This is a genomic window from Calditerrivibrio sp., assembly GCA_026415135.1.
Lineage (GTDB): Bacteria > Chrysiogenota > Deferribacteres > Deferribacterales > Calditerrivibrionaceae > Calditerrivibrio.
The window spans coordinates 1-57,671 of the sequence record JAOAHS010000011.1 but is presented as its reverse complement, the minus strand read 5'-3'; the positions used below and the strand labels follow the sequence as shown (position 1 = coordinate 57,671).

Genomic DNA, 57,671 nt, shown 5'->3' with positions numbered 1-57,671 from the left:
AGCGGCTTTAGCCTCAGCCTTTGGCTCAGCTTTAGCTTCTGCTTTTGGCTCAGCCTTAGCTTCAGCTTTCTTCTCAGCTTTAGCAGGAGCAGCCTGCTTAGCTGGCTCACTAGCTACTGCAAGAGAAGCAAAAACAAGTGTTGCAAGAACAACTGAAAGTAACTTTTTCATAATGGTTCCTCCATTTTATTATAGTGTTTTTAAAAGCTAATATATTAGAGCAAGAAACATGCCACATCTGACACCCATTATTCATCAACGCATTACGACAAAGACACAAACTATTCTACACCATTTGGTGTACCTACTATACTATTTAGTATAATAGTTTTTGGTGTTTATACCATACTTGCCTATTCTGTACTGAAGTGTTCTAAAAGACAGTCCAAGTCTCTTTGCTGCCTTTGTGATATTCCCTCCCGATTCTTTTAAGGCATTTTCAATCAATTCTTTTTCTATCTGCTCAAGGCTTTTCCCCATATCTATAGCATCCTTAGTTGGCTCTACTCCATTTTCCATTTGAAGCAGTTCTTTTACCTCTTTCTCATTTATCTCCTGCCCCTCAGACATAATGATCACCTTTTGGATAAACGACTCCAGTTCTCTAATATTCCCATACCATGGATAGTCCAATAAGGTCTTTATAGCGTTCTTACTAAAAAATTTCTCATAATTGTTGGAAAGGTATTTAAACTTGTGTAGAAAATGATTGACAAGTAGCGGAATGTCACTGATTCTCTCCCTAAGCGATGGCATCTTGATGTTAAAGACATTCAATCTATAAAAAAGATCTTGTCTAAAATTACCTTTCCTTACCTCCTCCTCAAGATTTTTATTTGTGGCAGCGATGATCCTGACATCTATCTTGATTGGGTTATTGCTTCCGAGGGGTAGGATCTCTTTGTTTTGGATCAATCTTAAAAGCTTGGCCTGCACCATTGTAGATATCTCTGAAACCTCATCCAAAAAGATAGTACCACCTTCAGCAGCCTCAAAAATACCCTTCTTTTTCCCAACAGCGCCGGTAAAAGCTCCTCTTTCATACCCAAAAAGCTCACTTTCTATAAGGGATTCGGGGATCGCCGCACAGTTAACTGGAACAAAAGGTTTATCTTTCCTACTGCTAAGCCTATGGATATACTGAGCTGCAATATCCTTACCGGTACCACTTTCACCCGTGATCAATACATTTGCATCCAGCGGTGCAATCTTTAAAATCGCATTTAGTACCTGCTTGAAAAGGGGGTGTTCTCCAACAAAATCTGCAAACTGTTCTTTACTTTTTAACTGACTATACAGATATTTTCTCTCTTTCAAAAGGGCTGTCCTCTCCAACCCCTTTTTAATAGTTAAAAGTACATTCTCTTTACTAAGGGGTTTTTGAATGTAATCAAAGGCCCCTTTTTTCATACAAGCTACTGCTGAATCAACTGTCCCATGTCCGGTGATGATGATCACTGTAGTCTCAGGATATTTGGCAGTTATTTCGTCAAGGAGATCCACCCCGCTTCTTTCAGGCAAGAGTAGATCGGTCACAACTAGATCTATATCTTCCGTATCTAAGATTTTCAATCCGCTATCAACATCGGCAGCAGAAAAAACATTAAAACCTTCTCTACTTAATATATACGTAAGTATTTCCCGTTGTTTCGGTTCATCATCTACTATCAATATCCTATTCATAAGGCAACTCTATTATAAACTTTGCTCCCGTCTCATAGCTATCATCTAAATAGATCCTTCCCCCATGTTCTTCAATTATCCTTTTAGTAAATGCCAGACCCAACCCCATTCCCGTGGCTTTAGAAGAGATGTAAGGCTCAAAAATTCTATGTTTGATATTTTCTGGAACACCTTTTCCGTTGTCCATCACAGCTATAATTACATTTCTGTCATCTTTATAGATATCGAAAATGATCCGCCCATTTTTCCCAATAGACTCGATAGAGTTTAGTACTAAATTAATAAAACATCCCAATAGCTTATCCTTATCGCATATTACTTGGATATCCTCGCTCATTTTTATCTCAAGATCAATATGTGCATCAACAAGCCTAAGATGTACAATTTTGCTCAGGTTCTTTAGTATCTCATATATACTGTTTTTTTGCATATTGAGCACTATAGGTCTGCCATATTCTAAAAAGTTTACCATCAGATCGGAAATCCTTTTCACTTCATCTTCTACCATAGTCAGCATCTTGACAAGATTTTCATCAACTTTTTTTTCATTTAACTCATCTTTTACCTGATTAACCGCAAGATTTATGAAGTTGAGTGGGTTTTTCACCTCATGGGCAATTGCTGAAGATAGCTGACCTACTTTGTACATGTGGGACATCTCCTCCAACTGCTTCTCCAACTCAATTCGCTCCTTTAACTTGATTATCATATCATTAAAATTATCAATCAGTATTCTCATCTCAGGGATTGTTGAAAGTTTTTTATCATCGATAGGGACAAGCTCACCTCTGGAGACTCTTGCTGTGGCTTCAACAAGTTTATCTATAGGTTTTAAGTATTGGGATGTCAAAAAAACAATCAGTACCGTACCAAATATGAAGATCCCCATCGTCGTAATGAGCCTCAGATAAAAGTGCCTCTGCTGGATTGTTGTGAAAGTATCCAAATGAAGTACCACATTAACATACCCATACTTTTCATCTCCAATGACGATGGGCAAACTGATCTCCTTTATTTTATCACTCTCAGATTTAGAACCAAGTTCTGCCTTTATAAGGAAATCAGTCTGGAGGGCCTTGTTTACAGTTTTTCCAATCTTCGTAGGATTAGAACTAGCTATGATCTCCTTTGTATCAGAAAGAATCGAAACCTCACTGACCCCCTTTTTCCTAAACTTTTTCACCAACTCTTCCACCTGATTTTGGGTATCGAGATTTTCTGATGTTAAATTTTGGACACTCAGTTGTATAGCTTTTGTCAAATCCTCTATGTTATCATTTATCTCGTTTATTATCGCTTTCTGGGACTGCTGGCTGATGATAAACAAAACTATAGCAACTAAAATATACAAAAATACCATCAAAAAAATAAGTCTACTTCTTAATGTAAACATGGGTAAATTATATGACGCGAAACAAAAAAAATCAACTTCAAATGTACAGCCCTTTATCTATCAAAAGGCCGGGTAAAGCCCCGGCCATATCACACTTTTGGAATTAAAACAACCCCTTTAGCAACCGAAGTACTAATACTACAGCTACCAGCATAACAGGCATCCGGCCCGGATATGATCTGTGCTGACGGCTCAAAATAATAATCTCTCTTACATAACTCATCTTCACACTTTACTGCAGCATATTTTGTAAGTATCCCATTGTGATATTTAGAGTTGACATACACCTCTTTTGTCCCCTTAGGTGGTTCGTTGTAGGTATATGAAGTTATGTTATACTGGAGATCTTCGGTTATCCTAATGGTGCCATCGATCTCTTCGAAGGTTATTGCAGGGATACCATTTTTACCAGATACAAAGCTGTCAAAATAAAGGGCACCACTAGTAGGAATGTTATCATCAAATGCTTTAGACAACATACCCACAAACTCAACGTCCGTTAACGATGCTCCCCTACGATTTAATACCTGTTTAGTCTTTACTAATCTTCCATCCAACGTCAGGTAGCTATACTCAGCTTCTAAAGACGAAGCCACAGGGATAAAGTATTTAGCATTTTTAGTAAAGTCATTCTCGTACATATCCACTGCTATTAGCTCAGCTTTTGAAATCGATTTTGCTAATCGCTTATATGTTCCAAAGGTGTTGTAGGGATAAAATGCTGCAGATATAATAACCTTTATCTTATCATCCTCAAGATCTGTCAAAAACTTAGCTGTTTCAGATCTTTTTGTCCCAAGCCCAGCTTTAAATATGGCGTTTATATTTGTTTTGTCGCTTACATTTATAAAACAGTGTAACTTCTCCTGACCAATAAAATCAGCAAAGGCAAACACAGATTCGAGCTGGGTCTCAGCATTTATATATTCATTGCCTACAATAATGGTCACCCTATTTGCTTTAGCTATATATTCTAAGATATCCTTTGAAATCTGATCTGAGCCATTTTTAATTTGTTCGAATATACTTGCAAAGTTACCATAATCTGCAAGCAGTGAGGCATCAGTAAAGAAATCATATTCGTAACGTTTAAGGCCTATGGTAACAAGTCTAGAGTTGTTTTTTATCACTGCATTCATGATATTCCACTTGATCCCCAAAGCCTCAGTAGAAAGATCTGATCCTATTACAAATATAAGATCAGAATTCTTTATCTCACTTATACCGCCTTTGCTGGCAAATGAACCAAACTTTTTATAGTATAGCTCATAATAACCGTTTGCCTCAAAATCCACATCTGATAAAACCCTGAACCCATTTTTTTCAGCAAAACGCTTGTACGCAAAAATAGCCTCTGTTGGCAATCTACTACCCAAAAGCAACGCTATTGAATCGCTTTTATAATTGTTTACAGCAGATCTGATGTTGGTAGCCACTTTTTGTATAAGATCCTCTAACGCAATCTGTTTAAACCCTCCACTGTTTTCTGAAGGGTAAGTTATCCTCGCAGGGTTATCCGGATGTTTGTAGGTGTATCTGCCCAACGCACATATAAAGGTATCACATGTTGACCTCGCCCTGTAGACCTCATCCTCCTTCACATCGTATTCCACATTACACCCCAATGGGCACATCACACAAACACTTTTTATCTTTTCAAGATCCCAACTGCGAACACTATGTTTGTAAGGCTTGTCCAGCAGAGCACCTACAGGACAAAAATCCACGCACAATCCACAAAAATCGCAATTTAAGGTTTCACCCTTAACTGGAACAATGATATTATTAAACCCTCTATCCTCTATCTTCAGGGCACTGTTCCCAGTTATTTCATGGCAGACTTTGACACATCTTTCACAAAGTATACATAGGTTTGCATCATGAACTATCATACTCCAATCAAAAACAGGCTTGTTTGGTTTCTGGGATTTCACAGATTCCTCTCTGATGCCAAAGCTGTAAGCCGTATCCTGAAGCATACATTCACCAGCTTTATCACATACCGGACAATCGAGGGGATGTTTTATTAGAATAAACTCCATCATTCTATTTCTTTGTTTTCTCACTTCCTCAGTATCAGTAAGTACCTTCATTCCATCCACCGCATAGGTAACGCAAGCAGCCATCGGTTTCGAATACCCCTCCACCTCAACAAGGCACAATCTACAGGCCCCTGTTGGGGTAATGTGTTCGAGGTAACACATTACAGGTATTTGAATATCATTTCTTTTTGCTATATCAAGAATGGTCTCTCCCTCTTCGAACCTATAACTATTTCCATTGATTATCACTTCTGGCATAGCTTACCTCTTAAATATTTATTCACCTAAACTTACCATTGCCATTCTCATACATCGCAAGCACCTTGTAGATTCTAAGTATGCCTGTTTCTCCGTATAAGGTTTTTCTATCTCTTCAAAATTTTTCAGCCTATACTGCACATCCAACTTTTCCTGATGAACCCTATGTATGGTAGGGGTTTCACAAACCTTTTCAGTTTTATCAAATACCTTGTTTTTATAAAGGGTCAACTGCAGTTTCTCTTCATCAGTCAGATATACATCCCCTTCCATAAGGTACCTATCCATCATTATCGCAGCCCATCTACCTGCACCTATAGCCTTTACAACAGTATTTGGCCCCCACTCACAATCACCTGCCGAAAAGATCCCCGGCACATCTGTCATATACAGATCTTCTTTTACACTAATAGTATTCCACTTGGTAACCTTGATCCCGTCGCTCTCCTTTAAAAAGCTCAGATCAGGATACTGGCCGATAGCTGGTATTATCGTATCGCATTCGATCACAAAATTAGAACCTGGAACAGGCTCAGGCTTTCTTCTACCAGATTCATCTGGCTCACCCAGCTGCATCCTCAAGCATTCCATCCCAACAACCTTCCCGTTTTCAGCTATTATTTTAATTGGGTTTATTAAAAAGTGGAATTTAACACCTTCCGCCTCAGCATCCGCCACCTCATAATCCTCAGCAGGCATCTCAGCCCTCGATCTTCTATACACAAGATTAACATCAGTACAACCTAATCTAAGCGCAGTCCTTACGCAGTCTATTGCTGTATTACCACCACCTACAACCACTACCCTTTTACCAATTTTCACTGGTTTCTTTAAGGAAAAATCCTGCAAAAAGTCTATACCACTGCTCATTACGCCGTCATATCCAGCATCTTCCCCCTCAACCCCCATCTCTCTACTTTTAAAAGCACCAATAGCAATCAGAATTGCATCGTACTCTTTTTTTAGGTCATCCAGGAAGATATCCCTGCCTAATTTTGTGTTATACTGTATCTCCACACCCAACGACTGAATTATCTCCACTTCTCTTCTTAAAAGCTCTCTTGGCTGTCTGTAATCAGGGATACCCACTGCCACCATCCCCCCCGGCTCGGGCAACATATCAAAGATCTTTATACTATGACCAAGCTGAGCAAGGTAATAGGCAGCCGTAAGACCAGCTGGCCCAGCTCCAACGATACAGATCCTTTTATCTGTTTTTTCTCTATACACAGGGATCTTCGGTTCTTTATGATGGTAGTACTCATAATCCCATGGTGTTCTTTTTAAAACCATTATATTTACCGGATCATCTATTAGGCCCCTTCGACAGTTTTTCTCACAGGGGTGGGGACAAACCCTACCACAAACACCCGGCAAAGGCATTGTTTCCCTAATAATGGCAAGAGCCTCATCAAATCTATAATCCTTTATAGCCTCAATAAACTCTGGTATCTTCACATTGGCAGGACAACCTGCAGTGCATGGAGCAGTCAGATGTCTTACATATTTATATGTTTTGTTAACATTTCTACCTATCTCATCAGCAAAATGATCTATAAAACCGATAACTGGGATAACCGCAGTGGGCGCAACAGTACACTTCGCAGCCTTGTTTATAGATAAACACATATCTTTGATGAGCTCTAAGGGTGCAGAGTTTGACCTGTCCTCCCTAAGCTTCATAAGCTCTTCTGCGATGATCCTCGTACCCGTTCTTCCTGGGAAACACCTTCCACAGCAGCCATAACTGCTTATCTCATACATATAGTCAGCAAGGGTTTTCAATATATCCGCTTCTTTATCAAACACCAAAAATCCATCCCAATTTACAAATGCCTTAAGTGGTTTCCCATTAAATTTATCATCGATCTTAAAAGGCGATTCAGTCCACTCTTCTGGCAACTTAGCTCTGTTATCTATCAAATTCCCTTTCCAAAACCCAAAGTATACTTTTGCCATAACTGCTACTCCATCAAAATTTTTCCACTGCCTCGGTATACTGTATACAATTTTTTATTAGCACAAAAATATAACATTGTCTACATTTTTGTTAGTTTACGAGCAACATATTTTACAAACATATTCTTTACAAAATTTACATAAAATTTGCAACATTTAACCCATACTTACAATATTTCATATAATAATAACACAAGAAAAGTATGGAGGTGTTTATGAAGTTTTTTAAGTTTGTAATTTTATTGTCTATTATGGCAATACTTGCTACAACTCCAGTTTTTAGTAAAACTAAAGCCAAGCCAGCAGGCAAACATCCCATCCCTATGGGGAATCAAAATTGTGAATCGTGTCATGTCGGCACTGTTCAATACCAGCAATGGGAGAAAAGTGGTCATGGACTGGGTTTAGTCAAATGTGAGGTCTGTCACGGTGAAGAGACAACTTTCAAAAAAGTACCAGAAAATGCTGTCTGTGTAAAATGTCACTCAACACAATTTGAAAGCCTCACCAAAAAGAATATCCCCTGCATTACATGTCATCCGGCTCATACCTTTAATGCCCATAAGTTAAACAAATAATTAATTTTGGAGGTCATAGATGTTAACAAGAAGAGAATTTATAAAGCTTAGTGCGGCGGCAGCTACAGCAGCAGCTGCAGGAATCAGTTTGCCAAAAACTGTCAACGCAAAAGACGCAGAGGTAGACAAATGGGTTAAAGGGGTATGTAGATTTTGTGGGACCGGTTGTGGTATCTACCTTGGCATAAAAGGTGGAAAAGCTGTAGCCATAAAAGGCAACCCCGAAGCCAAAACTAACTTCGGATTCTTGTGTGTAAAAGGTGCTCTTGTTTATAAAGTAATCGAGCATCCAGACAGATTAAAATACCCAATGATCAAGCAAGCAGATGGCAAGTTCAAAAGGGTCAGCTGGGATGAAGCTTTGAACCTCGTGGCAAACAAATTTAAATACTTCCACGAAAAATATGGTAAAGATTCTGTTGCCTACTATGGCTCTGGGCAGGCAACCACTGAAGAAACCTATACCTTTAACAAGCTCTGGAAAGGTGGTTTCCGTAGCAACATGGTGGAAGGTAACCCAAGACTGTGTATGGCAAGTGCGGTTGCAGGATATATCACCACTTACGGATCAGATGAACCGATTGGTAGTTATGAAGATATAGAGCATGCCAAATGCTTCTTCATTGTTGGTTCCAACACCAGCGAAGCACATCCTATTATCTTTAGAAGGATTATGAAGCGCAAAATGTCCGATCCTTCGGTAAAAGTTATCGTATGTGAGCCCCGCAAAACAAATACATCAAAGATCGCTGATCTATGGCTACCAGTAGACCCTGGAACTGACCTTGCAATATTCCATGCCATGGCATTGGAGATCATCAAAAATGGGTGGCATGACAAAAAGTTTATAGATACAAATACCCGGATAACAGATGGTGAAAAGGTATACGATTTCGATCATTATGTAAAATTTTTGGAACAGTTCACTCCTGAAGCTGTGGAAAAGACAACAAGATGTCCCGCTGAAAACATTAAAAAAGCAGCGGAGCTTTTCGCCAAAAGCGGGCCCACAATGTCCCTATGGTGTATGGGACTTAACCAGAGGACAAGGGGTGTTTGGGCAAACAATTTGGTGCACAACCTACACCTTATTACCGGACAGATAGGCTATCCCGGTGCTGAACCCTTCTCTTTGACTGGTCAACCAAACGCCTGTGGTGGAGTAAGAGAAACTGGTGCCTTATGCCATCTTTTGCCGGGTACAAAGCCTGTTACAAATGCCAAGTGGCGTGCCCATGTGGAAAAAGAGTGGGGACTTCCCGAGGGCACTATAGATCCAAAACCAGGTTTCCATACTATCAAAATGTTTGAAAGCCTCGGAGCAGAAAACGATAGCACAAAGCCAATAAAAGCTATGCTTGTATGCACCACAAATCCAGCCCAATCTTTACCAAATGCCCATAAATATCATAAAAACATGAAGGACGCCTTCCTTGTGGTTATCGACATATTCCCCACAAGAACCACTCAGTTTGCAGATGTAATATTGCCAGCAGCATTTTTATATGAAAAAGGTGGTGTTTATGGATGTTCTGAAAGAAGAAGCCAACACACAGAAAAATCTTTAAACCCACCAGGTGAAGCCAAACCAGACCTCTGGATTGCAGCCCAGATCGCAAAGAGGATGGGTCTTGAAAAGCTAATCCCATGGAATATGGATGACATAGAAAAAGCCTGTGTTATGGCTTGGGAAGACTACACAAGGGTAACAAAAGATACAGACCACACCTTTGCTGGTGTCTCCTATGAGAGATTAAAGGCATCTAAAGCCGGAATACAATGGCCATGCCCATACCCAAATCATCCAGGAACAGTGAGAAGGTATGTAAAAGGTCTTGACCCCATGTTCGAACACAAGGGCTTTTTAGAAAAATTTGATAAGAAGATCCCTGCGGATGCAAAGATCTATTTCTATATGGATGCTAAAAATGAGGGTAAGGCAAATATCTTCCTGCGTCCCTATAAAGAAGCAGCGGAAAATCCAGATAAAGATTATCCATTCTTCCTCACCACCGGTCGTGTAATTGAGCAGTGGCACACAGGTACAATGACAAATAGAATCCCTGAGATAGCCCGCGCACATCCCTATGCCTATGTGGAAATTCATCCTGAGGATGCTAAAAAGTATTCCATAACAAACGGTGACATGGTGGAAGTAGAAAGCAAAAGGGGTAAAGTAATCCTACCAGCCCTTGTTACCCAAAAATCGCTGCCGGGTATACTTTTTATCCCAATGCATGATCAACACAAGGATAGAATGGTCAATTTTGTTTGCAACGATGCAATCGACCCAGGCTCCTTCGAACCAGAGTACAAAGTCGCAGCTGTGAGGATCAAGCGTATATCAGGACCTATAAAACTTAAAGACAAATACAACATTTCAGACGTAAACGAACCATTTGCTTAGTATAAGGGGGCTTATCAGCCCCCATCTCTTTTAGGAGGTAGCATGATTATTTCTGGTAGTGTAGTTGCTTGTATAGAAGGAAGTCTTAAAGAGGTATCAGATTTTTTACTGGAATACCCTCAAATAAAAGTTTATGCAGCATCAGAAGAAAAAAACAGCATTATTATTGTTATAGAAGAGGAAACAGATGCTGCCTTGCAGGCTCTCTGCAAGAAGCTCCAAGAGCATCCAAAGATCATCCAGATCTCACATCACTATTTCAACTTCGAAGATGAAATAGATAAGATCCATCAAGGTATCCCTACCGACATGAGTCTAAAGGGGTTTTCTAAAAGTGAACAACGAAAGGAAAGGGATAAGCTAAGTGAATATTAGAAAATTTTTCCAAAATCTGTTAAACAACAACCCTTTTAAAGGCTTTTTTCAGGTAAATAGATTAAGACCTCCCGGTGCAGTAGAAGAAAAAAGGTTTATGGAGCTATGTATAAGATGTGCAAGATGTATAGAAGTATGCCCCTATGATTCCATAAAAAGAGCAGACCTGTTTGAAAAGATGCAGATAGGGACCCCTTATATATTTGCAAAGGAGAGGGCCTGCTACTTGTGTATGAAATGCCCATCGGTTTGTCCAACAGGTGCTTTAGATAACACCCTTGTGGACGCTGAAAAGGTAAAAATAGGTATTGCCCATATCGACCAAAACCGCTGTTTAAACTATCTTTATCTCAAAGAGGAAGAAGGTCTAATAAACACAGGCAAAGCTCAAATATGTTCCACCTGCTACAATGTTTGCCCTTTTCAGGACAAAGCCATTGTCATGGAAAAATATATATTACCCGTTATCACAGATAAATGTGTAGGCTGTGGTATATGTGTAGAGAAGTGTCCCACTGAGCCAAAATCTGTAAACATAATCCCTACAGGCATGGGTAATAAAGATACAGCTGGCTTTTATTATCAGCGATCAAAGATAACTTTTCAAAAATCAGATGAGTTATCAAAAGATTATTTAAAAGGTGATAAGCTCCTGCAAAGAAAACAATCGATTCAGGGTGAGGACAAACCTAAATTTAAAAACAATTTTAAAGTTCAGGAAAAAATTGAAGGCTGGTAAAAATGCTCAGAAAATATAGAAGAATTGTCCAGTTAATCATTTTTTTAGGGATGTTTATTGTCCCTGTTTTGAATATCTTTGAAATCTATTTCATAAAAGGGACCTTTTATTCCATCGATATAGGGGATATAGCAATAGCTGATCCCCTTGCAATTCTGCAGGCAATAATATCATCTAAAACAGTTACTGTTACCATGCTTGTTTCCGTACTGTTACCACTTTTGATGATGCTCGTGTTGGGGAGAGTTTGGTGTAGTTGGATGTGTCCTTACTATTTTATCGTAGAAATACTTGATGCTCTTAAAATAAAGTTAGGCTTTAAATATGATAAACCAAAATATCACCCCTCCTTACCCCACAAAACAAATACTTATAGATTTCTCCTTTTACTATTATTTATCTTTCTTTCTGGTATTGCAGGTATCCCACTATTAAACCTAATCTCCGCTCCCGGTATTATTTCCTCCCAAGCTTTGGTGCTCGTAAAGTTCCATTATATAACATTTGAAGCCTTTTTTATTTTAGTCCTTTTAATATTGGAACTTTTTTACTTCAGATTTTGGTGTCGGTTCTTTTGTCCCCAGGGAATTTTTTTATCCGTTTTCAAATTTAGCAAAGGGTTAAGGATAGCTAAAGTAAAAGACCTATGCAGTAATTGCCTAAGTTGTGTAGCTGCTTGCCCTATGATATTAAACCCTATGAAAGAAGGTAATAACTTCCTCTGTCATAACTGTGGTGATTGCATAGATGCCTGCCCTGACAACAAAAAAGCTGACACGTTAAAGTTTAGAATCTAAAAAAAGGGGGGGCTGCCCGGGGGTGACGGGCAGCTGTGTTTATGGAAGTCAAGCGATCTTTATTAAAAGGTCACCGGCTTCTATCTTATCTCCTTGATTTAGATAAATTTCTTCTACTACTCCATCGGTGTTAGCTACAATCTTAGTCTCCATCTTCATAGCCTCAGTGATCACAAGTAGATCACCTTTTTTGACCTTATCACCCTTTTTCACGTTGATCTTGGTGATCTTCCCGGGCATAGAGGCACAAACATCCTTTGGATTATTCAAATCACCTTTCTTATTTGATTTTATATAATCTGAGAGCTTTTCATCTTTGATCCTTACTGTCCGTGCCTGACCATTAAACTCGAAGTACACCTTTCTAAATCCTTTTTCATCAGGCTCACTAACACCTAAATACTTTATGATAAGGGTTTTCCCTTCCTCTATATTGACCTCAATCTCCTCCTCTTTCTTTAGGGGATAGAAATAATCCTTTGTATCAAATACCATCCCATCACCATATTCATTCACAAAGTTTATATAATCTTTAAATACTTGTGGATAAAGGGCATAACTAACTACAGCCTCCTCGCTGAAAGGCCTGCCAAACTCCTTTTCGAGATCTTCTTTTGCCTTCTGAAAGTCGAAGGGTGGTAAAAGCTCCCCTGGACGCCCTTTAAGGGGTTTCTCCCCCCTTAAAACAATCTGCTGTAGCTTTTCTGGGAAGCCACCGTAGGGTTGACCTAACATCCCTTTGAAAAACGATATAACAGACTCCGGTAGTGATAGCTGCCCCCCCTTTTCATACAAATCTGATATATCCAGATTATTTCTCACCAAAAATATGGCCAGATCACCTACAACTTTTGATGATGGCGTAACCTTCACTATGTCACCTAACTCTTTATTGACTTTTGCATACATCTTCCTTACATCTTCCCATCTATCCAATAATCCAGTAGCCTCTACCTGTACCACAAGGTTTGAATACTGACCTCCGGGGATCTCATGCTCATAGACCTCAGCAGTTGCTGATTTTAATCCACTTTCAAAGGGGAAGTAATACCTTCTGACCCTCTCAAAGTAGTCGGAAATATTCTGGGCCCACTGTTTATCTATGGAGGATCTTCTCTCCGTAGACTCTATGGCATAAAGTATAGAATTAAGATTGGGCTGACTGGTCAAGCCACTCATGGAAGAGATGGCACAATCCACAATATCAGCACCAGCCTCTATTGCCATAAGAACCGATGCCTCACCATTACCACTTGTATCATGGGTATGAAAATGAAGGGGAAGACCTGTCTCCTCTTTTATAGCTTTCACAAGAACCTTTGCAGCATAAGGCTTCAAAAGCCCAGCCATATCTTTTATCCCTATGATATCTGTGCCTGCGTTTGCAAGCTCTTTTGCCAGATTCACATAATATTTAAGGCTATATTTTACCCTTTTTGGATCCAAAATATCTCCGGTGTAGCATATAGCAGCTTCAGCAATCCTGTCATTCTTCTTGACCTCCTCTATGGCGAGAAGCATCTGGTCGATCCAGTTAAAACAGTCAAATATTCTGAAAACATCTATACCATTTTTTACAGAAAGCCTTATAAACTCCTTGATAACATTATCAGGATAGTTGGTATACCCCACAGCATTAGAACCTCTAAGAAGCATCTGAAAGAGGATATTGGGGATCTTTCCCCTTAACAACCTTAATCTTTCCCACGGTGACTCTTTCAAAAATCTATAAGATACATCAAAGGTTGCTCCACCCCACATCTCCAAAGAGAATAATCCACTCATGTGATGAGCATAAGCATCAGCTATGGCCAGCATATCCTTTGTTCTTAGCCTTGTGGCAAGTAGAGACTGATGGGCATCCCTCATAGTGGTATCAGTAAAGAGCACCTCTTTACTTTTCTTTATATGATCGATCACCCCTTCTACCCCATGCCGATTGAGTAGATCTTTGGTCCCTGTTGGGACATGCTCTCCGAATTTTATCACAGGTACTCTGATAGGAGGTAGCACAGTGTTTTCACTAAGTTTCACTCCAGATGGGTTGTTTACAATATTGTTTGCCAGAAACTTTAATACTTTGGTTGCCCTATCCTGAGGCTTAGGAAACTTCAGCAGTTCTGGATTGTCGTCTATAAAGTTTGTATGGAAATTCCCACTTAAAAAATCCTTGTTAGTTATGACGTTTTGCAAAAAAGGTATATTGGTCTTCACACCCCTGATCCTGAACTCACTTAAAGCCCTGTTCATCTTCTTAGCCGCCTGCTCAAATGTGGTAGCCCAACTACATACCTTTACGAGTAAAGAATCGTAATGGGGTGTAATCTTAGCACCTGCAAAGCCGTTACCTGCATCTAATCTTATACCAAACCCTGTAGCTATCCTATAAGCCTCTATTTCACCCGTATCAGGAAGAAAATTGTTTTCTGGATCCTCCGTAGTGACCCTGCACTGTATCGCATACCCGTGTTTGTAGATACTATCCTGGGATGTAATACCTATCTCTTTGTCACTCAACTGTTTACCTTCAGAAACCAGAATCTGGGCCTGAACAATATCTATCCCAGTTATCAACTCAGTAACGGTGTGCTCCACCTGTATTCTCGGATTGACCTCAAGAAAATAGTGATTACCCTTACTATCCACCAAAAACTCAGCTGTAGCTGCACAAAAAAGCCCTGAAGCTTTACCTAATCGTACCGAATCATCATATAACCTTTTCAGAGTCTCATAAGGGATATTCAGGGATGGTGCAATCTCTATAAGTTTTTGATGTCTTCTTTGAATGGAACAGTCCCTCTCATACAGATGAACCATATTTCCATGCTTATCACCTAGCAACTGAATTTCAATATGCTTGGGGTTTTCTATATACTTTTCTATGATAATATCACCCTTGCCAAAGGCTTTTATAGCCTCTCTCATGGCTGATTCAAAATTCTCTTCGAGTTCCTTCTTATTTTTACATATCCTAATCCCCCTGCCACCACCACCAGCTGTAGCTTTTAATAAAACTGGGTATCCAATCTTTTCTGCAATCTTCTCAGCCTCAGCTAAATCACCCACAACCCCTTCAGATCCTTCAATCACTGGCACTTTACACTCTTTTGCAAGATCTTTAGCAAGCTTCTTGTCTCCAAATATCTTCATAGTATTTGGATCAGGCCCAACAAATATGATCCCATTTTTTTGACAGGCCTCAGCAAACTCGTAGGACTCAGCCAAAAAGCCATAACCAGGATGAATGGCATCTATATGATGCTTTTTGGCTAAGTCTACAAGCTCTTCTATATTCATATATGCAGCAATCGGATCCAACCCCTTACCTACCAAATAAGCTTCATCTGCTTTATATCTATGTAGAGAATATCTATCTTCATCCGAATATATGGCAACCGTTCTTATCCCCAGCTCTGTACATGCACGGAACACCCTTATCGCTATCTCACCACGGTTTGCACACATAAGCTTTTTGATTCTCATATAAACCCCCGTTTTATTTCTGACGCCATATATTATAGATTTTTATAATTGTCAATAGAAAAAAGTAACATATTGCAATAATTGAATATTTTCAATATTTCTCTAACCTTAATGGTTACTCAAAACAATATACTAAAGATAAATTTTAAAACCTACACAGCTTTTTTGCATAGATTTTGATTTTTGATTATATTTTATAGATTTTTTCGATCTTAGACAGTAATAGACATGTTTTGCAAACGTAACATGTTGTGAATAAATAATACCTCAGTCAATATACAGGAACAAAAGGACAGAAGGACAGGATGTTTTATCCTGTCCATTATGACTATCTGCCCATCATCATAGCTTCAATATCCTCTTGGACTCCAGATATCGGCTTGATATCAAAGTGTTCCACAAGGATTTTAGCCACATTGGGGGATAAAAATGCAGGGAGTACTGGTCCTAACCTAATCCCTTTGACACCCAAATACAAAAGTGCCAACAAAACACATACAGCTTTTTGTTCATACCAAGCTATATCGTAGGAGATAGGTAGCTTATTAATATCATCGAGTCCCAAAACCTCTTTTAATTTCAGAGCCACGTATGCAAGGGAATAAGAATCATTACACTGACCAGCATCGAGCACCCTCGGAATGCCACCTATATCACCTAAATCCAACATATTATAACGGTATTTTGCACAACCAGCAGTCAATATTACAGTATCCTTTGGCAAATTTTTCGCTACCTCCGTGTAATATTCCCTCTCTTTAAACCTTCCATCGCAACCTGCCATCACAACAAACCTTTTTATAGCACCTGAACGTACCGCATCTAAAACCTTATCTGCAAGAGCCATCACCTGATCATGGGCAAAACCTATGGTGATATATTTACCCACCTTGGCCTTTACACCACCACACTCTTTAGCCTTAGCTATCACCTCACTAAAGTCCTTCATCCCTCCGTTAGTAGCATTTGGTATATGTTTTATGCCGGGCCAACCCACCAGACCTGTGGTGAAAACCCTATCTTTGTAGCTCTCTTTGGGTGGTACAATACAGTTAGTTGTAAAGAGTATCGCACCGTTGAACTCATCAAACTCCTCCCTTTGATTAAACCAAGCTGTCCCATAATTACCTTTGAGATGTTTATACTTTTTAAACTCTGGGTACGCATGAGCAGGCAGCATCTCTCCGTGGGTATAAATATTTACACCAGAATGTTCCGTCTGTTTAAGTAGCTCCTCCAGATCCAAAAGATCATGTCCAGATACAAGAATTGCAGGCCCATCAACCAGACCAGTATAAACCTTCGTTATCTCAGGCTTGCCATATTTGGTAGTATTTGCTCTATCCAACAACTCCATAGTTTTTACTGCAATCTCACCAGCCTTGAGCACTAGCCCTATTAGCTCTTCGACACTAATATCTTTTCTTAATGTCTCAACGAGTGCATCTTCAGTAAACCTAAAAATCTCTTCAGATTTGAACTTTAATACATAGGCATGGTCAGCATAAGCTGCAATACCTTTAACCCCATAAATCAAAAGCTCCTTTAACGATCTTATATCCTCATGCTCTTCACTCAGAATAGAAGCTGCTGCTGCTTTAGCCAGATAATCATCTTCCGTACCGAGTGGTTTCCAATTTGCAACATCATAAGGAGTATGGGGATTTATCCCCTTACTAACAGCCATCTCACGAACCATATCCCTTAGCTTGATCGCTTTATTGTTATAATCCACAAACCTCTCAGCATCAAAATTAACATTTGTAATTGTAGCAAAAAGCCCTTCGAGTAAAAACAGATCAGCCTCTTCCAGAAATACACCTACTTCTCTTCCCTTTTTAGTCCAATAAGCAAGACCTTTTAGGTTATACACCAACATATCCTGCAATGCAGCCACCTTATCATCTTTGCCACATACACCTTTTACAGTACATCCAACACCTTTTGCCGCCTCTGAACATTGATAACAAAACATACTCATAACAGTTCCTCCTTTTTATCGTTTTTTATACATCTAATAATACTTTTTTAATCTTAAAAGTATTTGACTTAGATCAAAAAGCATTATATTTTTCCCCATGAACTTACAAAATGCCATAAATATCTTCTGTAATGCTTTTTTAGGGGGTTATGATCCTGATCTCTGTAAAATGCTTGAATCAGCCTCAAATCTCGTACACAAATCTAAAGGGGAGTTATTCTTTGTAGAAGGTGAAGAGGGGACCAATGTTTACTTTTTGATATCAGGTCTTGTTAAACTCTATAAGACCAATGATGAGGGTAAAGAAGCGATAATTCATTTTGTCAAAAGCGGTGAGATTTTTGCAGAAATCCTTTTTTTTCTAAAAAATAGATACCCTGTGACCTCTCTTGCAATAGAAAACTGTTCTGCACTGGCCATCGATTCCAAAAAAATAGAGCTACTGATAAAAGAACACCCCCACTTTGCAATGAAACTCATAGGTTCCCTGTCCCAAAGGATAAAATATCTAATTAATATGTTAGAAAATTTAACCCTTACAGATCTATCCACACGCTTTCTAAAATATATTCAAAACCTATCTGAGCTTAAAAAGAGTAATGAGATCGTATTACCGATAAAAAAAGGGGATCTCGCCATCCTTCTTGGGGCAACACCCGAAGCTTTTTCAAGAATGCTCAAAAAGCTCAAAGATGAGAAACTAATCACCATAGAAGGTAGAAAAATTACCCTCCTAAAATAATATTAAATCAATATATTTTAATTTTTAAACATTGTTTTTTTCTGGCTGAAATTTCTTGATTTTGCTAAATAAATTCTGTATATTGTCGATAAATACATGAAAAAGATCTTCAGGAGGCTTCCATGGAATTATTCAAAAAACTATATATTTATTTGGAAAGAAAATTTTTCTATACATTAACAAGAAAGCTCGTTGGCAATGTGATGGTATTTGCCTTTTTTCAAGCGATGTCTATTATAGTTTTTTTTGGTTTTGCCAATAGATTACGAGAAAAATTGGATGCCCTCAACCTTCCTCCCGAGAAAATTGCTACTATTTTAAAGGATGTGGACTTAGCATATACCTTCTTTACAATACTTGTTTTTCTGTCAATAGCTGCAGGAATTTTCGTCATACTTTTTTTAAGGCACCTCATCGTAACTCCAGTAAAGCAGCTTGTCTTTTTTTTCAACGATGCCTGCACCGGTGAAGGGGATCTATCCAAAGAATTAAAGACCACCACCTATGACGAATTCAAAACACTTGCTGAAAGCTTTAACTGTTTCTTAGGAAAATTCAGAAACATGATGTCTAAAATTAGGGAAGCCACTATCTTTGTAGCCACAGAAGCTGCAAAGGTAAGAAAAAATCTTGAAGTAACAACAGAAGCTGCAAAAAGGCAAAATGAACTTGCCCACAACATCGTCATAGCCAGTAACGAAAGTAACGTAGCACTTCATGAAATCTCCCACAACACAAATAACATATCAGATGCCACCAATAAAAACCTGATATTTGCACGACACTCGAAAGAGCAGATGGAGGCTATCATCCACAGTGTGGATCAGATAAACCAAAAGATATCGAATTTTGTATCAACCACCAATATGTTAGCTGAAAATTCCCAAAAGATCATGGAGGTAATAAACCTTATCTCCGACATTTCTGATCAAACCAACCTTTTGGCCCTCAACGCAGCCATAGAAGCAGCAAGAGCAGGGGAACATGGCAGAGGCTTTGCTGTTGTTGCCGATGAAGTAAGAAAATTAGCTGAAAAAGTAAAGAATGCTGCACAAGATATAAATAATAGTATAAAGATCATGATAAAAAATGTAAATGAAACCAAAGAGGAAACTGAAGCCATATATGAAAACGTAATTAACACTAAAAATGTGGTCGATGATACCTCAAGCAAATTCAATCTTTTCATAAAAGATTTCGAAAAGATAGGTGAACAGCTCATATCTATGGCCTCAGCCATAGAGGAGCTTTCCTCCACAAACAGTAATATCAATTCAAGCATTCAAGAAGTAAGCCACCTCAGCGAAGAGACATTGAAAAACGCTAAGAACTCCACAGAATATTCACTAATCCTATCAGAACAGACCCAGAATATGCAGGAACTTGTAACAAGATTTAAAACCGGATCTGGTATGTTTGAAACTATTTTAGCTAAGGTTGAATCAGCAAAATCTGAGATTGAAAATGCCATAAAAAAGATCGCCGATAGAGGCATAAACATCTTTGATAAAAACTACAAAAAGATTCCAGACACAAACCCCCAAAAATATAAAACAGATTACGATAAATATTTTGAAACAGAAGTACAATTTATCTATGATAGGCTAATGTCAGAACTTCCTGGATCGATCTTTGCTCTTGCTGTGGATACAAACGGTTATGCCCCAACCCATTGTAGTAAGTATTCCAAAAAACCGACTGGCGATTACCATACAGATCTCTTCAATAGCAGAGACAAACGTATGTTCAACGATGCAACAGGCCTTAAAGCAGCCAGAAACGAAAAGAAATTTCTCCTTCAGGTCTATCTAAGGGATACCGGTGAAATCATTGCAGACCTATCCATGCCCATATACATACATGGCAAACATTGGGGTGCTTTAAGAGTAGGTCTTACCCCGGAGATGTTTTTAGATACCAAACAGTAAAAGGAGGTTTTCATGAAACTTTGCAGATTCCTTTCTGGGAAAGAAGAAAAAAAAGGTCTTGTTCAAAATGATGTAATTAAGGAGATCATAGGTTCTTTTTTTACTGGATACACAATAACTGACAAAGAATATAAAATATCTGAAGTAAACCTTTTGCCACCTATATTACCTTCAAAAGTCGTCTGTGTAGGTCGAAACTATGCAGAACATGCCAAAGAATTGGGTAATGAAGTCCCTGAGGAGCCCCTGATCTTTTTAAAACCATCCACCGCTATTATAGGACCCGAGGAGACTATTGTTTATCCAAACTCTTCCAAAGAGGTTCACTTCGAGGCTGAGTTAGGTGTAGTGATAGGTAAAAAATGCAAAGCAGTAACCCCTGAACAGGCAAAAGAGTATATTTTAGGTTATACTTGTGTAAACGATGTGACAGCTAGGGATATTCAAAAAAAGGAAAATAAATTCACAAGAGCCAAATCCTTCGACACCTTCTGCCCCATAGGTCCGGTAATAGAAACAGAACTCGACCCATCAAACCTTAGGGTGTCAAGTAGGTTAAATGGTGTACTAAAACAGAATGGCAATACTAAAGATATGGTTTTTGACCCTTTTCAAATCATAAGCTTTATCAGCAATATAATGACATTGCTTCCAGGTGATATAGTGGCTACAGGTACCCCCTCTGGGGTAGGACCTATGAATGTTGGTGATACAATTGAGGTGGAAATAGAGGGTATAGGTATACTCAGAAACTATGTCAAACAATGAAATCAAATGCCATATTTGTGGTGCCTGCTGTATAGCTTATGAAATCTCCACTCTGAATAAGCCAGCAGGTGAACCGTGCAGGTACCTTCTATCAGACGGCAGGTGTGGTAATTATGAAAATCGTCCAGAGGTATGTAGAGCCTTCAAGCCGGATGAGATATGCGTATTATTATCCACATGTACCCTTGAAGAAAAGATACATGTAATCCATAAGATCTACGGTTTAAAATGAAAAGGATCAGGTATTTGGGTCTTACAGGAGGGATAGCATCTGGTAAAAGCACCGTTGCAAATTTCTTCAAAGAGCTGGGGTGCTTTATCATCGATGCCGATGAGATAAGCAAGATCGTGATGAATAAAACAGGTTCCGCTTACCAAGACATTGTAAATTTTTTTGGGGCATCAATCTTAGACAAGGACCATGAGATAGATAGAAAAAAGCTTAAAGAGCTCGTGTTTAACAACGAACCCCTAAGATTCAAACTCGAATCTATCGTACACCCAAAAATACTTGAATATGAGAAAAAACTCATTTCAGAGTTCAAATCTAAAAACGATAAAGACCTAATCATCACCCAAGCAGCTCTGATAATCGAAAAAGGTACCTATAAAAGGTTTGATGCCGTAATACTAATTTACTCAGATGAACAAACACAGCTTAAGAGAGTTATCCAAAGGGATAACATAGCACCTGATCTTGCAAAAAAAATCATCCAATCCCAGATGAGCTTCGAAGAAAAGGCAAAGTTTGCTGACTTCATAATAGACAACTCTAAGGATTTACTGTATACAAAAGAAGAGGTAAAAAGGGTTTTCAAACTTATACAAAAGATAAACTACGGACTTAAACACCAAAAGACTACAAAATATACCCTACCCCTCTGATAATCTTATTCGAGTGTTTACCTCCACCTCAAGATACCTGGTGTACCAATAGGAGATATTGTGATCTATCCATCTCTTCTCTTCAGGGGTTAAATATTCTGAGAGCATTTTTATCTCATCTTTCATTTCCTTAAGAAGCTGCCTATCATCAACATCAAGCAGTTCATAGATATCTTCCCACTCTATTACTTTTTTCTTCAACTCTAATACCCTCTCTTTCATCACAACTCCTAAAGTTTTTAGGATTATAATAAATAAAATAATTTTTTTTTTCAATACTTTTTATCTATCAAAATATTGCCAGTCATCTCTACTGGGATATCGAGCCCCATTATATGTAGGACTGTAGGGGCAATATCAGCCAATTTCCCATCAAATATCCCCTTTAAGGAGCAGTCGTAGTTATAGATAATAAAAGGCACTAAGTTAGTTGTATGTGCCGTATGGGGCTGATTATTTTTGTAATCCCACATCTCTTCGCTATTGCCATGATCTGCAGTTACAATAAGCACAATATCATTCTTCTTTGCAAACTCAACAACTCTACCCAGCTGTTCATCTACTTTTTTACAGGCTTTTATAGCGGCCTCTTCAACACCGGTATGACCCACCATATCAGGGTTTGCAAAGTTCATCACGGTAAAATGAAATCTATTTTTAGACCATGCATCAACAAATTCATCCACAACCTTTTCCACACTCATCTCTGGCTTTAAATCGTACGTGGGAACATCTTTAGGAGATGGCACGAGGATCCTCGTTTCCCCTTGGAACTCCACTTCTCTACCGCCATTAAAGAAAAATGTTACGTGGGCATATTTCTCCGTCTCAGCAATCCTAAGCTGGGTTAACCCTAAATTGCTTAGGTATTCCCCTAAAGTATTTGTCAACTCTTCAGGGGCAAAAATAAACGGGACATTAAAGGTAGCATCGTACTCCGTCATTGTAATAAAGGGCAGATTATCAAACCTTTTAACCTCAAAAAAATTAAAGCTCTTATCTATAAATGCTCTGGTTAGTTCCCTTGCTCTATCAGCTCTAAAATTGAAGAAAAATATTCCGTCACCATCTTTTATTCCATCAAATGTACCTATGACCTTTGGGATGATAAACTCATCAGTTATGCCTTGACTATAAGAGTATTCACAGGCCTCAATAGGGGAATTGAAATTTTCACCTTCCCCATAAACTATAGCTTTGTAAGCTTTTTCCACCCTTTCCCATCTTTTGTCTCTATCCATTGCATAATATCTACCTATTACCGTTGCTATAGTTCCATAATCTATTTCATTTAAAAACTCTATCAAATCGCCAAGATAACCTCGCCCACTATTTGGTGGAGTATCCCTTCCATCCATGAAAGCATGAATATAACTATTTTTGATGCCAGCCTCTTTTGTAAGCTCTATTAACCCTTTTAAATGATCGATATGGCTATGTACTCCACCATCACTTACCAAGCCAAAGAAATGTATATTTCCATTGTTTTTTTTAACCTGTTCAAAAAAGGTATTTAATGATCCATTTTTATTAATCTCTCTTGTATCAATAGCCTTTTTAATCCTAACAAGATCCTGGTAAACAACTCTTCCTGCACCGATATTCGTATGCCCCACCTCTGAATTACCCATCTGTCCAGCAGGCAACCCAACAAACTCTTCACTGGCATTTATGAGTAACTTGGGGCAGGTGCTCCATAAAGTTAAAAAGTTTTCAGGTTTAGAAAGTAAAACAGCATTGTGATCAGTTTCTTCTCTATACCCCCAACCATCAAGGACTAATAATACCACTTTTCTCATATTCACATCTTTACAAGACCTTTTTTCTCGAGCTCAGATTTACAATCGACACAATATCTCGCAAAGGGCACATACTTCAGACGTTTCTCCTCGATGTCACAACCACATTCTATGCATACCCCGTACGTACCCTCCTCTATCCTTTTAAGTGCCTGTTCCACCAGTGTTAACTTTAAAGCATCAGTCTCAACTCTACCTAACATAATATTTTTGTTATAAAGGTTGTATGCTTCATCTGCAGAATCCTGCCCCTCCTCTGTTCCTATGGACATGGCTTCTGCATATTTCTCTTTAAGCTTTTCTCTTAATTCCTCCCTCATCTTTAACAAAACCTCTTTTTGAGCCTCTAAAAAGTTCTTATCCATAAAATCCTCCTATTTATGGTAGGGGTGATTGTTTATTATAGTAAATGCCCTATAGATCTGCTCCATCAAGACCACAAGGGCAATCCTATGGGCAAATGTCATCTTAGACAGAGATATCAACCTATCACATTTGGAAGTGAAATCTTTTCCAAGCCCATACGCCCCACCTATATAAAATACCACATTTTTACACTTATTCAACATTTCCTTTAACGATTCAGCAAACATCTCCGAAGTCATCATAGCTCCAGAAGGATCTAATCCTACTCTGTAAAACTCCCTGCCTATATCCAACATCTTAACTGTATCTTTATCCTTTAATGTAGTATCTTCTCTAACCCTTAATTCTACTAATTCGAAATTATAAAATAATCTTATCCTTGCCTCATACTCTTCAATTATCCGTTGATAATTGATATCCTTTACTTTTCCAGCTAACACCACTCTGATTTTCATAAAAATTGAAGGTATATATATTATAACCAAACATAAGTCAAGTAAAAAAGAACTCAAATTAAATTTGACAAAAAGCGATTCTCTGTTAAAATTACTATATGAAATATATTTCTTTAAATAAAAAAAGGGTTTTACTACTCAGCGTATTTCTCTTATCTGTTGTTATCATTTTAGTCTTAAGTCAGACTACCTCTAATTCCGACTCCAAGCGCCATTTAGTAGGTGTTTTACTTTTCTCGGAAGAATTTAGAGAAAGTTTTTTAGGTCTTCAAGATGGCTTGAAAAAAACTGGACACAACCATGTGGATTTTGATATCGTTAATATAAATGGTGATCTAAACCTCGTAGAACCAACACTAAAAAGGTTTCACGAAAAAGGTATAAAGATCATCTACTCTACAACCACCCCTCTAACACACAAGATAAAAGAATACAACAGCAAGTTTGATTTTTTTGTTGTTTATAACCAGATTGCTTCCCCTATAGAAAGCAAATTATCCCTTGATAAAAAACTCTCCGGCACAAATTTTGTCGGACCATCAAGAGCTGCTTTTGTAACATATAAAAAAAGGATCCAGATTTTTAAAGATGCTTTTCCAAACATTAAAACGATCATCATTTTCTATGGACTTGAAGAAACTTTTTTGGAAAAACATTTAAATGAGTATACTCCCTTTGCCCAACAATTGGGTTTAGAAGTAATATTATCACCTATCTATAACAAAGAAATCTTTTCAAGATATCATATAGAAGATCCATCATCCACCGGTATCTTCATGGCACCCTCCGCTTTCTCAGTAAGACATTTTGAACAAATCAAAAAATTAGCTGAAAAGTATGCAGTACCGATAATGGCTATTGACACTTATCTTGTAAAAAAAGGTGCAACCATCGCATATTCCCAATCCTTTTATAACGACGGGATTCAGGCATCATATTACCTCGATCTTCTATTAAAGGGGATCAATCCTAAGTATCTGCCTATACAACTACCCAATTATATGGAGCTATACATAAACGAAACTGCTATTTCAAAATTAAAAATGCCTTTTAACAAACTATACTATTCTTATGCTGATAGAGTGATAAAATGATGAAGATAACAACAGATATTTTTAAAAAGCTGCTCTTTTACAGCATAATCCCGCTTCTTTTTATAGCTATTTTATTCATACTTTTAATGCAAAACAATATCTACGAACAGTACAACAATATATCATACAACCAGATTTCACAGGTTAACAAAGATCTAAGAAGTCAGATCGATTTTGCAAAAAGTAGAATACCCCAAAGACTTATCAATACGTTACTCAAATATGGTCACTTACAGGATGATATAAAATATTTTATATTCAAGATAAAAGAACTTTATGATATCTACATAGTAAATAGCGATAATGTTATTTTAGATGGTGAATCAAGGTTCTACTACATTAAAAAAGGGGAAAAGCTCAATATTCCTAATGATAAATTTCAAATAATAGATAACGATATACTCATATACTTCTCCCACCTCTTACCAAATGGTCAGACAGTCATATATCGATACTCCATTAGAAAACTATTTGAAAATATCTATTTTCAAATGGATGGTCAAAATTTTTTTATCGCAGAAATGGATGGTAGAATAATTTTTCATACAAACCCCACCATCTATTTGAAAAATATCTCCATAGCCGAGTTAGAGTTCTTTAAAAACAAAGAGCGTATCGTCTATGGACTTTTCCCTTTCCCGAATGAAAAAGATGAAAAAGATATTAACTATGTGTACTTAGTAAGAGATAACGATCTGATCTTTGGAATAAATATCTCATCTAAAGTGATCAATGCTGATTTAAATAGGATTTATATCCAAGTGGGCTTTATCATAACCATATATCTTATTCTACTATTTTTAATTGCTAAATACCTATCCAGTTATATATCCAAGCCCATAGTAGCTCTTAAAGATTTTTCCAATTCTGCTTCTACATCCGATACAGTTCTTGATATATCAAAATTTCCTGACAATGAACTAAGAACCGTTGCTTTAAATCTTGTAAATTCATTTAATACAATAAAGTCCCTTCGTGATGAACTATATATAACTATCATGAGCATAGGTGATGGTGTAATTGTTACAGATGAAAGTGGCAACATCGAATTATTTAATAAGGCAGCAGAAGCTATCACAGGCTATTCATTTTCTGAGGTAATCGGTAAACATATATCCGAGATCTTTGTAATACACAATGAGGTTACCAATCAACCTGTAGAAAACCCCTTACTAAAAGCTTTACAAAATAGAACCATCATTGAAATCTCCAATAATACAAGCCTTAAAACAAAAAATGGTGATAAACGGATTATATCAGACTCAGCTGCTCCCATAATTGTAGGGGATGAGGTCAAAGGGGGTGTTTTAATCTTCAGGGATGATACCGACAAAGAAAAATTTAAGAAGGAGATGATAAGAAAACAGCAGATTGAAACAATAGGTCTGGTTGCAGGTGGAATAGCACACGATTTTAACAATATACTCTCAGCAATAAATAACTATATGTTAGTGGCAAGATTGACCTTCGATCAAAATCCCCAGATACAGGAGTTTGCTGATCAGATTATTACTCTGTGTGAAAGGGGCAAATTTCTTTCAAACCGTCTACTTGTATTATCTAAAGGGGGAGAACATATCGCCTTACAAGACATCGATATCTACAGCCTCATATCAGAAACTGCCCGATTCGTTTTAAGTGGTACTACCATTTTTTTCAATATTTCAAAATCCCAACAGTACTGTTATGTTAAAGGGGATCAGAACCTCATAGCACAAGTCTTCCACAACCTTTTATTAAACGCGAAACAGGCAATGCCTGAAGGTGGTACCCTTGATGTATCGATCTCTTTAGAACCCCTCTATTCCACCAACATACCATTTGTAAAAATAGTATTAAAGGATAATGGCCCAGGTATCCCACAAAAGTACTTGGATAAAGTGTTTCAACCCTTTTTTACCACAAAAGAAACCGGCAGTGGTCTTGGACTTTATATTACGAAATCGATCATAGAAAAGCACAACGGTCTTATATCAATCGATACTCAAGAGGGTGTAGGTACTACGTTTACCATTTATCTACCTTCAAGCGATAAGTGTCCCACACCCCAATTTGACAAAAATAATATAACAGATGTTACCTTTAACTATAACGTATTGATTATGGATGACGAGTATTTCGTCAGAGACTCTTTGGAGCTTTTATTGATAGCTTTCGGATGTAAAGTTGCAATAGCAGAAAATGGTGATGAGGCTTATGAGCTTTATTTAGATGCATTAAAACATCAGAATAAGTTTGACCTTATTTTCCTTGACATTACAGTTCCTCTTGGGAAAGGTGCAAAATATGCTTTGGAAAAGATTAAGACCATAGACCCAGATGTAAAAGCTGTTGTCATGAGCGGCTATACCGATAGCGATTTAATGGAACATTATCCTGAATATGGTTTTTTTGACTTCTTACCAAAACCTTATGACCAAAAAAGATTAAAGCAGATCTTTTTAAAATTTGGAGGTAAACACTGATGTTTTTCCCAAAATTAAACAACAGCTCATTGTTATTTATTGATATTCAAGAAAAGTTAGTCCCAGCCATGGATAGTCTTATATACCATGAAAAACTGCGCAATATTATCAAGCTTGCCAAAATAGCAAAACTTTTAAATCTCCCCTATTTTATCACCCAACACTATACAAATGGGCTCGGTAATACAGTAAAAGAGATTACCGATATCTTAGGAAATCGATACTTTGAAAAGATCTATTTCTCTGCAGTTAGACAAGAGGGATTTTTCGATTATTTCAACACCGACAATCCTAACGTGATCATCAGCGGTATGGAATCCCATGTCTGTGTACTTCAAACCGCTTTGGATCTATTGGATTCCGATTACAAAGTTTTTATTGTCTCAGATGCCGTACTCTCCACAAAAAAATATAATTGGAAAAATGCCCTGAGATATTTAGAAAACGCAGGCGCTATCATCACAAACACGGAAACTGTTATTTTCCAGCTACTTGAAAAAGGCGGAACAGACGAATTTAAAGAAGCCCTTAGGATTATCAAAGAATAAAAATGCGGGGTATAACCCCGCTGTAATATATCTCTATAACTATTAACGCTTTGAAAACTGGGAATCCCTTCTTGCTTTTGGTTTCCCCATCTTCTTCCTTTCCACCATTCTCGGATCTCGAGTAAGGAAGCCCTGAATCTTCAATGGCTTTCTATTATTTGGATCAAGTTGCACAAGAGCTCTTGCAAGGCCATGCCTTATGGCACCAGCTTGACCGGTTTTCCCACCACCAGCCACTGTCACAAATATATCATACTTACCTGTAGCACCCAATGTTTCAATAGGTTGTAAAACTATCTGCCTTAAAACCGGTCTTTCAAAATAGTCCTCAAGACTTTTTCCGTTTACAGAAATGTTACCAGAACCCTGCTTTATAAAAACCCTTGCTACAGAAGTCTTCCTTCTTCCTGTTCCATAAAAATAGTTTGACATCAACTTCCTCCTTAAATCTCTATCTTGATGGGCTTTTGGGCTGCGTGAGGATGCTCTGCTGAATTATAAACTTTTAGCTTTTTAAGCATATGTCTGCCCAATCTCGTCTTAGGTAGCATCCTTTTTACTGCAAGGTATATAACCTCTTCTGGCTTCTCCTGAAGCATCTTCTCCAAAGTTCTCTCTTTAATACCACCAAAATACCCGGAATGCCAATAGTATTTCTTATCTTTTAGCTTATTACCACTAACCCTAATTTTACTCGCATTGGTTACTATAACAAAGTCCCCTGAGTCTATGAAAGGTGTATAAATAGCCTTTCTTTTGCCCATGAGGATCATAGCTATTTCGGATGCTAACCTGCCTAAAACTTTACCTGTGGCATCTACCTCATACCACTGTTTAGGTGCATTTTCTTTAATCCATGTAGTTTTCATTATCCTACCTCTTTAATTCTAAATTTTATATTATTTAAATACATTTTTTGTCAATATTAAAAACCTTTTCTTCTCTCTTTTAATCTCGTAGCCTTGCCCCTTAGCTTCCTCATATAGTAAAGCTTGGCTCTTCTAACTTTACCACTTCTTTCCACCTCTATACTTTCTATCCGTGGGGAATAAAGGGGAAAAATCCTCTCCACGCCAACATCACCAACTACTTTTCTAACAGTAAATGTAGAGGAGGCACCATTTCTATGAATAGCAATCACAAGCCCTTTATATGGCTGAACCCTCTCTTTGTTACCTTCAACAATTCTAAAATTTACCACCACTGTATCCCCAACTCTAAAAGTTGGTATCTCTTTTGTTTTTACCTCAGCTTCAACAGCTTCGATAAGCTTATTTTTCATAATATATCCTCCTGAAACGATCTATTTATTCTATCCAAATATATAGCCACAGCACTTCTCACCGACAGATGGTTAAAATCACCGGCACCATATATCGGCTCAAATACATAATCTGCAAACTCCAACACATCTTTTGTAAACCCCCAACCTGTCCCAAAAAGGATCAAAATGGGGTTATCTGCTATCTCTTTGAGCTTTTCCAATTTTATAGCCTTCTCCTGATACCTTGCCGTTGTCGCTATAATCGTTGGTCTACTACCCTCTTTTTCCTCTATATCCTTTATAACAGAAGTAAGGCTATCTGTGATTATAGTATATTCAAATGCCTCTTTTCTATTCTCATTATACTCTGCACCATACCCTTTCACCCAGTGCTTTACCACTCTCTGGGCAATCTCCCTCTGAGCAGGCAAAGGATTTACCACATAGTAGTTCTTAGCACCAAAGGTCCTACAGGATCTGGAGATGTCATGTAGATCCATGTTGGTGATCGATGTGGTAACCACATTCCCTTCCTTATCTCTCATGGGATAGTGCATGAGAGCCACATAAATATCGAGTCTTCTCTTCGACCCCCTAGTAAGGGACCACAATATCTGCTCTTCTTCCCTAGAGAAAGATTTTTTAAATATCATATCTGGGCGATTTTGTAAAGTAGTTTTTATAGATTCTGTCAGGCGCCATTTCCTAATCTCTTCATGGTTCCCAGAAATAAGAACATCTGGAACCTTCATCCCCATAAACTCTGCAGGTCTCGTGTAATGGGGGTATTCTAAAAGCCCTGTGGTAAACGATTCCTCATGGGGTGAATTTTCATCTCCCAGCACTTCCGGAATCAGTCTTGCAACCGCATCTATAATCACTGCAGCCGCCAACTCACCGCCTGTGAGAATAAAGTCCCCCACCGAGATCATCTCATCAGCCATAAGCTGTCTAACCCTATCATCAATCCCTTCATATCTACCACATACAAATGTAATATTTTCATAGCTGTTTAAACGCTCTGCTGTCTTCTGGGTAAAACGCTCTCCCCTTGGATCCAAAAAAATCACCCTTGTGTTTGAATATTTTGATTTTATATCCATAAGTGCCTTGTAAATGGGCTCCGGTTTCATAACAAGACCATGTCCACCACCATACTGATAGTCATCCACAGTCTTATGTCTATCTTCGGTATAATCCCTTAAATTGATGGAGTTTACCCTAAATAGACCGGATTCGATCCCTTTAGAGAGAACCCCATATTTAAAAATACTATCCATCATTTCCGGAAAAATAGTGACCACGTTATAGATCTTCATCCACGAGCCCATCTTCATTTATCACTACAACCTTTTGTTCCACATTGATACTGATTACATGATCTTTATTGTTAGATATGAGGTAGAATTTACCATCCCCTGCTTTAATTCGAAACACATCAACACTACCTGACTCTATGTAATCACATAAAATGCCAATTTCAGCCCCCTTTTGGTCAACAACTTTTGCCCCATCTATCTTAAACCAATAGACTTCATCCTCAGCCTCATTCGGCAGCACAGATTCAGGTATTAGAACTTCAAAACCTTTATATTTAGAGGCAGCATCTATATCATTTAACGTCTTTAATTTGACAAGATACATATCTTTCTGAGGTTCGAGATATTCTATTTCATCAGAAAAAAGCACCTTCCGTTCCTTGCCCAACATAAGATAGTCCAATTTATCAATTAGATCTATATTGTCAGTATTCATCACAATCTTCATTTCACCATCAAGCCCATGAGTACCTTTAATATAACCTATCCTGATAAACTTCATCTTTTCGTCAAAAAAGAGCCCTTTCGGGCTCCTGATTTATTCAAGGATTTCAAGAACTACCCTTTTACCCTTTTTGATTCCTGCAGCACCTAAAATTGTTCTAATTGATCTTGCAGTTCTTCCCTGCTTACCTATTACTTTCCCAAGGTCTGCAGGATCCACTCTCAATTCAATAACCGTGGTCTTCTCACCATCAACTTCTCTAACCTGAACCTGATCAGGCTTATCCACAAGAGACTTAACTATGAATTCTACTAACTGTTTCATCTGGCACCTCCATTATCTGTTTTCTCTTATTGTTCTACAAATTTTTTGATTATGCCGGCTTTTGAAAAAAGGCTTCTCACAGTATCTGTAGGGATAGCACCGGTTTTTAGCCACTTTAACGCTTTTTCTTCATCGATCTTTACCTCTGCTGGATCAGGTAAGGGGTTGTAATATCCAACTATATCTACAAAACTACCATCCCTTTTTGCTCTACTATCAGCCACCACGATCCTATAAAAAGGTCTTTTTTTACGCCCCATTCTGAGTAATCTGATCTTTGTAGCCACTTAAACACCTCCTTTTAACGCATTGGTGGGAACATATTCTTGAACATCCTTTTGTCAAGCTTATTCATTCCACCAAATTTATTTTTAAATTTTTTCAACATTTTATTCATCTGATCTAATTGCATAATGAGTTTGTTTACATCGTTTACAGAGGTACCGCTCCCCTTAGCTATACGTTTTTTTCTACTTCCATTGATTATACTTGCCTTTTTTCGCTCCTCCGGTGTCATAGAAAATATGATTGCCTCAATCCTTTTAAACTGTTTCTCATCTATATTCAGATCCGGCATTGCCGAAAAGCCCGGAATAAGTTTCATAATCGATTCGAGGGAACCCATCTTTTTTATCATTCTAAACTGTTGTAAAAGATCGTTGAAGTCAAACCCTGTCTTTCCAACTTTATTAGCCATCTCCCTTGCTTCATCAGCATCGATGGCTTCCTGAGCTTTTTCTACAAGTGTTACCACATCCCCCATCCCCAGGATACGGGATGCCATTCTGTCCGGATGGAAGAGCTCAAAAGCATCCAGCTTTTCCCCCATACCTACAAACTTTATTGGCACACCAGTAACTTCCACTATAGACAGAGCTGCTCCACCTCTGGCATCACCATCAAGCTTTGTAAAAACAACCCCGGTAATACCCAATGCCTCATGGAACTGCTTTGCCACATTAACGGCATCTTGCCCTATCATAGCATCTGCCACAAAAAGGATTTCATCTGGATCCACTGCAATTTTTATTGATTTCAGCTCCTCCATTAGCGCTTCATCGATGTGCAGACGCCCAGCTGTATCTATTACAACAATATCTTTTGCAGATCTCTTAGCCTGTTCGATCGACCTAACAGCAATATCCACCGCATTTTTACTGTTTTTATCTGAAAATACATCCACCTTGAGTTGGTTAGCCAAAACAATCAATTGATCTATGGCTGCAGGTCTATATATATCATCTGCAACCAGCAAGACATCTCTACCATCTTTTTGGAAGTATCTTGCAAGCTTACCTGCTGTAGTGGTCTTACCGGAGCCCTGAAGTCCCACGAGCATTATTACAGTGGGTGGGTTAGGCTTTAGATTTATCTTTGATGTTTTTGCACCTAATATCTCTACAAGTTCATCATGAACAAGCTTTATAAAGACTTGATCAGGTGTAAGAGACTTTAATACTATCTCACCTATGGCTTTTGATTGGACATTCTCTATGAATTTTTTTACAACTTTATAATGGACATCGGCCTCAAGCAGTGCTAACCTAACCTGCTTAATGGCTTCTTTGATATTATCCTCAGTAAGTTTTACTTCTCCACGGAGTTTACGAAATACCCCTTGGAGCTTTTCATTTAGCGCAGCAAACATCTTTCTACCTTATCACCCGCTACTACGTATTTAATTGTGGAGGGTTAATATAGTTAACAACAATAATCTTGTCAAGATTTTTTTTAACACTAAACTTTGGCTATACCTGTTTTATTCATTCTGTAGTATATCAACCAGCTTTCTTTTTTACCTTTTCACTTTTTTCATGCACCTGTCTTTTTAGCTCCTCTTTATAGGCTGATACCTTTTCTAATATCGATGTCTCAGAGGTAGCTATTATCTGTGCAGCTAATATCCCTGCATTTTTAGCTCCATTTAGTGCCACTGTAGCTACTGGTACTCCTGCTGGCATTTGAAGTATAGATAATACTGAATCCCATCCATCAATGGAATTACTAGATTTAATCGGCACCCCAATAACAGGTAGTGGAGAAATTGCTGCCACCATTCCGGGTAAATGAGCCGCTCCACCTGCACCTGCTATTATAACTTTTATACCACGTTTATGGGCATTCATTGCAAACTCAAACATCTTATCAGGAGTTCGGTGGGCAGATACAATATCTATTTCGTATTTTATCCCAAAATAATCCAGTATCTCCGCTGCATCTTTCATAATAGATAGGTCTGAATCAGACCCCATGATAATACTAACTAAGTTCATCATGATCTTACCTTTATTTTTTTCTTTATCTCTTCAGCTTTTAAACTCGCCTCTTCTATACTATCACCCAGTACAGTAATATGACCCATCTTTCTATAGGGCCTAGTTATCTTCTTACCATAAAGATGAATATTAACACCTTCCATCCGGAATAACTCTTCCAACCCCTCGTACCTTACCGGCCCTTCGTAACCATCCTCTCCAAGGATATTTATCATCACCGAAGGCTTTATGATCTTGGTACTACCCAAAGGTAGATCAAGGATACCTCTTAGATGCTGTTCAAACTGGGAAGTCATGACACTTTCGAGGGTGTGATGACCACTGTTATGGGGTCTGGGGGCCATCTCGTTTACCAGTACTTCACCATTTTTATCAATGAAAAACTCAATAGCCAGAACCCCTTCAACTTCCAAGGAGTTTACAATCTTCATGGCCAACTCTTCCATCTTCCTAACCTGAGCTTGTTCAATATTTCCAGGACTGATAAGCTTATCTAATAGATTTGCAGTAGGATCAAAGACCATCTCCACTACAGGGTAGCATCTGATATCTCCTGAATTGTTTCTACCAATAATGAGTGAAACCTCTTTGTCAATATCAACCTTTTTTTCAACAACAGATGGCACATCAACTACATCATTAAGCTTCCTTTCATCTTCTATAACAATTACACCTTTACCATCATATCCACCCTTTCTCAACTTTTGAACAAAAGGTAACTTAATTGCCCCTTTTTTAAGGGCATCAAGAATCTCGTCCCTACCGTTATAAAGCTTGAAAGATGCGGTGTTTATATCGTTTTTAAATAAGAACTGTTTTTGTAAACCTTTGTCTTGGATTATCTCAAGGATAAAAGGTTTTGGTGATATTTGTACCCCCTCTTGCTGCAGCTGTTTAAGAGCATCTATATTCACCGACTCTATCTCAAAGGTTAATAGATCCACCTCTTTTCCAAACTCATAAACATCTTTGAAATCTGTATGTTTACCTTTTATATATTTTGTGGCCAGTGCCCCAGCAGGACACTCCGGGTCTGCATCAAGAACATACGTTGCTATATCCCACTTGCTTGCCTCTTGAATAAGCATTTTTCCAAGCTGTCCACCAGCTATGATCCCTATTTTAAGGGATGACCTCATCAATTTATCTTTTAACTTTTCCATCACAGTCCTTTGCTAAAACTTATGTTCCCTCCATACTTCTACATTTTCCACATATAAAATCATAGCATAATTCTTATAATATTTCTCCTTCATAGAAGTGTATATGTTAGCCACAAGACTCTCGTCACAAATTACTTCAACCTTTATGTTACTGGATGCTTCCCATGAAGCATTTCTCATCCCTCTACTTCCTTTACCTCGAGCATCTGTCACGGTATACCCTTTAACACCAAGAGATTCTAAATCTTTTATAATTATCTCCTCTAATATTGCTTCAGTAACAATTGTCAATTTCTTTTTGGTATGTGTAAGCATATGTTACCTCATATAAAATTGTTTACATATATTGCTAACTTGTAATAGATAGGTATACCTAAAATGATATTAAAAGGGAATGTAACTCCCAAAGATGCTAATAGGGACAATGTAGGATTTGCTTCAGGTAATGCAATCCTCATAGCAGCTGGTACTGCTATATAAGATGCGCTCGCACAAAGCACACCAAACATCGCTGTCCCACCTACAGATAAACCGTTAATCGCTCCCAATAAAACCCCAACAACGCCTGAAAAGATAGGCATGCATATACCAAATATCAAAATTGGGACAAAATATTTTGTAGCCGACTTCATTTGCATCGAAGCAAGTATTCCCATTTCCAATAAAAATAGTGTTAAAAAGCCCTTAAAAAGATCAATATAAAACCCCTTAATATTAGCTATACCTTGCTCTCCAGCAACCAAGCCTATAATAATCCCTCCAACCAATAAAACGATCCCTTTTCCTAAAAAGACATCATGGAGAATCTGCTTCCAGTTTTCCTCGTAACTAAAGCCCTTAGCCAAGATGATTCCTATAATGATTGCTGGAACTTCCATAATCGCTAACAACAATGGCATGTGCTGTTCAAAAAAAATATTTCTATTGATCATATATGCAACAGCAACAGCATACGTACCAACACTAACAGAACCGTAATGTGCTGCTATAGAAGCAGAATCAGCTCTACTTAGCTTGAATACTTTAAAAAGAACAAAAAAGGCTATAATAGGCAGAAAAATACCCACTGAAACTGAGGTAATAATTTGCGGTAAAAGAGATACTATACTGCTTTTAGCTAGCTCTATACCCCCTTTGATCCCTATCGATAAAAGTAATACAATACTTAAGAAATCATAAATTGCAGATGGTAATCTTAGGTTTGATTTAAGTAGCCCTGATAACAAACCAATTATAAAAAAAAGTATAACTGGATCTATAGAATTCATATCTACTTATAAATAATTTTATCGTTGAAATCAATAATTTTCTATTTTTCAATTTACAATTCTTATCTATGTTTCCTTTAATCTATAAATTTATTATCTATTTCTTAATTTCATTTATTGACACATTATATTATTGTAAGTATAGACAAATAAATCTTTCTAAGGAGACCACAGTATATGGATGACTCAAAAAACAATATGCACAATGACCAGTACCTAATAGATAATTTAAAAGTAGGTGATACCTGGCGAGTTTTTAAAATTCTTTCAGAATTTGTAGAAGGTTTTGAAAATCTCTCTAAGATAGAGCCAGCAGTGAGTATCTTCGGTTCTGCCCGGATAAAAGAGGATCATCCTGATTACCGTAAAGCAAGAAAATTAGGTCAATTGTTAGCTAAAGAGGGGATCACTGTGCTTACTGGTGGTGGCCCTGGAATCATGGAGGCAGCTAATAGGGGTGCCAGTGAAGCAGGTGGTATGTCAGTAGGTCTAAACATCGAGTTACCCTTCGAACAAAAACCAAACCCCTATGCCAAAAAGGTTATCACTTTTAACTATTTCTTTGTGAGAAAAGTAATGCTTGTAAAATATGCAAAAGCTTTTGTTATTTTTCCTGGCGGTTTTGGCACAATGGACGAATTCTTCGAAGCCCTAACCCTTATCCAAACCAAAAAGATCCTTCCCTTCCCACTTATTCTCGTCGATTCCAAATTTTGGAGTGGGCTCATACAATGGATCAAAGATCAGATGCTCATGTCTAATTTCATAAAAGAGACAGATTTAGAGCTCATCAAGATAATGGAAGAACCAGAAGAGATCCTGGAGTATATCAAAGATTTCCTCTATATCTAAACCTCTAATATTCTCAAAAGGTTTGTAGTTCCTGGAACTCCTGCTGGGTAGCCCATAATAATTATGATCTTCTCACCCTTCTGTAGGATACCATCCTCCAACCCTTTTTCTAAAAAGTCTGCAACTAGTCCTTCACTGTCATCGCTTTTAAGGACCAACATATTCGGCTCAATACCCCATATAAGGGAAAGTTTCCTTGCCACATTTATATCGGTTACGTTAGCTATTATTTTACTTTTTGGCCTAAAGTATGAGGTTCTAATAGCAGATGCCCCAGTGCTCGTAAACACCACAATCTTATCTATTTTAGTGTTTTTAGCCAATTCCGTCCCTGAATAAGGGATCGCATATTCCCCAGTTGCCCTTCTTGCCCTGTGGTATTCATATATGGTTTCTGTTTCTATAATGGTTCTTTTCATCACTTTCACCGATTCCACAGGATAGGCACCTGCTGCAGTCTCATCCGATAACATTACAGCATCTGTTCCATCAAGTACTGCATTGGCAATATCGGATACTTCAGCCCTTGTAGGTCTTGGGAGTGACACCATAGAATTTAGCATCTGTGTTGCTGTAATGACAGGTTTGTTTTTTTCGTTTGCTTTTGCTATTATCATCTTTTGAATTACAGGTACCCTTTCCAGATCTATCTCCACACCCAAATCGCCACGAGCCACCATAACACCATCCGCTGTATCTATTATGTTATCTATATCCTCTATCGCCTCGTGTTTCTCTATCTTTGCAATTACAGGGATACTTCCACCTTTCGAAAAAATAAACTCTTTCAGCTCTTTGACATCCTCAGCTCTTTTGACAAATGACATCGCTATATAGTCCAAACCATGCTCGATTGCAAAAAGGACATCTTGCCTATCCTTTTCTGTAATGGATGGGATGTTCAACTTTATATTGGGAAAATTTACACCTTTTTTGGAACTAATGCGTCCTCCCACAAGAACCTTAGCCAGTATCCTATCCCCTACATCCTCTATCTCGAGCCTTACCAAACCATCCGCTATATATACCCTGCTACCCACTTTTAGTTGATCCAGTATTTCTGGATGATTGATATTCAGTTCATCTCTTGTGCAAGCTTTTATATTTTTATTAAAAAATATTCTCTCTCCGCTATGGATCTCAAATGGCTCCTCCACTTCCAACAGCCTTATCTTTGGCCCCCCCAGATCCTGAAGCACCCCGACGTATCTACCACATTTCGCAGAAACCCTTCTTATTTTTTCAAGACTTTCCAGATGGGAACCATGGTCACCATGGGAAAAATTTAGTCTAAATAAGTCGACACCTTCAAGTATTAAGTTTTTGATGATATCTTCATTGGACGATACCGGTCCCAGTGTTGCTACTATCTTGGTTCTTTTCATATAGCCTCCTAATATTACATTATATCAGGCTATATAAAAAATGAAACACAAACTGGTACTAGTGCACTTAATACAAATCCATGTATAAAGGCCACAACAGCTGCCTCATCACCACCATATCTTTGAATTATAGGTAGTGTCGTATCCATAGAAGTGGCTCCAGCAGGTGCAATTGCAACAAAACCATTAATTCTTTTTGCAATAATCGGTATACTAACTATACTTATAGTTTCCCTGAAAACATTTGCTAAAAAAGCAATAGATCCCATATCAGCCCCAATGGATTTAGTTATCATCACCGCTGAAAGAGAGTACCAACCAAACCCAGAGGCTATAGCCAAAGCATATTTCATTTCCATCTGTAACACAATACCTGCTAGCACCCCACCAATAAACGTTCCTATAATTGTACCTATTGGGACAACGAAAGCAAACCTGTCAGCGGTAAAAAGTCTTTTCATTGATTCTTTGTCCCTACCTATTTCAAATCCCACAAAAAATAGTAGCATGTACAGAGCATAATCTGTTATATCGTTTGAATAGTGTATTAGGGGATATGGTACAATACCGTTTTGAGTTAAAAACACCCCTAAGCCAATCGCAGAAATCATTAACATTATCAATTTCTTCTCCTAAATACCCTTAATATAACGTAAACAGAAACAGTACTACCAACCACTGTCAATAGGGATATTACCCCTGCTGTTATCCCAAAATCAGCTATCTTACTTTTTAAATCTGGATCTTTCCCTATACCCACCCCCATAAAAAAGAGAAGTATGATGATGCTCCCATTCATTAAGTGCTTATGGAGGTGTCCATTTATCCCTCTCCTACTAATATACCCCAATACCCCCCCAATGCTTATAAACAACAGATACTTTATCATCTTTAAACTTTTATCTCCACGTTGATACCGATCATATTCTTATATTTTTCAAGCAGCGGGTATACCTCTTCTTTCAAAAACTCCTCCACCTGTTCTGGTGCTCTTCCTATAAAATCTTTCGGATTAACAATACTATATATTTCATCACTGTTCAAAGGGATATCCTCATCCAAGGCTAACCTTTCCAATAGATCATTGACACAACCATCCATCTTTACCTTTCTCCCTGCTTCCATCGAATGCTGCCTTATGACCTCATGCATCTTTTGCCTATCTGCACCTTTTTTCACAGAGGCCATAATGATATTTTCAGTAGCCATAAAGGGTAGCTCTTCCATAACATGTTTTTCAATCATCTTTTCGTAGACTACCATGCCATCTGTAATGTTTATCAAAAGCTGTAATATTGCATCAACTGCTAAAAAAGACTCGGGTATCACAATTCTCCTATTGGCTGAGTCATCTAACGTCCTCTCAAACCATTGGGTTGCATGGGTAAAATACGGGTTTATTGAGTGGGTTATAACAAGCCTTGCGAGGGAACAAACCCTTTCACTTCTCATTGGATTTCTTTTATACGCCATGGCGCTTGATCCTATCTGATTCTTCTCAAAGGGCTCTTCTATCTCCTTTAGATTCTGCAGTAGTCTTATGTCTGTAGCCATTTTATGAGCTGACTCCGCTATCCCTGCCAAGACCTTTAGCACTTGTGTGTCCTGCTTTCTTGTGTATGTCTGACCAGTGATCTTTAGTACCTTTTCAAAACCCATCTTCTTTGAAACAATTTCATCTAATTTCCTAACCTTTTCATGATCACCATTAAAAAGCGCCAAAAAGGATGCCTGTGTACCTGTTGTTCCCTTAACTCCCCTAAACTTCAGATTTTCTTCAACATATTCAAGATCTGCGAAATCAAGTATAAAATCCTGTAGCCATAGCGCAGCTCTTTTACCCACTGTTGTAAGTTGAGCCGGCTGGAAGTGGGTAAAGCCAAGTGTGGGCAGATCCTTGTATTTCATCGCAAAATCGCTTAAATTCCGAATTAGGTTTATCATCTGTTTCTTAATCAGCCCAAGCCCATCCCTCATAAGTATTAGATCGGTATTGTCCCCAACATAAGCACTTGTTGCACCTAAGTGGATAATCGGCATAGCTTTTGGGCATACTTTACCAAAGGTATGAACATGCGCCATCACATCATGCCTAAACCTTTTCTCCATCTCCTTTGCATACTCAAAATCTATGTTATAGATATTTTGTTTCATCTCCTCAATCTGTTCTTCCGTTATATTAAGCCCCATCTCCCTTTCAGCCTCTGCCAATGCCACCCAAAGCTTTCTCCAGGTAGCAAACTTTCTTTTTGGCGAAAAAAGCTCCATCATCTCTTTACTTGCATACCTTTCCGTTAATGGATTTACATATTCCTCATGCATACCTATGTCCTCTTTTCCCTTAGTTCTTTTTAAGAATTTCCAGTTCGTTTTTTAGATCTTGCAATATCCGTCGTAGTTCTGCCTCGTGACCTTTTTCCTGTTGAGCCAGACTAAGAAACAGATTTTTAGCTTCTTCCGTAGTTGATTTCTCCGCTGCTTTCAAATAAAAATGCATCGCTTCAATCTCTTTTGGTATCCTGAGTAAAACAATCTGGACCATCTCTTCAAGAGCTTTTATCTTATCAGCTTTATTCATACCCTCTAATCCGGCCATGTTATCCTCCCGCCGTTATAGGCTATAAATGTCATCACAGGGATCATAAGAAAATATACTATGACATACATATAATATAAAATATTTCCACCCGTTAGATTGCCTACACTTATTCTAAGGATAGTAGCTACTATGAACAGGACCACCAAAACAACGGAATAAACGATTTTATTTTTAAAAATCTCTGTTGGCGTCATATCATAATTTATATACCAGCTAAGAACACCTGATAGCACAGCTGGGAATATCGAAAGCCCCCCTATTATCAACGCATAATAGGATGCCAATTCAAAGCTCTCCTTGCCAAAAATCAGATACAAAAACAGCATAAAAGCACCAAAATAAAGAATCCCCATTGGGTAATGGATAAAAATGGGATGAGGATGATATTTCCTATAAAAAGCTCTGAGTCTGTCCTTTTTGTCTTCAGCCTTTATCTCATCCTCCAACTCGCATACAAACTTAACCTTCTCTAGAACTTTATCATCATGGGGAGCCATCGATATAAAATCAGTGAGATCCTCACCTGCTTTGTGTCTACCCATGTGCTTCCCTTTTTTCCAAAACCTACTTTCTGTTACATCATATACTTTGTTTTTGTATATTATGTATGCTGGTTTTCCATCTTCACCGTTAAATTGTTTCACATCTTCCCTTTTCATAGCACTCCCAACTATTTAAGTTCTATTTGTTTTATAAGGTCTACAGGGACCACCTTGCCTCCATTCAAAAAATACCCTTTAAGCCCAAACATCTCTTCCCCTTTATAAACATTCTTCTCCTCTAAAGAGCCCTTCATCTCTCTATCCAACATCCTCTTAACCCCATTAATTATTATAACAGAATATACATCATTTTCAACTTTTCCAGCTTCTTTTCTCTCTTCAGCATCTACCTCAAGGCAGCTAATAAAGCTATACAACTCTGTTCTCCTAAACCCCAAGAGGTAGTCTTGATCTGCAAGCACATCGCATATCTTTTTAGTCAATGCTATTATATATATCTTCATGTTATCTTTTAATAGCGTCATAGGAAGTATCATATCCTCCAAAAGCCTCTTACCTTCACCGTATAAAAGAAAATAGTACCTATCGATCTTTTTATCCTTTTTAAGCTTTTCCATACTATCCATCAGGCTCCTTTTATCATCATATAGTATATATCTGAGATTATTATTTTTAATAACATCAACGACCTCAGACAGCTCCTTGTTCTTTTTTATCAGATATGCTCCTTTGTCCCAATCATTTTTCCTTTCGGCTAAAACCGCTTTTAGTATATCGCCATAGCCAAAGCCAAAGTTCATTTTTTTACCCTTTACCGTAACCTCTTCCTTCTCCAGATCAACAAGGACATCCCCATCTGAAACATCAGCATTGATAGCATAAGAATGCCCCTCCTTTTCTAACAGCCCCACAAAATATCTCGTCTTAGCTGAAAAAATATCCCCCTTTACCACCACCCTGCTGTCGTAAGCTTCGCTACTTTTTCCTCCTAACAAAACAATAAGTCCTAAAAAAAGGGAACTCAACCCTCTCATAACACACCTCCAAACCTCGTTTCTTTACAAACTGCTCAGCTTCCTTCAACTCATCAAACAAGTGTTCCCCCTTATATAAAATCCATAGCGATGTTTCATGTGAAACATTCCAACTTTTTTTAAGCACATCAAGCACTTTTGATACACCTCGTGCTGTCAATACGTCGAAATTTACCCCTTTTATATTTTCTATGCGATCGTTTATCACCTGAACATTTTTTAAAGAAAGATATCTAATTGCATGCTCAAGGAATTGACATTTCTTCTTTATGCTTTCACAGAGAAATACATTTTTAGAGGGCATTAAGATGGCAATAACAATGCCAGGAAACCCTCCACCACTGCCTATATCACAGAGAGTAGAAAACTCATGATGCAGATCTTTGAAACAATAGATGCTATCGAGGTAATGCTTTATATAGAATTGATGGCGATCTTTTATAGCAGTGAGATTATGAGGAGACAAGAGATGTAGTTTATAAAACTCTTCAAGTAGCAGCACCTGATCGCTTGTTATATTAAAATATTTATCTATCATCCTTAATAAGACCTTTTATATATATATGTAAAAGTGAAATAGCAGCGGGTGTCATACCCTTAATACGCATGGCTTGACCTAAGGTCTTGGGATTGAATTTATTCAATTTCTCCACGTACTCCCTCCTCAACCCGACTATTTTTGAATAGTCGATATCCTCAGGGATTTTAACTTGTTCAAGTTTATTAAGCCTTTTAGCCTCATCCATCTGCTTTTTGATGTAACCCTCATATTTTACAGAAACTTCAGCTTGATGCAAAACCCTTTGAGAAAAATCTTTACATAAATAGGGCAGCAGATCATAAATGGATAGCTCAGGTCTTCGGAGTAAATCGATCAAAAGAGTTGCACCCTCAATATAGACATTTAGATTAGCAAATTTTATCTTTGTTTCATCATTGTATGGAAGTTTTCTGGTAGCCAAAAGCGACAAACACTCATTTAAAGCTTCTTTTTCCGAAAGAAACCTACTATACCGGGTATTGCTAATTAATCCCAACCTATGACCCTTTTCAGTGAGTCTATATTCAGCATTATCTTCCCTCAAAAGCAACCGATATTCAGCCCTTGAGTGGAACATCCGGTAAGGTTCATCCACACCTTTTGTGACAAGATCATCTATCATCACACCAATAAAACTTTCATCTCGACCAAGCACAAACTCCTTAGCATCAATGGATAAAACAGCATTAATACCAGCAATTAAGCCCTGAGCAGCAGCCTCTTCATAACCGGTGGTACCGTTTATCTGCCCAGCAAAAAAAAGACCCTTTATCTTTTTTGTTTCGAGAGTGTGATTTAACTCGTAGGGCTGGACAAAATCGTACTCGATAGCATAAGCCGGACGAATAAACTCCACATGCTCCAGCCCCTCTAAAGAACGATACATAGCAATCTGAACATCAATAGGTAAAGATGAGGAAAAACCGTTAGCATAGATCTCTTTCGTGTCCAAACCTTCTGGCTCTAAAAAAATCTGGTGTCTATTTTTATCAGGAAACTTTTTAACCTTATCCTCTATAGAAGGGCAGTACCTGGGACCGATACCTTGAATAACACCAGAGTATAGAGGTGATCTATGGAGGTTATCCCTAATTATTTGATGGGTCTTTTCATTTGTATAGGCGATATAGCAGGAAACCTGAGGCAGAGGGATGGACGTAGTTTCAAAAGAAAAGGGTTCTGGTGGATTATCACCTTTTTGTTCTTCTAACACCGAAAAATTAATACTATCCGCATGAAGTCTAGCAGGAGTGCCTGTTTTAAGCCTCTGAACATCAAAGGCGAACTTCTTTAATACTTCAGCTAAATGGGTAGCAGGAAACTCATTTGCCCTACCAGCTGGGTAACGCTTTTCTCCTATATGGATTAGACCGTTTAAAAAAGTCCCTGTAGCTAAAATAAGTGACTTACAATGAAAAATATAACCTGTATCGCACTCTACTCCATAAACACGACCATCCTTAACAAGGATATCGGTAACAACAGCCTGTTTAACACTCAAATTAGACTGATTCATCAATACATCAGTCATATAAAATCTATAGAGTTTTTTATCCGCTTGAGCCCTCGAACTTCTCACAGCTGGACCCTTTTTTCTGTTTAAAATACGAAACTGTATCCCTGTATTATCGATAGCACGAGCCATTTCACCACCAAGGGCATCAATATCTTTTACCAAACACCCTTTGGCAAGACCACCGATAGCAGGGTTACAACTCATCTGGGCAATGGTCTCTATATAGATGGTCAAAAGAAGGGTTTTTGCTCCCATTCGTGCAGATGCAAGAGCAGCCTCAATACCAGCGTGACCAGCACCAACGACAATAACATCGTAACGATTCTCATATTTTATCATAGCATAAAACCTCTATTTGCCTATACAAAACTTTTCAAAAATATTATTCAATATATCCTCTGTATATCTCTTGCCGGTGACTTCATATAGGATATCCACTGCACAACTTAATTCATAAGCTGATATATCAAGATCTTGAACAAACAATGCCGATTTCAAATTACTAAGATGGGATAAAAAGTTTTTAAAAAGGTGATAATGTCTATCGTTTATTAAAATATCCACATAGAAGGATTCGGCATCTTTAAAGGAAAGTTTGTCAACTATTTTAGGTACTATAAGGTCCAAGTTTATCCCCTTTTTAATGGAGAAGCTCAAGTCATGCTCTACAGCAATATCTCCCTTTAGGTCGATTTTATTGATAAAAATAAGCCTGTTCCTCCCTTTTGTGATATCTAAAACAAACTCATCCTCTGTATCTATATTGGACGCATCCAATAAAACGATTGTAAGATCAGATTTTTCGATCATCTCGATGGAACGGCTTATACCCAGCTTTTCAATTGCATTATCTGTGTATCTGACACCAGCTGTATCGATCAATCGGATGGGGATACCACCTATATTGGCATATTCCAATATATAATCCCTTGTGGTGCCAGGAATATCAGAAACAATTGAACGCTCTTGAGATAATAAAAAATTCAACAAAGAGGATTTCCCAACATTAGGCTTACCAGCAATAACAACAGAAAAACCTGTTTTATAATTTTGCAACGTATCGTATGAACCCAAAAGCCTCTCTACATCGGCAGTTATATCATCTATCATAGCACTAAGATTGTTAAAAACAGCCTGATCCAGGTCCTCTTCTGGAAACTCTACAAAGGCTTCGATAACAGAACCTATATCGACAAGCTGATCTATGATCCCATCTACTTTGAATCGTAAACCACCCTTCAATGTATTGTAAGAAAACTGAACAGAGTACTTAGACTTTGAACTTATAAGATCCAGTATAGACTCAGCCTGTGATAAATCTACTTTACCATTTAAAAAAGCCCTCTTAGTAAATTCTCCGGGAGCAGCGGCTCTAAAGCCTAAACAATAACAGTCCCTTATAAAAGAAGATACAATGACGGGATTCCCATGAAAGGAGACCTCTAGGACATCTTCACCTGTATAAGAATGGGGAGCCTTAAAATAGGTGAGTAAAACATCATCGGTAACCTCAGAACCTTTGTATCGGGTAAAATAAACTCTTCTCGGTTCACAACTAACTACATCGAAAAAAGTCAGCCCCTTTAACGCATCATCACCGGAAATCCTAACAACGATAACAGCGGCATTCACAAGTGGCGTTATAGGGGCTACAATGGTATCCATACTTTAAGCTAATGTGCGCTCGAAAGCCTTCATAGTATTATACATAAGCATAGTAATCGTCATAGGGCCAACACCACCTGGCACAGGTGTTATGTAGGAAGCAATATCTTTGACCTCATCAAACTTAACATCACCTACAAGCTTTCCATCAAGGCGGTTTATACCAACATCGATGACTACAGCACCATCTTTTACAAACTCTTTAGTAACAAAATGGGGCTTACCGATTGCAGCAATGAGGACATCAGCACCTTTACAAACATCAGGAAGGTTCTTTGTTTTTGAATGACATATGGTAACGGTAGCATTGGCCTTCAATAGAAGAGCAGCCATCGGTTTACCAACTATATTACTTCGACCAAGCACAACGGCATTTTTTCCTGTCAAATCTATACTGTGCTCCTCAAACATCTTCATTACACCATAAGGGGTACAAGGGAAAAGAGTATCTTCACCGATGTGCATAAGACCAACATTGAAAGGGTGAAAGCCATCGACATCTTTTGATGGATCTATAGAAAAAAGGATCTTTTTCTCATCTATCTGTTTTGGCAGAGGCAATTGGACGAGTATACCATTTATACTACGATCTTTATTAAAAGTATCCACCAATTTTAGCACATCATCTGTTGTTGAATCAGCAGGTAATCGCTCTACTACAGACTTGTAACCTGCCTCCAAACAGGCCTTCTCTTTCATATTAACATATACTGTACTTGCTGGGTCTTCACCCACCAATATCACAGCAATACCAGGAACACGGTCATGTTTCTCTTTGTACGAAATCACTTTTGATTTCAAATAGCCTCTGATCTTTTCAGAGATTTTTTTACCATCAATGAGTATAGCCATCTATTCCTCCTTTACAATGGCGATGGAAACAATCTCATCATCCGCCACATTCATCAACCTTACACCTTGTGTATCCCTACCTAAAACAGGTATATCTGATACCGCAATCCGTATTATCTTCCCCGACTTACTCATTAACATGACATCATCTTCGAGCTTTACCTGTTTTGCGCCACAAACAGGACCTGTTTTTGGTGTGATCTTGGAAAGTTTAAGCCCTTTACCCCCCCTTGACTGAATCCTATAGTCGGACACCAAAGTACACTTACCATAACCGTTAGTAGTGACTGTCAATATAAACGGCGCTCCGGTAAGAACCTCCATAGAAACAACACTATCATCGTCTTCAAGGGTTATACCCCTAACACCGGAGGCATTTCTACCCATATCCCTGACCTCTTTAGATTCAAACTGAATGGTTTTACCGTTTTTCGTTGCAATTATTATATTGTCGTTATCAGTAGTTACTACGGTGGAAACAAGTTCGTCATTATCTCTTAGCTTTACTGCAACCATTCCGTTTCTACCACTTTTAAATTCTTCTATAGCAGTCTTTTTTACAATACCACCCTTAGTACACATGAAAATGTATCTATCATGGTCTGCATCAGAAAGGGTTATCACTGAAGCAATGCTTTCTCCTGTTGAAAGAGATAAAAAATTTGACACGTGCCTACCCCTCGTACCAGGAGCAGATTCGGGTAGCTCATATACCTTTAGAAAATGTATTTTACCAGTATTTGTAAAGAAAAGTAGTTTTGAATGATTGGTGCTTACAAGAAGTGTTTCTATGAAATCCTCTCCTTTACTTAGTGTAGCGGACTTCCCTTTGCCACCCCTCTTTTGGGAGGAAAAGAAACTCAGAGGTGTTCTTTTGATATAACCTTGATTTGTTATTGTAACAACAACTTCTGTATCTGGGATTAGATCCTCAATGCTTATCTCATTATGATCTAAAACTATCTCTGTTTTCCTCTTATCCGCATACCTGCTTTTAATATCAAGTAACTCCTCTTTTATAATTCCCATCTTTATCTGATGATTCCCCAAAATAGACTTATAAAACTCTATATTCTTTAATGTCTCTTTGTACTCTTCGACAAGCTTTTCAATCTCAAGTCCAGTAAGCTTTTGCAAGCGCATATCGAGGATAGCTGTCACCTGAAGATCAGAAAAACCAAACCTATCAATGAGCTTAATCTTTGCCTCTTTTACATCAGAAGAGCCTTTGATAAGGGCGATCACCTCATCTATATTTTCCACAGCCATCTTAAGCCCTTCTAAAATATGTAAACGCTCCTCCGCTTTTTTAAGCAGGTATTGGGTCCTCCTCGTGACTACTGTTATCCTGTGTTGAATAAACTCATCCAATATACGCAAAAGTGGTAAGGTGAGAGGTCTTCCATTTACAAGAGCCACCATATTGATACCATAGGATACCTCCATCTGGGTAAACTTATACAGCTGATTCAAAACCACATCAGCCATTTCACCCTTCTTGATTTCTATAACCACCCTTATACCATCTCTATCAGACTCATCCCTCAATTCCGATATACCTGTTATTACCTTATCCCTGACAAGTTCGGCGATCTTTTCAATCATAGCAGATTTATTAACCTGATAGGGTATTTCAGTGATAATAATCTGTTCTTTTCCTGATTTAAGTTGTTGAATTTCTGCTCTGGCCCTAATCTTTATAGTTCCTCTACCTGTAAGATAGGCGTTTTTCATGTCGGAGATACCCATCAATAACCCAGCAGTTGGAAAATCGGGGCCTTTAATAAATTTAAGTATATCATTGAGATCAGAATCAGGGTTATCAATTCTAAAAACAAGAGCATCTATCACTTCCGATAAATTATGAGGGGGGATATTAGTAGCCATACCTACGGCTATGCCACTTGAACCGTTTATCAAAAGATTTGGGATCTTAGCAGGTAACACCAAAGGTTCTTCCATAGAACCATCGTAGTTGGGTGAAAAATCGACGGTATCCTTGTCTATATCGGCAAGCATTTCATCGGTGATTTTAGCCATCCTAACTTCAGTATATCGCATAGCAGCAGCAGAATCACCATCCACTGATCCGAAGTTACCCTGCCCATCAACAAGCGGGTATCTCATTGAAAAGTCCTGGGCAAGTCGTACAAGGGTATCATAAACAGCAGTATCACCATGGGGGTGATATTTACCTATTACATCACCCACTACCCTCGCAGACTTCTTGTAGGGCTTGTTATGGGCAAGACCCATTTCATACATGGCAAACAAAACCCTTCTATGGACTGGCTTTAGACCATCACGAACATCTGGTAAAGCCCTACCCACAATAACACTCATAGCATAATCAAGATAGCTTGACTTGATGGACTCTTCTATACTTATATCGATAATACCTTTATCTTTGTTAGTCATCAACTCTCCTTACTAAATATCTATATTTTTTGCATAAAGGGCATTTTCTTCTATAAACTCTCTACGGGGAGCAACAACATCCCCCATAAGAAGAGAAAACAGAGTATCAGCCTCTTCAGCATCTTCAATGGTAACCCTATACAAAACCCTTCTAGCTGGATCCACAGTGGTTTCCCACAACTGCTCTGGATTCATTTCACCTAGACCTTTATAACGCTGTATTGTAAGCCCCTTTTTCCCACGTGATTCTATAAAATTTATAAGTTCAGATACCTTAGAAAATTCATAACTTGAACCGTCAGCCGATAGCTTTATGGGTATACCACCTATCTCTTTTAGATACCTACCCAGTCTCCTGATCTCTTTAAATTCTGGTGTAGACAAAAAATCTGTATTTATAGCATAAACAGAGCCTGTTGCAGTTGTAAAGAAGATATTGTATCTATTGTATTCTTCATTAAAATCTATAAAATTCGACTGATAAGAAGAAAAAACATTTTTCCCATTGAGGAAAACCCTTAACTCTTCCACATAATCCTTATCTGCGAGTTTCTCCGGCTCAAGATCAAAACGCAAAGATAAAACAAGTATCAAATCTTCAGTATAACCTTTTTTTTCATACTTAGAAAGAAGTCTCTTCATGTAAAATAGATTCCTAAAAATCTCTTTATACCTTATTTCAGGCACCCCATCCACCACTACCCCCTCAAGCCCCATATCCAGAATAAAGTCCTCAAATTCCTCTTCGTTATGTACATATCTTTCCACTTTATTTTTCTTGATCTTATAAAGGGGTGGTCTTGCAATATATAGATACCCTCTTTCAATAATTGGTCGCATATATCTAAAATAAAAGGTGAGTAGTAATGTTGTAATATGGGCCCCATCCACATCAGCATCTGTCATAATTATGATCTTATGATATCGCAGCTTATTGATATCAAAATCATCCTTACCTATGCCGCAACCAAGAGCAGTAATTATAGTCTTTATCTCATTGTTTGATAATAGTTTATCGTACCTTGCCTTTTCCACATTGAGTATCTTACCCTTTAATGGCAAAATTGCCTGAAACCTACGGTCCCTACACTGTTTTGCAGAACCTCCGGCGGAGTCCCCCTCAACTATGAAAAGCTCCGAAAGCGCTGGGTCTTTTTCCTGACAATCGGCAAGCTTTCCAGGTAGTGTAGAAACATCGAGGGCATTTTTTCTTCTCGTAAGCTCCTTAGCCTTACGGGCCGCTTCTCTAGCTCTATATGCTTGTACTGCCTTATCTAAAATCTTTTTGACAACAACGGAATTCTCCTCAAAAAAATCTGGTAAAAACGAACCCAACACAGCCTCGACAGCCACCTTACCGATAGAGGAGCCTAATTTAGACTTTGTTTGGCCTTCAAACATCGGTTCATTTAACTTTACCGATACAATAGCAGACATCCCTTCTCTTACATCATCACCCTCAAGGGAGATTTTTTCTTTTAGGAGATTGTGTTTATTTACAAAATTATTGAAAGCTTTGGTAAATGCCGTTTTGAAACCCGACTCATGGGTACCACCCTCTTCTGTGTGAATATTGTTTACAAATGAAGTGATCTTTTCATCAAAAGAGGTGTTGTAAAGAATGGCACACTCCACTAAGACATTTTCATATTTACCGCTTACATATATGGGATCATCAAAAAGGAGCTCTTTACCCTTGTTTAAAAATTTTATATAGCTTACAATACCACCATCGAAGAGGAAATCATGGGATCGATCATTAATCTCATCTATCGCTTTAATCCTCACACCACTATTTAAAAACGCCAGTTCTCTAAAGCGCTTTGACAGTACCTCAAAATGGAATTCTGTAGTCTCAAAAATCTCCGGATCAGGTTTGAATCTTACTTTTGTACCAGTTTTCTCAGTTTTCCCTATCTCCTTAAATTCACAAACGGGCACACCCCTTTCATACCTTTGAAAATAAACTTTTCCATCCCTCTTGACGGTAACCTCTAAATACTCAGATAAAGCATTTACAACCGAAACACCTACACCGTGTAATCCACCTGATGCAAAATATGCACCGGAGTTGAATTTTCCTCCAGCATGAAGTGTTGTCATGACAACTTCCACAGTGGGTTTTTTAGCTGTTGGATGGATACCCACAGGAATACCTCTACCATCATCCTCTACAGTCACAGAACCATCCACATGTAGGGTAACGATAATATTTTTACAAAAACCTGCCGTTGCCTCATCTATGGAGTTATCCACAACTTCATATACAAGGTGATGCAACCCTTTTGTATCAACAGAGCCTATATACATACCGGGTCTTTGTCGTACAGCTTCCAAACCCTCAAGCACTTTTATCGATTCTTCACTATAAGTATTACCATCAAAGTTCATATCTTCTAACATATTACCTCACTTAGTTTAAGTTTATTAAATTCATATCGTTAAATGAAGGAACAGTTTGTCCTGTTACAAAAAGTTGACAAGTATTAAAAATATCCATAAAGTATTCAGCACGTTCAGTGTCTAAACTGGAATATAATTCATCCAAAATTATGATTATATCATTTTTTCTAAATAGTTCAACCAGTTTTAAAAAACAATATAGACAGCATATAGATATAGTTTTTCTTTGACCAAAGGAAGCGACAATATCTGCATTATCTCCGTTTAATTGGAAGGAAATTCTATCTCTATGAGGACCAGAAAGTAATAATCCCGTAGAGATCTCCTTTTCTAAAATATCAGGGTTAAAAACGCTCGGTTCGTATGTTAATTGAAAAAATTCTACACCAGATGAGGGGATATTTGTAATTGTTGACGATAATATCGTATTATACTTATCTATTACCTTCTTTCTTTTCTTTTGAATCTTAGAGGAGATATCGTTTATCTGTTCGTTTAGCACATTAAAAAAAAGCTTATCCCTTATACCTTTAAATATATAACCTTTTTTTAATTCACATACCTTTTTATATCTTTTTAAAAGATTCAGGTAATCTAAATCAATATAAAATATAGTTCTATCGAGGAATTTTCTTCTTTGTTCCTGCTCGTAAGACAAAAAACCTTCATTTTCAGGCGAATAAAAAGCTATTGGATGATTGAAATAGAAGGTGTAAATGCTCTCAACAGGTTTATTATTGATATATACATGTTTTTTATGATCATAATAAATATATATACCCATATCTATACCATCATGTTCATATCTAAGATCTATTCTAAAGGTGTTTGAATTATTATTGATTAGATTACTAACTCTACTTGTCCTAAAACTTTTACCGGTGAAGATGAAATAAATAGCTTCTAGTAATGATGTTTTACCGGAGCCATTTTTACCGAATATGAAATTCTTTTTTTCAAAAGTAAAAGATCTACTTGTGTAATTTCTAAAATTTAATAAGTTTAACCCTTTCAGAGGCATGTTTTAGCTAAGGCTAACCTCTGTCAATAGCTAAAGGTACCAATAGATACTTATAATTACCAGTATCTGGATAGATAAAGATCGGATTTCTTCTGCCAGACATTTTTATTGTGACGTTGGTACTATCGATATGGTTGAGTATCTCCTGAAGTAACTTACCATTTACTATGATATCTATGTCATCACCTATGTGGCTAATGTTTTCAATTCTATCGATCCCCTGCCCATATTCAGTCTCAAGACTATAAATTGTTAGAGAATTTGATGAAAAAGAGAGCACTACAGCATAAGTTACTTCACTTGCTATGGCCATTACTTTTTTGAGGTTTTCTAAGAAATCTGTTTTATTTAAAGTAACCTCTATAGGTGTATCAGCAGAAAATAGTGAATTTATTGATTTTACCGATCTGTCTATTAGCCTTGAATAGACTTTGATATTTCCTGAAATGACCATCAACTGCTTTTTGTCTGTGTGTAACTCAACGGTTAATGTATCACCAATGATCTTTAGAAGATCCGAAGCTGTTTTCTTGGGGATATTTATAATAAATTCATCTGACTGTTCTTCAGGAAGGTTTAAAACGATAGATGATATCCTTTGAAAGTCAGCAGAATGAAGCTCCAACTTATTACCGTATACTTTTAGATGTAAACCTGTAAACTCGATTTTTGTCGAACTGTTAGCAACACAGAAGATGGTCTTGTTTATAGCTTCGTATAACAATTTTGATTCGACTTTTATACTGTATTCAGGAACTATATCTGTCATTGCAGGGAACATTTCAGTGGGCATGGTTGCAAGGGTAAAGTTTGCTTGACCTGATGTTATTTTTAACCTTGAGCCATCAAAATTGAAGCTTATCTGGGAAGAATCTGGCAATTCCTTCACGATATCAAGAAGCTTCTTACATATAACTGTGGTACTACCCTCTGATTCCACATTGGCTTCTATTTGTGCACAAAAACCTGATAATATATTGTTAGTTTTAAAAAGGACAGTGTTGTTTTCAGCTGAAATGTATATATTTTGTAATATAGTATTTGTATTCTTGGAACTGGTGAAGTTTATCGCGTTATTTAGTATATAATATAACTCCTGTTTTATAAGTTTAAATTTCATAAGAACTCCACATGTAATATTATTTCTATTAGTTTTTAAAAAAGATAGTAATAATAATAACCGAATTATTTTTTGTTTACAAGTAAAAAATTAGGATATTTATTAAAAATTTATTTGAAAAATTGAATGTTGAAATATTGTTGGAAATATTTGATTGTTGTTTTATTTGTATATATTTCTTAAGATGGTATTGAGAACAGTTTTTAATTCTTGATCAGTATTAAGTCTATTTTGGATCTCTTTTATGGAATGGAGAACTGTTGAATGGTTTCTACCGCCAAATATATTTGCAATATCCTGTAGGGAAATATGAAGCTTTTCCCGCAGAAGGTACATGCAGATTTGTCTTGGATAAGAAATAAGCCTGTTTCTGTTTTTTGACTTTATCTCTGATTGCTTAATGTTGAAAAATTCACAGACTTTGTTGATTATCATGTCAGCTGTTATTACGGTATCTTTTTTTATCATGAACTTTTCTAAAGCCCTTTTAGCTAAGTCTATAGTTATAGGCTCATTGTGAAATGTTGAAAAAGCATTTAACCTAATTAGAGCACCTATAAGATCTCTGATGTTATCCCCTTTTAAATTTTCAGCTAAAAAAGAAGCCACTTCGTTCGAAATGTTTATATTCATCATTTCTGATCTTTTTATGATAATAGCAATTTTTTCATCGATGGATGGGGGCTGTATATCAGCCACAAGACCCCAAGAAAACCTGCTCCTTAACCGTTCTTCTAGATCAGCTATTTCATTAGGTTCTTTGTCACTAGTCAGGACGATCTGTTTTTGTAAGTCATACAAGCAATTAAAGGTATAAAAAAACTCTTCAGTGCTTCTTGTTTTACCAGCTAAAAACTGAACATCATCAAAAAGCAACAGATCGATATTTCTGTATTTCTCCCTAAATATATCCATAGATTTAGACTTTAGGGCATATATCATTTCATTGGTAAAGGATTCACTCGAGATATAAAGTATTTTAAGTTTGGGAAACTTTTCAAGTATCTTATTACCTATTGCGTGCATCAAATGGGTCTTACCCAACCCAACACCACCGTAAATAAAGAGAGGGTTATATGTTTGGAAATACCCCTCGGCTACAGCCAAAGCAGCTGCATGGGGAAACTGATTTGAGGCACCCACAACAAAATTTTCGAAAGTATACTGTTTGTTTAGGTTTGTGGAATTGTTATGTATTATTTGAATTGTCTTCAAAACAGATTGCTGTTCATCGGGCTTTTGGACTAATTGGGAGGAAGCAACAACTATCTGTATATCTGACTGTATGTTATACTCATTTTGAAAGATAGCCTTTAATACATCTAAATATTTGTCTTCTACCCAATTCTTGTAAAATCTATTAGGTGCTTCTATTACAATGATATCACCTCTTACATCTGAAATCCTTAAAGGTTTTAACCACGTTTGAATTACCTGAGGTGAAAGGGTGTTTTCAGCAATTTTAAGTACCTCATCCCACAAATTGCTATCCATAAATATTCACCTCATACCCCTTTTTGCCGAGTGTATCGATGATCTCTTCAATATGAGAAAACCCCTTTGTTTCAAGGTGTAAAATAACCTTTGTGGAACCGACTGGTACATTCAGGTCATACCTGAAATGCCTTATATCCAAAACATTCGCTCCAAGTTCTGCAACATCTTTAGTGAGATTTGCAAGGGAACCCGGGATATCCCTCAGTATAACATTTAATTCAAGAAACCTACCCGTGGATGCCAGCCCCTTGTAAAAAACCCTTGTAAGGAGATTTACATCAATGTTGCCACCAGACAGGATCATGACCACATTTTTCCCATCTACACTTAATTTGTTGGATAAAATGGTAGCAAGGGGTGCTGCTCCAGCACCTTCAACAACAAGCTTCGATTTTTCAATATATTGTAAGATGGCATAAGCTATATCATTTTCGGAAACTAAAATAATATCATCTACATATTTTTTGCAGTACTCAAATGTCTTATCCCCCGCCTCTTTTACAGCTATACCTTCTGCAATGGTGTTGGAATTAACAAGTTTTATAATTGTCCCTTTTTTTAGAGAATTATACATGGAAGCGGCATTTTCAGCCTGGACACCAATTACCTTTATATCTGAGTTAACTGATTTTACAAATTTAGCAATACCAGAAATAAGGCCTCCACCCCCAATGGGAACAACTATAATGTCTATATCATCCTTTTCCTTTAAAATTTCATAGGCGATAGTCCCTTGACCATCTATAACATCTTCATCGTTAAAGGGGTGTACAAAAAAAAGGTTACGATGTTTTGCTAATTGGAGGGCTTTCATGTAAGCATCATCGTAAGAATTACCATGAAGAATAACCTCTGCACCGTAACTCTTTGTATTTGCTACTTTGACAAGGGGAGTAATTGTAGGCATAACGATAACAGAAGGTATATTTAAAAGATTACAACCAAAAGCTACACCCTGAGCATGATTACCTGCAGATGCGGTTATAACACCATTTTGACAGAGATGTTTGTTTTTTAATATAGCATTAAGAGCGCCTCTAAGCTTAAATGATCCGGTCCGTTGGAGATTTTCCATTTTAAAGTAGATATTAGCCTTATATGGTTCAGAAAAATTGTTAGAGTAGTACAACGGTAAGTATTTTATATAAGGTTTTATTCGTTCATAAGCTTCATGTACATTTTTCACACTCATACTGCAGATATTACACGGTTAGATCTTTCCGGTCAAGGAGAAACTTAAATAAATCAGATAAACTAAAAAGCTATAGACTCCCAATTAATGTTGGTAATGTTTTTTTTAGCTGAGTCAAACTCTATACTCACAAGGAATATCGGTTTATTTAGGTTTAGATATTTTTCGTAGTATCTTTTTTCCTTTAGCTGAGCTAAGGCATCCTTCGTATCTACCTTAAATTCGATGATGTAAATAGCGTTTGGCATCTTCAAGGTCAGATCTATCCT

Annotated in this window: 55 protein-coding genes (1 of these 55 running past the window's edge); 14 read left to right on the top strand and 41 right to left on the bottom strand. The window is 37.6% G+C overall.

Translation table 11 applies throughout. The annotated features are described in order from the left end of the window. From N3C60_02715 to N3C60_02695, 5 genes are all read right to left on the bottom strand, one after another. Positions 1-171: the 5' portion of a hypothetical protein gene (locus N3C60_02715; protein MCX8083811.1), read on the bottom strand. The gene continues 84 nt to the left of window position 1, outside the view; 171 of the gene's 255 nt are visible here — the first part of the coding sequence; the start codon lies at positions 169-171; its stop codon lies off the left edge, out of view. Positions 172-312: 141 nt separating this feature from the next. Next, the gene (locus N3C60_02710) at positions 313-1,683 is read right to left on the bottom strand and encodes a sigma-54 dependent transcriptional regulator (GenBank protein ID MCX8083810.1); all 1,371 of its coding nucleotides are present in this window, start codon (positions 1,681-1,683) and stop codon (positions 313-315) included. Continuing rightward, complete coding sequence (locus tag N3C60_02705; protein MCX8083809.1) at positions 1,676-3,076, bottom strand: ATP-binding protein; 1,401 nt, start codon at positions 3,074-3,076, stop codon at positions 1,676-1,678. Before N3C60_02705 ends, N3C60_02710 begins: the two co-directional genes overlap by 8 nt. Positions 3,077-3,165: 89 nt before the next feature. Next, a complete protein-coding gene (locus N3C60_02700) occupies positions 3,166-5,376 on the bottom strand; it encodes a 2Fe-2S iron-sulfur cluster-binding protein (protein ID MCX8083808.1) in 2,211 nt (736 codons plus the stop codon). Between the two features lie 18 nt (positions 5,377-5,394). Then, positions 5,395-7,335 (bottom strand): FAD-dependent oxidoreductase, encoded by a 1,941-nt coding sequence (locus N3C60_02695; protein MCX8083807.1) that lies wholly within the window; start codon positions 7,333-7,335, stop codon positions 5,395-5,397. A gap of 215 nt (positions 7,336-7,550) precedes the next feature. Between N3C60_02695 and N3C60_02690 the strand changes: the two genes are divergently transcribed. From N3C60_02690 to N3C60_02670, 5 genes are read left to right on the top strand one after another with little or no spacing between them, the layout of a single operon-like run. Beyond that, entirely contained in the window at positions 7,551-7,913 is a 363-nt protein-coding gene (locus tag N3C60_02690; GenBank protein ID MCX8083806.1) for a cytochrome C, read from the top strand. Positions 7,914-7,932: 19 nt separating this feature from the next. Then, positions 7,933-10,320 carry a nitrate reductase gene (locus N3C60_02685; GenBank protein ID MCX8083805.1) on the top strand — a complete coding sequence of 796 codons (2,388 nt, stop codon included), beginning with the start codon at positions 7,933-7,935 and terminating at the stop codon, positions 10,318-10,320. 42 nt (positions 10,321-10,362) lie between these two features. Next, complete coding sequence (locus tag N3C60_02680; GenBank protein MCX8083804.1) at positions 10,363-10,695, top strand: chaperone NapD; 333 nt, start codon at positions 10,363-10,365, stop codon at positions 10,693-10,695. Continuing rightward, complete coding sequence (locus tag N3C60_02675; protein MCX8083803.1) at positions 10,685-11,434, top strand: 4Fe-4S dicluster domain-containing protein; 750 nt, start codon at positions 10,685-10,687, stop codon at positions 11,432-11,434. Before N3C60_02680 ends, N3C60_02675 begins: the two co-directional genes overlap by 11 nt. A 2-nt stretch (positions 11,435-11,436) precedes the next feature. Then, a complete protein-coding gene (locus N3C60_02670; protein MCX8083802.1) occupies positions 11,437-12,231 on the top strand; it encodes a 4Fe-4S binding protein in 795 nt (264 codons plus the stop codon). Positions 12,232-12,279: 48 nt separating this feature from the next. Here the strand turns inward: N3C60_02670 and N3C60_02665 are convergent, their stop codons facing one another. Continuing rightward, the gene (locus tag N3C60_02665) at positions 12,280-15,714 is read right to left on the bottom strand and encodes a pyruvate carboxylase (GenBank protein ID MCX8083801.1); all 3,435 of its coding nucleotides are present in this window, start codon (positions 15,712-15,714) and stop codon (positions 12,280-12,282) included. Positions 15,715-16,042: 328 nt separating this feature from the next. Beyond that, a complete protein-coding gene (gene hcp, locus N3C60_02660; protein ID MCX8083800.1) occupies positions 16,043-17,695 on the bottom strand; it encodes a hydroxylamine reductase in 1,653 nt (550 codons plus the stop codon). A 97-nt stretch (positions 17,696-17,792) separates the two neighbouring features. Here hcp and N3C60_02655 point away from each other — a divergent pair, with 97 nt between their 5' ends. From N3C60_02655 to coaE, 5 genes are all read left to right on the top strand, one after another. Then, positions 17,793-18,437 (top strand): Crp/Fnr family transcriptional regulator, encoded by a 645-nt coding sequence (locus tag N3C60_02655; GenBank protein MCX8083799.1) that lies wholly within the window; start codon positions 17,793-17,795, stop codon positions 18,435-18,437. A 122-nt stretch (positions 18,438-18,559) separates the two neighbouring features. After that, on the top strand, positions 18,560-20,365 hold the full coding sequence (locus N3C60_02650) for a methyl-accepting chemotaxis protein (GenBank protein ID MCX8083798.1): 1,806 nt from the start codon (positions 18,560-18,562) through the stop codon (positions 20,363-20,365). A gap of 12 nt (positions 20,366-20,377) precedes the next feature. Beyond that, entirely contained in the window at positions 20,378-21,133 is a 756-nt protein-coding gene (locus N3C60_02645) for a fumarylacetoacetate hydrolase family protein (GenBank protein ID MCX8083797.1), read from the top strand. Beyond that, positions 21,120-21,365: a YkgJ family cysteine cluster protein gene (locus N3C60_02640; protein MCX8083796.1), complete on the top strand. Its 246-nt coding sequence runs from the start codon at positions 21,120-21,122 to the stop codon at positions 21,363-21,365. Before N3C60_02645 ends, N3C60_02640 begins: the two co-directional genes overlap by 14 nt. Further along, positions 21,362-22,018, top strand: a complete 657-nt coding sequence (gene coaE, locus N3C60_02635) for a dephospho-CoA kinase (GenBank protein ID MCX8083795.1) — start codon at positions 21,362-21,364, stop codon at positions 22,016-22,018. Before N3C60_02640 ends, coaE begins: the two co-directional genes overlap by 4 nt. On the opposite strand, the gene N3C60_02630 is transcribed toward coaE, so the two are convergent. Genes N3C60_02630 through N3C60_02615 form a run of 4 tightly spaced genes read right to left on the bottom strand, consistent with a single transcriptional unit; the run spans position 22,007 to position 24,638 of the window. Beyond that, entirely contained in the window at positions 22,007-22,240 is a 234-nt protein-coding gene (locus tag N3C60_02630) for a hypothetical protein (GenBank protein MCX8083794.1), read from the bottom strand. The genes coaE and N3C60_02630 overlap by 12 nt on opposite strands. Positions 22,241-22,290: 50 nt before the next feature. Next, complete coding sequence (gene gpmI / locus N3C60_02625; protein MCX8083793.1) at positions 22,291-23,817, bottom strand: 2,3-bisphosphoglycerate-independent phosphoglycerate mutase; 1,527 nt, start codon at positions 23,815-23,817, stop codon at positions 22,291-22,293. A gap of 2 nt (positions 23,818-23,819) precedes the next feature. Beyond that, on the bottom strand, positions 23,820-24,182 hold the full coding sequence (locus N3C60_02620) for a TraR/DksA family transcriptional regulator (GenBank protein MCX8083792.1): 363 nt from the start codon (positions 24,180-24,182) through the stop codon (positions 23,820-23,822). Between the two features lie 9 nt (positions 24,183-24,191). Next, positions 24,192-24,638 (bottom strand): 23S rRNA (pseudouridine(1915)-N(3))-methyltransferase RlmH, encoded by a 447-nt coding sequence (locus tag N3C60_02615; GenBank protein MCX8083791.1) that lies wholly within the window; start codon positions 24,636-24,638, stop codon positions 24,192-24,194. A 98-nt stretch (positions 24,639-24,736) separates the two neighbouring features. On the opposite strand from N3C60_02615, the gene N3C60_02610 reads away from it, so the two are divergent. The 3 genes from N3C60_02610 to N3C60_02600 are packed head-to-tail and all read left to right on the top strand — an operon-like array spanning position 24,737 to position 28,745. Further along, positions 24,737-25,732 (top strand): hypothetical protein, encoded by a 996-nt coding sequence (locus tag N3C60_02610; GenBank protein ID MCX8083790.1) that lies wholly within the window; start codon positions 24,737-24,739, stop codon positions 25,730-25,732. Beyond that, complete coding sequence (locus N3C60_02605) at positions 25,729-28,197, top strand: ATP-binding protein (GenBank protein ID MCX8083789.1); 2,469 nt, start codon at positions 25,729-25,731, stop codon at positions 28,195-28,197. The genes N3C60_02610 and N3C60_02605 overlap by 4 nt, the downstream gene beginning before the upstream one ends. Continuing rightward, a complete protein-coding gene (locus N3C60_02600; GenBank protein ID MCX8083788.1) occupies positions 28,197-28,745 on the top strand; it encodes an isochorismatase family protein in 549 nt (182 codons plus the stop codon). Before N3C60_02605 ends, N3C60_02600 begins: the two co-directional genes overlap by 1 nt. Positions 28,746-28,787: 42 nt before the next feature. Here the strand turns inward: N3C60_02600 and rpsI are convergent, their stop codons facing one another. The 12 genes from rpsI to N3C60_02540 form a co-directional block, all read right to left on the bottom strand. Beyond that, complete coding sequence (gene rpsI, locus N3C60_02595; GenBank protein MCX8083787.1) at positions 28,788-29,177, bottom strand: 30S ribosomal protein S9; 390 nt, start codon at positions 29,175-29,177, stop codon at positions 28,788-28,790. 11 nt (positions 29,178-29,188) lie between these two features. Then, positions 29,189-29,614 carry a 50S ribosomal protein L13 gene (gene rplM, locus N3C60_02590; GenBank protein MCX8083786.1) on the bottom strand — a complete coding sequence of 142 codons (426 nt, stop codon included), beginning with the start codon at positions 29,612-29,614 and terminating at the stop codon, positions 29,189-29,191. 56 nt (positions 29,615-29,670) lie between these two features. Further along, a complete protein-coding gene (rplS, locus tag N3C60_02585; protein ID MCX8083785.1) occupies positions 29,671-30,027 on the bottom strand; it encodes a 50S ribosomal protein L19 in 357 nt (118 codons plus the stop codon). Then, positions 30,024-31,328 (bottom strand): tRNA (guanosine(37)-N1)-methyltransferase TrmD, encoded by a 1,305-nt coding sequence (gene trmD, locus N3C60_02580; GenBank protein MCX8083784.1) that lies wholly within the window; start codon positions 31,326-31,328, stop codon positions 30,024-30,026. The genes rplS and trmD overlap by 4 nt, the downstream gene beginning before the upstream one ends. After that, complete coding sequence (gene rimM / locus N3C60_02575; protein ID MCX8083783.1) at positions 31,315-31,830, bottom strand: ribosome maturation factor RimM; 516 nt, start codon at positions 31,828-31,830, stop codon at positions 31,315-31,317. Before rimM ends, trmD begins: the two co-directional genes overlap by 14 nt. A gap of 36 nt (positions 31,831-31,866) precedes the next feature. After that, positions 31,867-32,097 carry a KH domain-containing protein gene (locus tag N3C60_02570; GenBank protein MCX8083782.1) on the bottom strand — a complete coding sequence of 77 codons (231 nt, stop codon included), beginning with the start codon at positions 32,095-32,097 and terminating at the stop codon, positions 31,867-31,869. Positions 32,098-32,123: 26 nt separating this feature from the next. Then, entirely contained in the window at positions 32,124-32,384 is a 261-nt protein-coding gene (rpsP, locus tag N3C60_02565; protein MCX8083781.1) for a 30S ribosomal protein S16, read from the bottom strand. A 14-nt stretch (positions 32,385-32,398) separates the two neighbouring features. Next, complete coding sequence (ffh, locus tag N3C60_02560) at positions 32,399-33,745, bottom strand: signal recognition particle protein (GenBank protein MCX8083780.1); 1,347 nt, start codon at positions 33,743-33,745, stop codon at positions 32,399-32,401. Positions 33,746-33,875: 130 nt separating this feature from the next. Further along, positions 33,876-34,373 carry a 5-(carboxyamino)imidazole ribonucleotide mutase gene (purE, locus tag N3C60_02555; protein MCX8083779.1) on the bottom strand — a complete coding sequence of 166 codons (498 nt, stop codon included), beginning with the start codon at positions 34,371-34,373 and terminating at the stop codon, positions 33,876-33,878. Continuing rightward, on the bottom strand, positions 34,370-35,536 hold the full coding sequence (locus N3C60_02550) for a 5-(carboxyamino)imidazole ribonucleotide synthase (GenBank protein ID MCX8083778.1): 1,167 nt from the start codon (positions 35,534-35,536) through the stop codon (positions 34,370-34,372). The genes purE and N3C60_02550 overlap by 4 nt, the downstream gene beginning before the upstream one ends. Before the next feature lie 12 nt (positions 35,537-35,548). After that, complete coding sequence (locus N3C60_02545) at positions 35,549-35,851, bottom strand: hypothetical protein (GenBank protein ID MCX8083777.1); 303 nt, start codon at positions 35,849-35,851, stop codon at positions 35,549-35,551. Between the two features lie 8 nt (positions 35,852-35,859). Then, positions 35,860-36,804 carry a sodium-dependent bicarbonate transport family permease gene (locus N3C60_02540; protein ID MCX8083776.1) on the bottom strand — a complete coding sequence of 315 codons (945 nt, stop codon included), beginning with the start codon at positions 36,802-36,804 and terminating at the stop codon, positions 35,860-35,862. A 177-nt stretch (positions 36,805-36,981) separates the two neighbouring features. Between N3C60_02540 and N3C60_02535 the strand changes: the two genes are divergently transcribed. Beyond that, complete coding sequence (locus N3C60_02535) at positions 36,982-37,656, top strand: TIGR00730 family Rossman fold protein (GenBank protein ID MCX8083775.1); 675 nt, start codon at positions 36,982-36,984, stop codon at positions 37,654-37,656. Here the strand turns inward: N3C60_02535 and pyk are convergent. The 18 genes from pyk to N3C60_02445 all read right to left on the bottom strand — a co-directional run. Next, positions 37,653-39,041, bottom strand: a complete 1,389-nt coding sequence (gene pyk, locus N3C60_02530; GenBank protein MCX8083774.1) for a pyruvate kinase — start codon at positions 39,039-39,041, stop codon at positions 37,653-37,655. The genes N3C60_02535 and pyk overlap by 4 nt on opposite strands. Before the next feature lie 29 nt (positions 39,042-39,070). After that, a complete protein-coding gene (locus tag N3C60_02525) occupies positions 39,071-39,658 on the bottom strand; it encodes a lysine exporter LysO family protein (GenBank protein ID MCX8083773.1) in 588 nt (195 codons plus the stop codon). A 2-nt stretch (positions 39,659-39,660) separates the two neighbouring features. Beyond that, positions 39,661-39,930, bottom strand: coding sequence for a lysine exporter LysO family protein (locus N3C60_02520; protein ID MCX8083772.1), 270 nt, complete (start codon positions 39,928-39,930; stop codon positions 39,661-39,663). 2 nt (positions 39,931-39,932) lie between these two features. Further along, positions 39,933-41,363, bottom strand: a complete 1,431-nt coding sequence (gene purB / locus N3C60_02515; GenBank protein MCX8083771.1) for an adenylosuccinate lyase — start codon at positions 41,361-41,363, stop codon at positions 39,933-39,935. A 19-nt stretch (positions 41,364-41,382) separates the two neighbouring features. Beyond that, complete coding sequence (locus tag N3C60_02510; protein MCX8083770.1) at positions 41,383-41,637, bottom strand: rubrerythrin; 255 nt, start codon at positions 41,635-41,637, stop codon at positions 41,383-41,385. After that, positions 41,625-42,299, bottom strand: coding sequence for a cytochrome b5 (locus tag N3C60_02505; protein MCX8083769.1), 675 nt, complete (start codon positions 42,297-42,299; stop codon positions 41,625-41,627). Before N3C60_02505 ends, N3C60_02510 begins: the two co-directional genes overlap by 13 nt. A gap of 11 nt (positions 42,300-42,310) precedes the next feature. After that, a complete protein-coding gene (locus N3C60_02500; protein ID MCX8083768.1) occupies positions 42,311-43,177 on the bottom strand; it encodes a hypothetical protein in 867 nt (288 codons plus the stop codon). Next, entirely contained in the window at positions 43,119-43,715 is a 597-nt protein-coding gene (gene rsmG / locus N3C60_02495) for a 16S rRNA (guanine(527)-N(7))-methyltransferase RsmG (GenBank protein ID MCX8083767.1), read from the bottom strand. Before rsmG ends, N3C60_02500 begins: the two co-directional genes overlap by 59 nt. Continuing rightward, positions 43,705-45,573 (bottom strand): tRNA uridine-5-carboxymethylaminomethyl(34) synthesis enzyme MnmG, encoded by a 1,869-nt coding sequence (mnmG, locus tag N3C60_02490; GenBank protein ID MCX8083766.1) that lies wholly within the window; start codon positions 45,571-45,573, stop codon positions 43,705-43,707. The genes rsmG and mnmG overlap by 11 nt, the downstream gene beginning before the upstream one ends. Before the next feature lie 12 nt (positions 45,574-45,585). Beyond that, entirely contained in the window at positions 45,586-46,899 is a 1,314-nt protein-coding gene (gene mnmE / locus N3C60_02485) for a tRNA uridine-5-carboxymethylaminomethyl(34) synthesis GTPase MnmE (protein MCX8083765.1), read from the bottom strand. 3 nt (positions 46,900-46,902) lie between these two features. Beyond that, the gene (folD, locus tag N3C60_02480; GenBank protein ID MCX8083764.1) at positions 46,903-47,751 is read right to left on the bottom strand and encodes a bifunctional methylenetetrahydrofolate dehydrogenase/methenyltetrahydrofolate cyclohydrolase FolD; all 849 of its coding nucleotides are present in this window, start codon (positions 47,749-47,751) and stop codon (positions 46,903-46,905) included. Beyond that, the gene (gene gyrA, locus N3C60_02475) at positions 47,752-50,169 is read right to left on the bottom strand and encodes a DNA gyrase subunit A (protein ID MCX8083763.1); all 2,418 of its coding nucleotides are present in this window, start codon (positions 50,167-50,169) and stop codon (positions 47,752-47,754) included. A 12-nt stretch (positions 50,170-50,181) separates the two neighbouring features. Continuing rightward, a complete protein-coding gene (gene gyrB / locus N3C60_02470) occupies positions 50,182-52,572 on the bottom strand; it encodes a DNA topoisomerase (ATP-hydrolyzing) subunit B (protein ID MCX8083762.1) in 2,391 nt (796 codons plus the stop codon). A 10-nt stretch (positions 52,573-52,582) separates the two neighbouring features. Next, complete coding sequence (locus N3C60_02465; protein MCX8083761.1) at positions 52,583-53,593, bottom strand: AAA family ATPase; 1,011 nt, start codon at positions 53,591-53,593, stop codon at positions 52,583-52,585. Positions 53,594-53,606: 13 nt separating this feature from the next. Beyond that, positions 53,607-54,713, bottom strand: coding sequence for a DNA polymerase III subunit beta (gene dnaN, locus N3C60_02460; protein ID MCX8083760.1), 1,107 nt, complete (start codon positions 54,711-54,713; stop codon positions 53,607-53,609). A 162-nt stretch (positions 54,714-54,875) separates the two neighbouring features. Next, positions 54,876-56,207: a chromosomal replication initiator protein DnaA gene (gene dnaA / locus N3C60_02455; GenBank protein ID MCX8083759.1), complete on the bottom strand. Its 1,332-nt coding sequence runs from the start codon at positions 56,205-56,207 to the stop codon at positions 54,876-54,878. Next, positions 56,200-57,402, bottom strand: a complete 1,203-nt coding sequence (ilvA, locus tag N3C60_02450; protein ID MCX8083758.1) for a threonine ammonia-lyase — start codon at positions 57,400-57,402, stop codon at positions 56,200-56,202. The genes dnaA and ilvA overlap by 8 nt, the downstream gene beginning before the upstream one ends. Positions 57,403-57,464: 62 nt before the next feature. After that, positions 57,465-57,671: PD-(D/E)XK nuclease domain-containing protein (locus N3C60_02445; protein ID MCX8083757.1), on the bottom strand; the 207-nt coding region annotated here is incomplete at its 5' end.

Bases quoted from the DNA above. Each gene is read 5' to 3' on its own strand.
- N3C60_02710 (MCX8083810.1), bottom strand. From the start codon at position 1,683: ATGAATAGGATATTGATAGTAGATGATGAACCGAAACAACGGGAAATA.
- N3C60_02705 (MCX8083809.1), bottom strand. From the start codon at position 3,076: ATGTTTACATTAAGAAGTAGACTTATTTTTTTGATGGTATTTTTGTAT.
- N3C60_02700 (MCX8083808.1), bottom strand. From the start codon at position 5,376: ATGCCAGAAGTGATAATCAATGGAAATAGTTATAGGTTCGAAGAGGGA.
- N3C60_02695 (MCX8083807.1), bottom strand. From the start codon at position 7,335: ATGGCAAAAGTATACTTTGGGTTTTGGAAAGGGAATTTGATAGATAAC.
- N3C60_02690 (MCX8083806.1), top strand. From the start codon at position 7,551: ATGAAGTTTTTTAAGTTTGTAATTTTATTGTCTATTATGGCAATACTT.
- N3C60_02685 (MCX8083805.1), top strand. From the start codon at position 7,933: ATGTTAACAAGAAGAGAATTTATAAAGCTTAGTGCGGCGGCAGCTACA.
- N3C60_02680 (MCX8083804.1), top strand. From the start codon at position 10,363: ATGATTATTTCTGGTAGTGTAGTTGCTTGTATAGAAGGAAGTCTTAAA.
- N3C60_02670 (MCX8083802.1), top strand. From the start codon at position 11,437: ATGCTCAGAAAATATAGAAGAATTGTCCAGTTAATCATTTTTTTAGGG.
- N3C60_02665 (MCX8083801.1), bottom strand. From the start codon at position 15,714: ATGAGAATCAAAAAGCTTATGTGTGCAAACCGTGGTGAGATAGCGATA.
- hcp (MCX8083800.1), bottom strand. From the start codon at position 17,695: ATGAGTATGTTTTGTTATCAATGTTCAGAGGCGGCAAAAGGTGTTGGA.
- N3C60_02655 (MCX8083799.1), top strand. From the start codon at position 17,793: ATGAACTTACAAAATGCCATAAATATCTTCTGTAATGCTTTTTTAGGG.
- N3C60_02650 (MCX8083798.1), top strand. From the start codon at position 18,560: ATGGAATTATTCAAAAAACTATATATTTATTTGGAAAGAAAATTTTTC.
- N3C60_02645 (MCX8083797.1), top strand. From the start codon at position 20,378: ATGAAACTTTGCAGATTCCTTTCTGGGAAAGAAGAAAAAAAAGGTCTT.
- N3C60_02640 (MCX8083796.1), top strand. From the start codon at position 21,120: ATGTCAAACAATGAAATCAAATGCCATATTTGTGGTGCCTGCTGTATA.
- coaE (MCX8083795.1), top strand. From the start codon at position 21,362: ATGAAAAGGATCAGGTATTTGGGTCTTACAGGAGGGATAGCATCTGGT.
- N3C60_02630 (MCX8083794.1), bottom strand. From the start codon at position 22,240: ATGAAAGAGAGGGTATTAGAGTTGAAGAAAAAAGTAATAGAGTGGGAA.
- gpmI (MCX8083793.1), bottom strand. From the start codon at position 23,817: ATGAGAAAAGTGGTATTATTAGTCCTTGATGGTTGGGGGTATAGAGAA.
- N3C60_02620 (MCX8083792.1), bottom strand. From the start codon at position 24,182: ATGGATAAGAACTTTTTAGAGGCTCAAAAAGAGGTTTTGTTAAAGATG.
- N3C60_02615 (MCX8083791.1), bottom strand. From the start codon at position 24,638: ATGAAAATCAGAGTGGTGTTAGCTGGAAAAGTAAAGGATATCAATTAT.
- N3C60_02610 (MCX8083790.1), top strand. From the start codon at position 24,737: ATGAAATATATTTCTTTAAATAAAAAAAGGGTTTTACTACTCAGCGTA.
- N3C60_02605 (MCX8083789.1), top strand. From the start codon at position 25,729: ATGATGAAGATAACAACAGATATTTTTAAAAAGCTGCTCTTTTACAGC.
- N3C60_02600 (MCX8083788.1), top strand. From the start codon at position 28,197: ATGTTTTTCCCAAAATTAAACAACAGCTCATTGTTATTTATTGATATT.
- rpsI (MCX8083787.1), bottom strand. From the start codon at position 29,177: ATGTCAAACTATTTTTATGGAACAGGAAGAAGGAAGACTTCTGTAGCA.
- rplM (MCX8083786.1), bottom strand. From the start codon at position 29,614: ATGAAAACTACATGGATTAAAGAAAATGCACCTAAACAGTGGTATGAG.
- rplS (MCX8083785.1), bottom strand. From the start codon at position 30,027: ATGAAAAATAAGCTTATCGAAGCTGTTGAAGCTGAGGTAAAAACAAAA.
- trmD (MCX8083784.1), bottom strand. From the start codon at position 31,328: ATGAAGATCTATAACGTGGTCACTATTTTTCCGGAAATGATGGATAGT.
- rimM (MCX8083783.1), bottom strand. From the start codon at position 31,830: ATGAAGTTTATCAGGATAGGTTATATTAAAGGTACTCATGGGCTTGAT.
- N3C60_02570 (MCX8083782.1), bottom strand. From the start codon at position 32,097: ATGAAACAGTTAGTAGAATTCATAGTTAAGTCTCTTGTGGATAAGCCT.
- ffh (MCX8083780.1), bottom strand. From the start codon at position 33,745: ATGTTTGCTGCGCTAAATGAAAAGCTCCAAGGGGTATTTCGTAAACTC.
- purE (MCX8083779.1), bottom strand. From the start codon at position 34,373: ATGATGAACTTAGTTAGTATTATCATGGGGTCTGATTCAGACCTATCT.
- N3C60_02550 (MCX8083778.1), bottom strand. From the start codon at position 35,536: ATGGAAAAGTTAAAAGATAAATTGATGAGGTCATCCCTTAAAATAGGG.
- N3C60_02545 (MCX8083777.1), bottom strand. From the start codon at position 35,851: ATGCTTACACATACCAAAAAGAAATTGACAATTGTTACTGAAGCAATA.
- N3C60_02540 (MCX8083776.1), bottom strand. From the start codon at position 36,804: ATGAATTCTATAGATCCAGTTATACTTTTTTTTATAATTGGTTTGTTA.
- N3C60_02535 (MCX8083775.1), top strand. From the start codon at position 36,982: ATGGATGACTCAAAAAACAATATGCACAATGACCAGTACCTAATAGAT.
- pyk (MCX8083774.1), bottom strand. From the start codon at position 39,041: ATGAAAAGAACCAAGATAGTAGCAACACTGGGACCGGTATCGTCCAAT.
- N3C60_02525 (MCX8083773.1), bottom strand. From the start codon at position 39,658: ATGTTAATGATTTCTGCGATTGGCTTAGGGGTGTTTTTAACTCAAAAC.
- N3C60_02520 (MCX8083772.1), bottom strand. From the start codon at position 39,930: ATGATAAAGTATCTGTTGTTTATAAGCATTGGGGGGGTATTGGGGTAT.
- purB (MCX8083771.1), bottom strand. From the start codon at position 41,363: ATGCATGAGGAATATGTAAATCCATTAACGGAAAGGTATGCAAGTAAA.
- N3C60_02510 (MCX8083770.1), bottom strand. From the start codon at position 41,637: ATGGCCGGATTAGAGGGTATGAATAAAGCTGATAAGATAAAAGCTCTT.
- N3C60_02505 (MCX8083769.1), bottom strand. From the start codon at position 42,299: ATGAAAAGGGAAGATGTGAAACAATTTAACGGTGAAGATGGAAAACCA.
- N3C60_02500 (MCX8083768.1), bottom strand. From the start codon at position 43,177: ATGAGAGGGTTGAGTTCCCTTTTTTTAGGACTTATTGTTTTGTTAGGA.
- rsmG (MCX8083767.1), bottom strand. From the start codon at position 43,715: ATGATAGATAAATATTTTAATATAACAAGCGATCAGGTGCTGCTACTT.
- mnmG (MCX8083766.1), bottom strand. From the start codon at position 45,573: ATGATAAAATATGAGAATCGTTACGATGTTATTGTCGTTGGTGCTGGT.
- mnmE (MCX8083765.1), bottom strand. From the start codon at position 46,899: ATGGATACCATTGTAGCCCCTATAACGCCACTTGTGAATGCCGCTGTT.
- folD (MCX8083764.1), bottom strand. From the start codon at position 47,751: ATGGCTATACTCATTGATGGTAAAAAAATCTCTGAAAAGATCAGAGGC.
- gyrA (MCX8083763.1), bottom strand. From the start codon at position 50,169: ATGACTAACAAAGATAAAGGTATTATCGATATAAGTATAGAAGAGTCC.
- gyrB (MCX8083762.1), bottom strand. From the start codon at position 52,572: ATGTTAGAAGATATGAACTTTGATGGTAATACTTATAGTGAAGAATCG.
- N3C60_02465 (MCX8083761.1), bottom strand. From the start codon at position 53,593: ATGCCTCTGAAAGGGTTAAACTTATTAAATTTTAGAAATTACACAAGT.
- dnaN (MCX8083760.1), bottom strand. From the start codon at position 54,713: ATGAAATTTAAACTTATAAAACAGGAGTTATATTATATACTAAATAAC.
- dnaA (MCX8083759.1), bottom strand. From the start codon at position 56,207: ATGGATAGCAATTTGTGGGATGAGGTACTTAAAATTGCTGAAAACACC.
- ilvA (MCX8083758.1), bottom strand. From the start codon at position 57,402: ATGAGTGTGAAAAATGTACATGAAGCTTATGAACGAATAAAACCTTAT.